Origin of the sequence: Corynebacterium axilliensis (assembly GCF_046097495.1) — a bacterium.
In the GTDB taxonomy this organism is placed as follows: Bacteria; Actinomycetota; Actinomycetes; order Mycobacteriales; family Mycobacteriaceae; genus Corynebacterium.
Genome location: NZ_CP175768.1, coordinates 1 through 57,521, shown reverse-complemented (window position 1 = coordinate 57,521; position 57,521 = coordinate 1). Strand labels below are relative to the sequence as shown.

Below are 57,521 nucleotides of genomic sequence, written 5' to 3'. Positions count from 1 at the left end.
CTGGCCCAGCCGGAGGCCGCCGACTACTTCATGCACGCCGGCGTGCTGACCCCGGGCGTGGCAATCTACAACAACTCCAACGGTGGTCGGTGCTCGGCGGGCCACTTCGCCGGTGACGGGCAGCGCTTCTTCATTCTCACCGCCGGGCACTGCGGCGACAAAGGTGACGTCTTCTATTACGAGGACCAAGAACAGAACAAGGTCAAGATCGGTGAAATGGTCCTCGAGGCCCGCAATACCAACACGGACACGATCAACTCCGCCGACATCGCACTCATCGAAATCTCCAACCCCGATGTCCAGGCCTCCACTGCCCCGGCCCTCAATGCGCCGCTGGCTGGGTGGATGACGTTGGACCAGATTGATTTGGACCAGCCCACCATCTGTCGCGCGGGTTCCACGCGCGGCGTATCCTGCGGCAACTACATCGGACGCCAAGAGGACCAGGGGTTGTTTGCCTTCGGCAACGACAGCGACCGAGGTGACAGCGGCGGCCCCGTCTACGCCTATATCAACGGCGAGCTCTACGCCGTGGGCGTGATGTCCTACGTCCTCGATGACCCAGATAGCTACGAGGCAGGCGCCATGGAAATCGGCAACACCATGAAGCAGTTCAACCTCCAGTTGTACGCCTAAGATTCCCCGGCCCCGTCGCCGCGCACTCCGACATTCTGGACTACGGTAGACAGAGTAAGTTTCATGTCTGCTACCTGCCAGAAAGGCTTTTGCAATGGACATCACCGCACAGCCGCAGTGGGCCGCGCTCACCTCGCTCTTCGAGGAAAAGAAGGACTTCAACCTGCGTGAGCTCTTCGCCAACTCTCCCTCCCGCGCCGCCGACTACTCCTTCGACGCCGCGGGCCTGCACGTGGACCTGTCGAAGAACCTCATCGATGAAGACGTCGTGGCCAAGCTGGTTGACCTCGCCCGCGCAGCTGACGTCGAAGGCCGTCGCGACGCCATGTTCGCCGGCGAGCACCTCAACAACACTGAGGATCGCGCCGTCCTGCACACTGCGCTGCGCATGCCGGTGGACAAGGACTTGAGCGTCGACGAGCAGGACGTGGCTGCCGATGTCCACGAGGTACTCGGCCGCATGCGTGACTTCGCCACCGCTCTGCGCTCCGGCAAGTGGCTGGGCCACACCGGCCACACCATCAAGAAGGTGGTCAACATCGGCATCGGCGGTTCCGATCTGGGCCCCGCCATGGCCGCCAAGGCCCTGCGCACCTACGAGGTAGCGGGTATCAGCGCGGAGTTCGTCTCCAACGTCGACCCGGCCGATATGGCCGCCACCCTCGACGGCCTAGATGCCGGCTCCACCCTCTTCATCGTGGCCTCCAAGACCTTCACCACCCAGGAGACCCTCACCAACGCTCACGCCGCGCGCCGCTGGCTCATTGACCAGTTCGATGGCGACGAGTCCGCCGTGGCCAAGCACTTCGTGGCCGTTTCCACCAACGCGGAGAAGGTCGCCGAGTTCGGCATCGATACCCAGAACATGTTCGGTTTCTGGAACTGGGTGGGCGGACGCTACTCCGTCGATTCCGCTATCGGCCTGTCCCTCATGTGCACCATCGGCCCGATGGACTTCATGCGCTTCCTCGAGGGCTTCCACGCCATGGATGAGCACTTCCGCACCACCCCGCTGGAGCAGAACGTGCCGGTCCTCATGGGCCTGCTGGGCGTGTGGTACTCCAACTTCTTCGGCGCCCAGACCCACGCGGTGCTGCCCTACTCCCAGGACCTCGGCCGCTTCCCGGCCTACCTGCAGCAGCTGACCATGGAGTCCAACGGCAAGTCCGTGCGCCGCGACGGCAGCGCTGTCACCACCGGCACCGGCGAGATCTACTGGGGCGAGCCGGGCACCAACGGCCAGCACGCCTTCTTCCAGCTCATGCACCAGGGCACCCGTCTCATCCCGGCGGACTTCATCGGCTTTGCCCGCCCGAAGGAGGACTTCCCCACCTCGGACGGAACCGGTTCGATGCATGACCTGCTGATGGGTAACTTCTTCGCGCAGACCAAGGTTCTGGCCTTCGGCAAGACCGCCGAAGAGATTGCGGCCGAGGGCGTGGACGCGGCCGTGGTCCCGCACAAGGTGATGCCGGGCAACCGTCCCACCACCACCATCCTGGCAGAGGAGCTCACCCCGCAGACTCTCGGCGCACTCATCGCGCTCTACGAGCACATCGTGTTCACCGAGGGCATCATCTGGGACATCAACTCCTTCGACCAGTGGGGCGTGGAGCTGGGCAAGCAGCAGGCTAACGACCTCGCACCGGCTGTCTCCGGCAAGGAGGAGGCTGCTTCCGGTGACGCCTCCACCGATGCTCTGATTGGCTGGTACCGCAGCCACCGTTAAGCACTGCTTGACGACGTCTCCCCCGACCCCACGGTCGGGGGTTCACCCGTTTTAACGCGCAACCGGCATGTGGGATCGCCAACGCCGCGGAGGCCCTGTGGGCGTCCGCGTGGTGGTGCGTGTCCTTTGTGCTGGGTGGCGGTTCACCCGCCACGCGGTCCGAGTCCGCGTTGCGCGGCTTGATATGCCACTTGAGCGGTGATTGGTTCGCCCCAGGGTGGGATGTAGTCCACCTCGCCGCGAAGACGGAAGACGTAGCCGGCCCCGGTGGGTTTATCCGGGTCATCATCGTTGACACCGTTGTGATAGGCACACAACATTGTCAGATTCGGCGGATCGGTGGTACCTCCTGCTTTCCATGGGATGAGGTGGTGCACCTGGGCATAATCAGCAGGTTTATTACATCCCTTCCTGGCACAGGTGGGATGCTCAGCACTAGCCATCATGCGCTGCTCAAACCCAGCCAAGCGCTTCATACGGTGCAACCACACCGGCCCGATCGTGGGGTGGATGAGGGTGACGTAACCGATCTCGGCAAACTTGTAGGTCAAAAACTCCCGCCCGGTCATCCGGCCGCCATTAGTCAGCTCAAGCACGATGTCATCACCGTCGCCGCTAACAATCTTGTCGAGCTTATCCAAGGTGACAACCACGCTGGTGAGTACAGCTGGTTTGGTTCCGCCGTGGGATTTTTCAAAGAAGACCTGTTTCGAGGCATCCAACAGGTCGGTGGGATTCAGCGATTCTAGGACCCCGCGCATCTCGGTGATGGTCAGTGGGTTATCGGTAATCGTCAGCGAGTGCGGGCCTTCTTTGCGGTAGGTCATGCGCACCCCAGGCTTGGGCACACGCTTGGGCTTAAGCTCCTTGAGCTTTTTCGACGCTACGGCGGGGATGTTGTGGGCGGGTGTGCCAGCTAGTTTGATGCGCAGGTTCCAGGCGTCCAGCTGATTCTTCAACCGTGCCGTATAGGACTCGATCAGTGCGAGGGTGGCTAGGTCATGGTGTTGTTCCAGGGCGCGGTTGCGGGCGGTGCGCTGTTTCCCGGTGAACTTCGTCGACCCGAAGTAGACGTGGTGCAGGCGTGCGAGTTCGGCGGCATCGGCTGGTGCAGCGCCGAGTGCGCGTAGGTGCTTTTCGCCTCCTTCCGCTTGCTCCACCAATGACATCCCCGAGCTGCGGAAGGAGAAATAGGTCTCTAAATCCCCCATGACACCGAAGACTAAAACACCCCGGGCAACCCCGCAACCGGAGAGGAAATCTTTAGAGCTTGATCATCGACTCCCAGCCGAACGGAATCTCGTCCGAATCGACAATCTTGCGGCCGAACGGGAAGCAGGTCACCGGAATCATCTTCAGGTTTGCCCACGCCACTGGGAGCCCCACGATGGTCACGGCCTGGGCCGCGGCGGTGGTCACATGGCCGATAGCCAGCCAGAGGCCGGCCACGAGGAACCAGACAACATTAGAGAACCTCGACATGCCACCAGTGCCCTTCACCGGCTGAATCACGGAGCGCCCGAAAGGCCACAGCGCGAAATTCGCCATGCGCATCGAGGCCACGCCAGCAGGAATCGTCACGACGGGGATGCACGCCAGGATGCCGAGGAGGAAATAGCCCAGTGCGAGGGCCAGGCCACCAGTAGCCAGCCAGATGATATTCAAGATGATCTTCATACCACCCAGCCTAGCTGCGCGGCTGGCAGTGCGGGCACCACCAGATGACGCGCTCCAGCTCACCGTCGTCGCCGCCGGCGTCCACGCCGCCCAGCGTGGACTTCTCAATGAGCGTGCCGCAGCGTCGGCAGCGCTGACGGTTGCGGCCAAAGACGTAGGTGGTCTCCCCCGCCCTCTTCACACCGGTGGTCACGCGGACCGGGGAGTCGCGGTTGGCCCAGATGAGGCGACGGGAGATGGTGAGGATCTGGGGGACGTCGACAAGCGCTACAGGCGTTGCTGGATGAACGCCGGCCAGGAAGCAGATCTCGGCCCTGTATTCGTTGCCCAAGCCGGCCACGTTGCGCTGGTCCAAAAGGGCCGCGCCGATGCTGCGTTCGGGGCGCGATTCGATGCGGCGCGCGGCCTCCTCGAAGCCGCCTTCTTCCCATTCTGGTGCGAGGATGTCCGGGCCAAGGTGTGCCATGCGCTGCTCAAACTCGCGCGCGGGAAACACTCCCACGTGCCCTAGCCAGTGCCCCACCAGCTCGATATCGCGCGGGGAGTTCTCCACCTGCAGCACCACTCGCGCGCTATGCCCCGGCTTGCGCCAGCGGTCCCCGGCGTAGTGGATGGCCCACTCGCCCTCCATCTTGAGGTGAGTATGCAGGATGAGCTTGCCGCCGAAGTCCATGAAGAGGTGCTTGCCATAGGGCCAAACCTCCTCACACACCAGCCCGTCGAAACGCACGGTGGCATAGCGCGGCACGCGCAGCGAGGAACGCGTTACGCGCCGGCCCTCCATGAACTGCAGCCGCTTCGACAGCTGCAGGACGGAATCGCCCTCTGGCACAGTAGAACCTCCTCACCAAACGGGTGCCTACTCTACCGGTGCCGTCCTTCCCGCGCCGAATGCCAGCGCCCCTGGCTCCCAGGGGTCACGACGTGCTCGCGCGAGAGGTCTTCAATCTTTTTCACGCCGAGCAGCTGCAGGGTGTTCTTAAACTCATTCAGCGCCGGCGGCGGCGCGGGCGGAACCCACCGGGGCTGCCGGGCGCGGGAGGCGGATCATCGGGTTCGGCGGGGTCGTCGAAGGAGAGCTCCTCCATCGCGTCGGCGGCGCGTCGCCCGCCGTGGCGGGCCGGTCGGGCGGGTTCAGCCGAGCCGGTGATGCGCACGCCCTTCGGGGTCAGCGCAGCGCCCAGGGCCCGCAGCTCCTCGGCGAGGTCGCCGTCGAAGATGGACCGGCCATTGGCCTTCTCGATGACCAACTTGCTGAGCCGGCCGGAAGCCACGAGTTCGTTCAGGCCCGTGAGGATCGCGGTGAGGACCTCGGCACGCTCGATGCCTTCGGGTAGTGCGGTCAGGAACGTCGTGAGTGTTTTCCCTCCCCTGGTCAGATGCGCCACCGGCAGTCCATCCATGAGCACGACCAAAGCACCGGCGGCGCGGGTGGGCCGGGCGGCGGAATCGGCGGCGTCGGAAGGCGGCCACGGCAGCGCCGCGCCGTACGGGTTCGCGGGATCCGTGGCGGCCAGAACGTAGGCCTGCGGCTCGCGGGTGCCGGACGGCCAGCCGGTCACGTCCGGCGAATCCGCCAACCCGCGCAGTCGGTCGATGACCGCAGGCGTGGAGAACTGCGCGGCGCCTAAGCCCTCGATGACGTAGCCGCGCATAGATTTGCCGGATTCCTCGAAGCCTGAGAGGACCTTGTAGGCCAGGGCGAAGCCGCCGAGGACGTCCTCGGCCACGACGGAGCCGCGGGTGAGCACGCCGTAGCGGTCCAGCCAGGCCTCGCCGTGCGCGATGGATCGCGAGGTCGCGTCCGTGGCGGCGGGAACGGATAGCGACCAGCGGCCCGCCACGTCCGGGGCGGTCTGCGTGGCCGCGGCGTTCTGGGACTGGGCAAAGGAGGTGCGCCCCATGCGCAGGCGGGAGCGGGTAGGACGCCGCTTCGCACGGTGCGCGGCACGCCCGGCGCGCCCGCCGGCGGCGAGGTGCGCGCGGATGGGCGCGAAGGAATCGGGGCTGACCAGGCCAGTTTCGACCAGGCCCCAGAGAGCCTCGCGGACCTCCTCGGCGGTTCCGCTGAGCTGTGGCTGGATATCGCTCAGGAGGTAGCTACCGCCACCGCTTAATGCTTCCAGCAGCTGGGTTTGCAACATGGACAGGCCGGCATCTTCTGCCGAGACCTGCGGGGCCAGCTGCGCGGCATAGTCCACAGGTAGCAGCATGATCCACGGGTCGTTGGAGGCCGCCTTACCGGCGCCCACAATGAGGACCTCGCCGCTGGCGGTGAGCTCATCGAGCATCGTCGGCGAATAATCCCCTACGCGCGCAGGCAGGATGAGACTCTCCCAGGCCGAGGCCGGCAGACGCACGCCCGCCAGCTGCTCAATGACAGCAAAGACGCCATCCACCCCGCGCAACACCGGGCGCCGGCCCACGGCCGCCACCTGCTGCCAATCCGGCAGGAAGCGCCCGAACGCCGCGGGCGAGACCGGCTGCGTGGCCGCCCGGGCCGCCGCCAGCGAGCGCGAGCGAATCACCTTGAGCACCTCCGCCGCGCAGTATTCCTGCTCCTCCACGCCCTGCCGGTAGTGCCCGGCCACAATCGAGTTCAGGCCGTTCAGCGTCGAGTGCGCCACGGCAGCAGACAGGCCAAAGGCTTCCTGCACATCGCGCGCGATGAACGGCCCGCGCGTGCGCGCCCAGCGGCTGACCAACTGATCCACCGCGTCGGTCACCGTGGCCTGCTGGGCCGGGATGCCGGGCGGAACGGGGATACCTAGGCCGTCGCGAAGCAGCGGCGCATCGAGCGCCTGCGCCACGTGCTCGCGGCCGTTGATGCGCACCCGCATAATCCGCGCGCCCAGCGCATCGAGTGCGCTCAGCGGCACCGTGGCGTGCGCGCCCAGCTCGTCGACGGGAATCGGACCCAGCACACGCAGCAGGTCCGCGACCTCCTCAGTGGTGCGCGCTTGGCGCTCCGGGGTGGTGCGCTGGAGCTGGGCGTGGACTTCGGCGATAATTTCGGCGTCGAGAAGCTCGCGCAGCTCCACCGTGCCCAAGAGCTTCGCCAGCAGCGCCGGGTCCAACGCCAGGGCCGCCGCGCGTTTTTCCGCCAGGGGCGAGTCGCCCTCGTACATGAACGCGCCGGTGTAGTTGAACAGCAGCGAGGACGCAAAGGGCGAGGGCTGCTCCGTGGTGACCTCCGCGATGCGAATGCGGCGGTGCGCCAACTCCCGCATGACCTCCGTGAGCGCCGGCAGGTCGTAGACGTCTTGCACGCACTCACGCACGGTCTCCAGGATGATGGGGAAAGAGGGGTAGTTCCGGGCGACGTCGAGAAGCTGCTCCGCGCGCTGGCGCTGCTGCCACAAGGGCGCGCGCTTGCCCGGATTGCGCCGCGGCAGAAGCAGCGCTCGCGCCGCGCACTCCCTAAACCGGGACGCGAACAGCGCGGAGTTGCCCACCTGCTCGGTGACGATGTCCGCGATCTCATCGGCGTCGAAGGAAAACAGCGCGGCGTCCGGGTCCACCTCGCCCTGCGGCAGGCGCAGCACGATGCCGTCATCGCCCGCCACGGCCTGCGCGTCCATGCCGGTGCGCTCCGCCACGCGCTGGCCCACCGCCAGCGCCCACGCCGCGTTCACCGGCCGGCCAAACGGGGTATGCAGCAGCACGCGCCAATCCCCCAACTCGTCCGTGAAGCGCTCCAGCAACAGCGTCTTCTCATCCGGGATGAGCCCCGTGGCGTCGTCCTGCTCCTGGAGGTAGGCCGCGATGTTGCGGCGGGCGAGCTCGTCGGCGTCGCGCACGACGGACGGATCCGCATATGCTTCTCGACGAAACGCCCCCAACGCCTTTCCCAGCTCATAGGGCCGCCCCGCCTGGTCGCCGTTCCAAAACGGCAAACGCCCCGTGTGCCCCGGCGCGGGAGTGACCAGCACCTGGTCGCGCGTGATCTCCTCCACGCGCCAGCTCGTCGCCCCGAGGGTGAAGATATCGCCCACGCGGGACTCATACACCATCTCCTCATCCAGCTCGCCCACGCGGCGAGGCGCGGAACCGCCTTCCCCAGTTCCCACCAGGAAGACGCCGAACATGCCGCGGTCCGGGATGGTGCCGCCGTTGGTCACGGCCACGCGTTGCGCGCCCGGGCGCGGGGTCAGCACACCGGTGGCGCGGTCATAGACCACGCGGGGTTTGAGCTCCGCAAAGTCTGTCGAGGGATACACGCCGCTAACCAGGTCCAGCACGGAGTCGAAGACCTCGCGCGCCAAGTCGCGGTAGGGCCAGGCGCGGCGGATGAGGGCATACCAGTCGTCGGCAAGCAGGCCCTCCTCGCCCGCCGCCGCCACCGCCGCCACCGTCTGCTGCGCCAACACATCGAGCGGGTTGCGCGGGGAGTGCATCTCTTCGATGAGGCCGTCTTCCATCCGCGCCACGGTCAGCGCCGACTGCACCAGGTCCGCGCGGTGCTTGGGGTAGAAGGAGCCGTGCGAGACCGCGCCGACGGAGTGCCCGGCGCGGCCCACGCGCTGCAGGCCCGAGGCCACCGAGGGCGGCGACTCCACCTGCACCACCAGCTCTACCGCGCCCATGTCGATGCCGAGCTCCAGGGAGCTGGTGGCCACCACAGCCTTCAGCGTGCCCTCCTTGAGCATGGTTTCCGTGAGCGCGCGCTCGTCTTTGGACACCGAGCCGTGGTGCGCGCGGGCAATGACGGCCGGGGCCTTGCCGGCGACGTCGACCTGCTTCATCAGCTGGGCTGGGTCGCGCCGGGTGGCGGGGCTTAGGGACTCCGGGTCGTGCTCCTGGGCGTAGAGCTCGTTGAGCCGGCTGGTCAGTCGTTCCGCGGTGCGCCGTGAGTTGACGAAGACGAGGGTGGAGCGGTGCCCCATGATTTCGGCGTAGAGCTCTTCCTCGATGAAGGGCCAGATGGACTTCGCCGCGGGCAGGGCGGGCTCCCCTGCCCCGCCCTGCATGTGCAACGCGTCTTGGGGGCCTTGCGTGATGCCTAAGGGATCGCTGACAGTAGCCTCCCCGATGGGGGAGCCCTGCTCCGGGGTGGGCAGGTCCGACATGTCCTCCACCGGCACGTGGACGTCGAGCTGCCAGCGCTTCTTCGCCGGCGGGGCAATGATATCCACTGGGCGATCGCCGCCTAAGAAATTGGCCACAGCACTCAGCGGCCGCACGGTGGCAGACAAGCCGATGCGCTGGAACTCGCCGGCAAGCTGCCCCAGGCGCTCCAGGGTCAGCGCCAAGTGCACGCCGCGCTTGGTACCGGCGAGCGCGTGGATCTCATCGATGATGACCGTGTCCACGGTCTTGAGGATCCCCGCCGCCTTGGAGGTGAGCATGAGGTAGGCCGATTCCGGGGTGGTGATGAGGATGTCCGGCGGCTTGCGCACCTGACGGGAGCGTTCTGCCTGCGGGGTATCCCCGGAGCGCACGCCCACGGTGATATCCGGCACGTCCAGGCCCAGCCGTTCGGCGGTGCGCGCGATGCCGGTAAGCGGGGCGCGCAGATTGTTCTCCACGTCCACGCCGAGTGCCTTGAGCGGGGAAATGTAGAGCACGCGCACGCCGTCGTGAGCACCTTCACGTGATGGTTCATTGCTCAGCGGCAGCGCCGTCTGGCCTTCACGTTCCACCAAGGAATTGAGCGCCCAGAGGAAGGCCGCGAGCGTCTTACCGGAACCAGTCGGCGCCACGACGAGAGCGTTCGCACCTCCGGAGATGGCGTCCCACGCGTGCTCCTGAACGGGGGTAGGTCCGGCGAAAACGTCCTCGAACCACCCGGCCACCTGCGGGCGGAACTTAGCCAGAACGTTTTTAGACATGCCCTACTCTAACGCGCGCGGTAATCTGGACAGCATGACCGTTGAGATTTCTGATTCCCGTCTGACTAACTCCATCGCCGTGGGCTGCGGCGAGATCCTCAAAGGCGTGCGCAACGGTGGTCTGTTGCGCGGTCTCGCACTGGGTGATGCCGGCGATGAGGCCGCCCAGGAATGGATTTCCCGCGTGCTAGAGCAGCACCGCCCGCAGGACGGCGTCCTGTCGGAGGAGGCCGCCGATGACCTGAGCCGCCTGAAGAAGGAGCGCGTGTGGATCATTGACCCGCTCGACGGCACCAAGGAATTCGCCACCGGCCGCCAGGACTGGGCCGTGCACATCGCCCTCGTGGAAAACGGCACCCCCATCCACGCCGCGGTGGGCATGCCGGATCTGGGCGTGACCTTCAAGTCTTCCGATGTCCGCGCGGTGGCCGGCCCGCTGTCCAAAAAGTTCGTGGTCTCCCGCAACCGCCCGCCGAAGGTGGCCAGCTACATCGCGGAAGAGATGGGCTACGAGACCGTGGGCGTGGGCTCCGCGGGTGCTAAGGCCATGCACGTTCTCCTCGGTGACTACGACGGCTACATTCACGCCGGCGGCCAGTACGAGTGGGACCAGGCCGCCCCGGTGGGCGTTGCCCTGGCTGCGGGCCTCCACTGCTCGCGTCTGGATGGCTCCCCCGTCAAGTTCAACAACGAGGACACCTTCATCCCGGACCTGCTGGTCTGCCGCCCCGAGCTGGCGGACGACATCCTGGAGCACGCCGCGGCTTACGCGGAGGCCAACGGCGGCTACTAAGCCCCCGCGCGCGTGATGCACGCGCATCCTCGCTATCATGGCGAGCATGATTGAGACTCCGTACGAGGACCTTTTGCGTCGTGTCCTCGAAGAAGGCACGCCCAAGGGCGACCGCACCGGCACCGGCACGCGCTCACTGTTCGGCGCGCAGCTGCGCTACAACCTGGCGGAGTCTTTTCCGCTGCTGACCACCAAGAAGGTCTACTTTCACGGCGTCATTGGTGAGCTGCTGTGGTTCCTGCGCGGCGAATCCAACGTTAAGTGGTTGCAGGAGAACAAGGTCCGGATCTGGAACGAGTGGGCCGATGAGAACGGCGAGCTGGGACCCGTCTACGGCGTGCAGTGGCGCTCGTGGCCCACGCCGGACGGCCAGCACATCGACCAGATCCAGGTCGCGCTCGACACGCTCAAGAACAACCCGGATTCGCGCCGCAACTTAGTCTCTGCATGGAACGTCTCCGAGCTGGACAAGATGGCGCTTATGCCGTGCCACCTGCTCTTCCAGCTTTACGTGGCCGATGGCACGCTGTCCATGCAGGTCTACCAGCGCTCCGCCGATATGTTCCTGGGTGTGCCCTTCAACCTGGCCTCTTATGCCGCGCTGACCCACATGTTTGCCCAGCAGGCTGGCCTCAAGGTGGGCGATCTCATCTGGACCGGCGGCGACTGTCACATCTACAACGACCACATCGAGCAGGTCGAAGAGCAGCTCTCCCGCGAGCCCCGCGCCTACCCGCAGCTTAAACTCCACAAGGCAAAGGACATGTTCTCCTATGACTTCGATGACTTTGAGGTCATCGGTTACGACCCCCACCCCACCATCAAGGCGCAGGTGTCCGTCTAATGCTGGGCGCTATCTGGGCTCAGTCCCTCGACGGCATCATCGGTGACGGCTCGGTCATGCCGTGGCACGTGCCGGAGGATCTCAAGCACTTCAAGGAAGTCACGATGGGCGCGCCCGTCATCATGGGCCGCAAGACGTGGGAATCCCTCAATCCTAAGTTCCGCCCGCTGCCGGGCCGGGAGAATATCGTCCTCTCCAGCCGGGAGCCCGGCGCGTGGTCTGCGGGCGCCACCGTGGTGGATAACCTCGACGCCGCGCTTGATGCCACGCCTGGCGACGCCTGGATTATCGGCGGCGGCCAACTCTACAACTCCACTCTCGACCGCGTCGATACCATCGAGCTCACCCTCATGGGTGTGCAGGTCGGCGATGCCTACGGCGACGATGCCGTGCACGCCCCCTCCGTACCGGATGAGTTCAGCTTGTCTGCCGATAGCGACTGGCTGACCTCACAGTCCGGACACCTCACCATCCCCGGGCAGCCGCCCAGCGAGCTGCCGATGAAATACCGTTTCCTCACCTACGACAGAAAGGCTGCTGCTTAATGTCTGGCAACATCACTGCTCCCGAAACCTCGGAGCATGTCACCATCTTCTACGCCGACTGGTGCCCGTTCTGCCAACGCCTGATTTCCGCCCTCAATCGCACTGAGACTCCGCACGCGCTCGTCGACGCCGAAGCGGAAGGCACCGAAGATATCAACGCTTGGATCGAGTCCGTCAACGACGGCAACCGCATCGTGCCCACCGTCCTCTACTCCGACGGCACCCACGCCACCAATCCCGCTGCTAGCGAAGTCCGCGCCAAGTACGCGGAGCTGGCCGGCGAATAAGCCCCCGCAGCCAGCGCGACCAAAGGCCACGCGTTTACCGCCGCCCTAAGCAGGGCTGCTAGTCTTACCTAGGTGCACAACGCACCCCCTGCCCCAGTAGCTCAGGGGATAGAGCACGGCTCTCCTAAAGCCGGTGTCGGAAGTTCGAATCTTCTCTGGGGCACGCTGTGAAGTCTCGAGACATCGTTCCGCTCGGTGTCTCGAGATTTTTCGTTTTTAGTTGCCCCGTTGGGGGTTGAGTTCGTTGTCTTTCTTGTTGTAGTAAACCTTTTCCTGACTTGGCTCACGGTTAGGTGATGAAGGTCACCCTTGACATTGTGGCCTGGAGTTTTGCTGTTGTGGCGGTTATTTTTTCGACACTAAGCGGGTATCGGCGGGGGTAGCCGGTAGTCTGATTTTGTGAGTCCATACATTCGCACTGTCAAGACCGCTTCCGGGGCGACGGCGGTTCAGGTGGTGTGGTCTGAGCATCGAGGGTCGAAAAAGCTTCAACAGGTCGGATCAGGACACTCACCTGATCAAGTTGAGCAGCTTAAAGTCCAGGCCCGGCGTCTTATTGATGCAGATCAACTCACCCTTGATCTTGGAGTAGAGCCTTCAGCAAGCAGGGGAACCACTGATGACCCGGTGCCGGTGACAGCACAGCGAGCTGGTTACTTGTTGGACTGTATTGATGCGTGTTTCAACGAGTTAGGTCTTGCTGTAGCAACTGGTGATGATCAGGTGTTTCGGGATCTGGTGCGCGCTCGGTTGATTAATCCGAGCGAGTAGTACTGTGGGTGTGTACTCGTTGGACGTGGCGACGGATTACTCCTAATCGAGAGACCGAGACACAGCCGGGAGGTGCTCAACCTCCCGACTGTTTTTCTTGGATGGTTTCCCGAAGGAGTACCTCGCAAACCGGTACGCAGCCTCGGTGCCGCTTATCCGCTTGCAGTTCAAGCGCCAATACTTGCGGGCCAACGACCCTTAAACCACAACAAGTATAGAGGAGACACAGAATACGAGCACAAACCGATTCGCCCCTGCGGACTGGCTGTTAAATTACCTCGATGGTCAGGAATACGAAAAAATCTCTACTACATTCGGCGAACTCGCTCGCTATTGCGATTTCACCGCGAAGGAACTGCAAAGAGCCGGTTTTATGCTCCGGGATACCGGGTTAGTAACGATGATGTCGGACGCGGGTCACTCCCTATTCGTGGGAGGACTCACCGGTGAGGGACAAGCACTCGTCTACACGGGCCAATCTGTAGGTGACTATCTTCGCGCACGGAGTGGCTCATCGACAACTACCAACACGGTCAACGTGACAGGCGACGTCCACGGCGGTCAGGTGGGTATCAACAACGAGCAGACCATTACTGTGCAGGTGACGCCCGAGCAGGTACGAAATCTGGTCACCGTTTTGCGCGAGGACGGTCTGACCGAGATAGCTGACGCAGTTGAAGAAGAAACCCAAGGAGGCAAGGAACCGGCGCGAGTTGTGGACGGGCTGCGCCGAGGGTTATCCGTCGCGAGTGACGCCGGAACAGTCTTGACATCGCTTGGAGCCGCAGGAAGAGCCGTGCTGACAATGTTCGGCGCGATGTAGGCGAATTAGAACTCTTGTTCGCAATCGGGAGATACGTGTCGGGAACGTGAGTCATACTGACGCCGAACGAACGACGTTCACCTCGAATACCCGCACTTTCGGGGCCCGATTTTCCTACAGGAGGCTACTATGCGGACGCGATACCGCACTACAACCATCGAGATTGACGTGCTCAACTCCGAGCGGTACTGGCTGACGATTCCCGATTATGAAGCATGGGCTAAACCGATGTTTTCTGGTGCCGCCCTCACCACCCCGTCGGGCAAGCGACTCCCCGCCGGGGTTCGCATAAAGGCCAATGACCAGAATGACGGGTTGGTCAGTCACATCTCTTTCGATTTCATCGCGCCCCGGAAGCACATCGACCGGGAGTTGCAAGAAATGGTTTTCTCTATCGAGAACATTGTCCCCATTAGTATTGCGGTTAGCGAGGGCGACCTCACCATCGACGAGATTCGAGTACTCGACCTAGACATTGACCACGAGTACGCCGAGGTCGTGCGAGATGTGATGGAGTAGACAACCCCGGAAAGGGGGACATGAGGAATCCAAATCCTCTAAATCGTGTTGGATTATGTGAAGTGAGCCGTCAGCGAGAATAATGGGTTTTAGATTCCTAACAGAGAAAGGAGTAGTCATGGCGCGAGTTTTAGACGTTGCACAGTACATCTTGGAGCAAATGAAGACCCCGGTTACAACTATGAAACTTCAGAAACTCGTCTACTACTCCCAAGCCTGGAATCTGGTTTGGGACGAGATACCACTCTTCGACTCACGCATTGAAGCCTGGGCAAATGGTCCGGTTGTCAGAGACCTTTTCCGCGAACACAGCGGAAGGTTCACAGTTGGACCCGAATCGGGAATCGGTATGTCCGCAGGACTCACCGATTCCGAAAAAGAAACCGTCGACGCTGTAATCGAAGCCTACGGCAACCTATCCGGCCAGCAACTAAGCGACCTCACTCATAGTGAGCGTCCTTGGCGGCAGGCCCGTGAAGACATTCCCGAGGGTGCCGCAAGCAGTAACCCAATCGACCTTGACGTTGTCCAGGACTTCTACGGCGGTAAGTTGGCGGAAGAATCCGTTCCGCTGTAGATGAAGAAAAGAGATCGCAAGAAAGCCAAGAGACAGGAAAACAACAGAAAGAAGCGTCTGGCTCCTGTCTCCGCTCCCCCAACTAGAAAGTCACTATCCCAACAATCCCCGGATGGCGACTTTATGGATAGACCCGTTCGTTGGACGGCACAGACAGTCGACACTGGATTCAACAAGTTGGGGTGTCGCTGGGACTTAACCCCTCCCGAAACTAAACAATTACTAAATTTTCTATCGGACATGTCCGCGAAGAAATGGAAAGAGGTCTGGAGCGCCGGGTCGGGTACTGGACATCGCATGCACCACCGCCAGGACGTTACTTCGATTCATAAACTCGCGCAGGAACGGCTGATTGAACTAGGACACTCCGACGAGGAATCACTTTACCGGTTCCGAATACAGGGAACGGTGCGCCTCTGGGGATTCCGGACGGGCGATGTGTTCCGAATCCTCTGGTACGACCCCAATCATCAAGTCTCCCCCACCACCAAGCGTAATACCTAGTCAGAGCACGATTCGGCCCCCTAACACTCGTCCCCTGCCAAAGTAGGGAATCGGCGGGTATCCTACTAAGGAATCAACTTCAACCGAGACCGGCATATCGGCTGGGAGAGTGAATATCCGAATCTCCCGAATTCGAAGAATCTGGTTTGACTGTTCAAACAACCCCTCAACACACCAAACGCTTCTACCTGCAAAAATTTGAGGCGTTTTGCGTTGTGCAGGGACTGCCATCAGAGAGCTGTGGCCGAAAATGCGACTAGGAATCGCTACCCGCTAAGACATCCAACCGCTGCTCATTTCAAATCAGACGCCATTCATTGGCTTATGTTCTCGGAGGCAAGCCGCGCGTAAACGAGGGTATCGGTCCATTCACCCTTGCTAAACCAGTCCTGGACGTGATGCGCTTCGAGCCGGAACCCAACGCGGTTAGCAAGTGCTGCGGAGGCACTGTTTCGGGCGTCCATCTGTGCGGTAATGCGGTGGAGATTGTAATGATCAAACCCGAGGGCAAGTACCGCGCGAACGGCTTCACTGGCGAAGCCTTGTCCACCGTGCGTTGGGTTCAGCACCCACCCGATCTCGCCCTGTCGGTGCACCTTATCTGTGAGCCATAGTGCGACGTCCCCGATCGCGATACCTTCATGTTCGATAACCAACGCGAGCGCAGCAGCCTCACCATCGAGGTCAGTCTTTGTTAGCCGCTCCGCCAACTTGTCACGGGCGACTCCCATAGTCCATGGCTCGTCCAACAGGTAACGAGCAACGTCGGGACGTGAGTGCAAATCGTGAAGCCATGTGACATCACCTGATTCATGCAGTCGGAGTTGAAGCCGCTCCGTCGTCAACGGTCACTGGGCGGTGGGAGTGAGATCGTGCTGGTAATGGACCAACTCTTCCCGCTGTCCTGCGGGCGTGGTCCCTAAGCCTCGTCCGGTCTCGCGGAATCCCGCCGTCGCCAAGCAGTGCTGGGAGGCCTTGTTTTCCGGAAGCGTGCGCGCCGTCAAGGTTCGAAGTCCACTGTTGCACGCGAAGCGTGATGCCAGCTCCAAGCCCCGACGGGCATGTCCTTCCCCTCGCGCACCGGGATGAATCCAGAACCCGACCTCAGCAGCTTCGGAGCTGACATCAAAGAGAACCATCGAGCCCACGAACTGGTCGGTCTCGGCGTCGGCAAGTGCAAGGACTGCCAACGTGCCGGACGAGAGGCCCGTCGCAACCTCTTCACGGATCATCCGTCGCACGGACTCGGGGGTGTAATCAGGTTCAGGCAGGTGAGCGAAGCGCCGCACAGCTCCATCTTTGGTGCCTGCTGCATACGCATCTGCGTCCAGTTCGGAGAGAGGGCGCAGGCAAGTGTTCTCAAAAGTGATCGGAAGGTTGGTGGCATCCAGCATGTTCCAAACCTAACATAGTTCGGATAGGTGGTTCAAGCAGGTTTAGCTAGGCTGGTGTGGTGAGTTACTGGGAAAATCGAAAGCCTGTGCAGCGTCTCCGCGCCGTGGATATTGCGGAGGTTGCGAGAGCATCGGTAAGGCTGTTGGACGAAGGTGGATTGAGGGCTCTCACCATGAGAGCTGTGGCGCAACAGGTGGGCGTCGCCCCAGCTAGCTTGTACTCCCGCGTGGAGTCAGTCGACGACCTATTCGACCTCGCCCTCGATACAGCGCTTGCAGATGACCCCGCAATGTCCGAGTCGATCAGCAACGCCGACCTCCCCACCCTGATGCAAGCTTTCTTCACGCACCTCACGACCCACCGGTGGGCTGGTCAGGTCATCGGCATGCGCGCCCCCAGAGGCCCTGCTTACCTAGTGCTCTCTGAGCGTATGTGCGTCCTACTCGAGCGAGAGGGAGTCCCGGACCCGTTGGGAACTGCCTACCGGTTATCAAACCTAGTGATTGGCGCCGCTCTGACCGCTCCCATGGCGCCCGACGAAAAGCGTGTTGCCATCAACCCCGAACAAGCCCCGACTTATGCGCGCCTCCATGCGGCGCACCACATTAGCCCACAAGAGATCCTCTCCGAAGGCATCAAGAAACTCTTGTCTTGACGGAACCATCCAATTTCGGGCAGCAGCAATGTGAAGAAGACTCGAAATGTCGAGAGGAAGCCCAGCTGGGCCGGTTGTGGAGTAGCTGGGCTAGGGATTGTTCGATTACCCCCCACTTGCAATGGGTCGCGACATCGTTAACAGACTGCCACAGGGCTCGTTCGCTTACTTTTCTCTCTTTTCCGAATGTGTTTACTCAAAAATACACTCTTGGAATTGAGTTAGACTCTCTAGTGGTCGAGATGACTGGAAATCTTTACGGAGTTGACGGAGGCACGTTGTACGACATCGTAAGGCAGGCTTATGCAAAGCGCGCTCCCGAATACGTCGAAGCCTTGGGATCAATTGAGGACATGAGCCCTAAGGACGTCTTACTCATCTCTGAGTGGGGAAGGGCGGTTAATGGTCCGGTGCTGGATGCGGGGTCGGGGCCCGGACACTGGGCAGACTTATTGCGGACTTTGAAATGTGAAGTAGTCGGGCTTGATATGGTCTCAGAGTTCATTGGAATTGCGAAAAATAGATTTCCCTCCACCAACTTCGTTTTGGGCGAATTGTCGGAGATCCCGCTTAAGTCCTCCAGTCTCGGGGGGATACTTGCTTGGTACTCGTTGATTCATTTGCGGCCAGATGACTGGGGCCTGGTTCTAACTGAATTCGCAAGGACCCTTAGACCGGGTGGCACTCTTCTTCTCGGAGCGTTTTAGGGGAGCAAGGTGCCCCCTTCGAGCATGCAATTGCCGAGGCATATTACTGGTCAGAGGTAGAGCTTCTCAAGCAGCTGGACTCGGCTGGCTTTCAGGGAATTTCTGTCCATTCTCGATGCACGAATGGCATTAGGCCGCATCTAGACGTTCTTGCACGGCGTTGTTAGTTGGGAACACCTTCGCATTTTGGACAATAACTATTGCGGCAACAGGCACATAGATCTGGTTATGGCAGTTGCGATGAAGGCTTGGCCGTAGACTCAGTCTGTGGGACTCTCCCGTTTCAACCACCATTTACCGTGAGCGTAAACACCCCTGCATCGAAGTGCGGATTATCCCCGAGCATGCGCGACAAAGAACGACCAGCCCAGTCGATGAGAACAGCCCTTACTCCGCCTGAGCCTTCTCATTAATGCGAGCCGCGCACTCAGTCGGGTTTTCGAGAGACACAATCAACCGGTCAAAGCGTTCGTCTTTAAGCTCGATGACAACAGCGTTCTCATAACCATTAATGTTCCAGAACTGGCGTCCACCGTCAGAGTGGAACGTGCCCGATAGTTTTTGGCCGGCCCGCAGACCCGGTGCTCGAAGGCCTTTGGGCTCGTGCTTCATTCCAGGGTCATGAGTAGCTCCACGAACGTGGTTCCACGAAACCGCGATGCTGCCGGTCAAAGACCAGAGCTTATCAAGCCCGAGCGGCTCGATGACGAGCTCTTTGCCTGTCAGAGTGAGTTTGTTGTTCATGATGGTTCTCCTTATTTTTCGATTCTTTGAGAGCGGGCAAGCACGTGCTGCCCTAGTGAGCTTGGGTCACTGAAGCACAGTTCATAGGCCTGTTGGATTAGTTCCCGTAGATCCTTGCTGACAGGCGCCACCTCAACCAGTGCCACCACTACGAAGTCCTTTGCCGCGTCCGACACTTGCCCGTTCTTAGCTTGGGCGCACACCGCTTCCGCAGCAGCACGGAACAACCCATGCTTTGAGCCATAAATGTTGTAGAAGCTGGACCGGTTAAGCCCCAGTTGATTGACCACCACGTCCACTGACACTGCAGTGAATCCGCTCCTGCCAAACATTGTGATCGCGCCAGAGAGCACTTCTTTTTCATTGAATTTACGAGGCCGTCCCATGACTTTCATACTACTCATTCCAGAATGGTTTGTCCATAACTGGATTAGCTTCGACTACACTGCGAAGCCGATTCACTCAAGCCACATTCCTAACAAATAGGTGCCGAAATCGTGCCGTGCAGCAAAAATCCCCCGCCTCAATGTGAGACGGGGGACGTGGGCTGAGCGCTAGTTCAGGCCCGGAATCTTCGGCAACTTCGGCTGCGGGATGTTGAGGCCGAAGAGTCGGTTGATGGTCGGGATAAGGGCGTAGGCGGCGCCGCCGACGGCCGCGATAACGGCGACGATGGGGAGGATAATCTTCGCACCGCGGCTGGAGCCGGCGAAGAAGGCCTGGCCGATGTCGCTCGCGGAGGGCTCCTTCGTGTTGGTCGGCTTAGCGGGCGTGCTCGGCTCGGTGGTGGTCGTCTCAGCCGGGGAGGTGGTCGCGGAAGAGGAAGGCTCTTCTTCCTTCACGGCAGGGCGGGCGGTGAGCCACTCGTCGGAGTCGAGAACGCCCTGGGTCAGGCGGGTCTCACCAATCCAGCCGTACCACGGGTCCTGCGGCTTGCGGTTATCAAAGCCAGCGCCCATGACCCACTGCAGGTCGCGCGGGAGCAAGCCCTCAGCGCCCTTGGCGTTGCGCAGGATGGGTGCACCGTTGATGAACATCTCAACGGTGTCGGAGTCCGGCTTGTTGACTACGGCGATGTGCATCCACTCATCGGTGGGCACCTCGTGGGACCACACGGTCGAGCCTTCGCCTTCCTTCGGCTCCGCCCACCAGCGCAGCTCACGCAGGTTGGAGATGCCGAACATGACGGTGGGATCGGTGTCGTCGGAGCCGTCGACAAGCTCAGCGATGCTGGAGTCACGGGAAAGCGCGCTTCCCCAGCCGTGCTCAGAGCCGTTGAAATCCTTCGGGATCTTCACGAAGGACTCGAAGGTGTAGCCCGCGGAGGTATCGACCTTGTTGATCTCAGCGCCTTCCTTGGACCGGAACTCCGCCATCGCGGCCTTGCCAGCTGGGTCGGACCAGTAGAGGGAACCAGAGTCGGAGGACAGTGGGTGGTGGTCCTTGGTGTAGGTGATGCGCTCACCCGTGTTGGAAGGACCACCCTCGCGAACGAGGTCACCAGCACCGTCGGCTCCGAAGGCATCCGGAATGATGGCGCCTTCGGTGGCCACGTCGCCGTCGCTAAGCTGCTTGCCGTCCTTGTTCTTGGTCTGGCCCGGACGCCAGTGGAAGACGGTGTTGTCAGACTTTACGAAGTCGTTCGGGCCCTCCGGCAGCTGGTCCTGCGGAATGGTGTACGGGGTGAAGCCTTCCTCAGCGATGTCGCGGGCCTTCCGGCCCAGGTCGGGGTCATTTTCATCGCCGATGGTCCACTCCGGGGCAAAGTCAGCGAAGCGCTCCTTGAAGTTGAGCGGCACGTGGTAGCTATCGCCCTTACCGTCCAGGATGAGCTTGTCAAACTGCGTGAGCTCCTTGGCCGGCTTCTGAGCTACCCACGGGGACAGGGCGGTCATCTCCAGTTCGTTGCCGGAAAGGTCGAACTCGAGCACACCCAGCAGGCCGTTGCCGCCCTGGTAAGCCATCTGGTAGTCCTGCAGGATGCCTACGACATCGTGTCCAGCATCGTTCTTGTCCACGCGGTAGCCCGCGCCATGGTGGTGGCCGCCCATGGTCAAGAAGATCTGGTCGTTGCGCTTGATGAAGCGGTCCCACAGGCCCTGGCCGTAGTCATCGGAGTAGAAGACCTCGCCAGCGCCGTCGATATTAAGCACCTCGTGGCTAGTGAGGATGACCGGCAGGTCCGGGTGGGCGTCGAGAACGCCCTGGGCCCAGTCCAGAGCCGCGTCGTCCGCGCGCCACGCCAATGCCAGGACCAGGTATTTCTGGCCCTCAGCCTCAAAAATGTGGTACTCAGAGTCGTTGTTCACCGCGGTGTGGCGCTCCTGGAAGGTCTCCGGGTTAGCGGCCTTGGCGCGCTCAGCGCTGAAGTAGTCGTTGTACGGGTGTGCCGACTTGTCATCTATCATGTCGTGATTGCCCGGCAAGATGGAGTAGTTGAGGTCCGAATCGTCGAGCGCCTGCATGGCCTTGTCGGCGACCTTCCACTCACCATCCACGTCCGCCTGGTCCACAACGTCACCGAGGTGGGTAGCGAAGTCCATGTTGAGCGCCTTCTGGTTCTTCACCAGCCACTCAGTCTGCGCGGTGTAGGGCTCGCTGCCGTAGCGCGCCTGGGCCAGGTTGCCGGTCTCCGGCGTGGAATAGCGGGAGTAGAACTGGGTATCTGGCAGCACGCCCAGAGTAAAGCGCGAACCGAGTTCTTCCGTGGGCTCTGCAGAGGCGGGCGCGATGAGGAGGGTACCTGCTACCGAGGCGGTGACCAGGGTGCTCAGGAGGCGGCGAGAAGTCATAGTGTGTCCAATCAAGACGAAGGTGAGCTGTGAGTTCGAGAGAGACGACGAGAAGATTAATATTCGTAGTTTGCGGCAACGTGGCCGCTATATGAATTTCCTTTTAAATGACTTGGCCGGTCGCGCCGCGGTTAGGATGGCGGCCATGAGCGACATTGTGAAGAAATATGGGGTTGACGTCACCCGCGTCGACACGGGCCATTACCGCGCGACCAATCCGGCGGGCGCCAGCCTGGAGTTCGGGACCGGCGAGGGACTGCTCAGCCCGGTGGAGCTGCTGCTCGCCGCGGTGGCGGGCTGCTCTGCGGTCGACGTCGACGTGGTCACCTCCCGGCGCGCGGAGCCAGAGCTTTTCGACGTCCACGTGGACGGCACCCGCGTCAGCGAGGACGGGGCCGCAAGGCTAAGCGACGTCGACGTGGAGTTCTCCCTCCGCTTCCCCGACACCGACGCCGGCCGCCAGGCGCAGTCCATGGTTGAACGCCTGGTGCGCATCTCCCACGAAAAGGACTGCACGGTCTCCCGCACGGTGGAGCACCCCACCACCGTGTCCTTCCGCACCACGGAGGCTTAGGCGAAGGGGTTGTCGTCCCTGCCGGGGTGGGTATCCCGCGAATCGGCGAAGGGATTTTCCAGCCGGCCGGGCACCACATTCCCCTGCCCCGCGCCGGTAGCAAAGGGGTTGCGTCCGGCGTCGATGCGGCGCCGGCGGTAGCGCTCCAGGTTCGCCTGCGCCATGTAGTCGAGCTCCTCGCCGTCGACCTCGATCCAGGGAAGCGGGTTCGTGTCGTACATGCGGCGCGGCCGGCCCTGGTGGGGTGAGGAGAGCATGGTGCGCACATCGGCCCGGGCCTGATCCAGCTCGCCCAGGTCCTTAGGGCTAAACGCCTTCCTCACCGGGCCCTCGCCAAAGGCCCCGACCACGTCTGCCTTGAGCATGCTGAAGCTGAATAGACCGGAGGGGATCGTCGCGTTGCGCATGTCCACCTTGTTAAAGGCGAAAATGTCATCGTCGTAGTCCACGATGAGGCCCTGCGGGGTGATGAAAAGCCAGGCCTCGGTCGCCATGTTGACGTCTACCCGGTAGAAGCCGATGAGCGGCTCGTCGGGTTCGAGGAGCAAGTAGGGGTAGAGCGGAATCCGGCCCGCTCCCCCACACTGGGCATAGCCATGGTCCCACAGGTAGCATTCGTCCCCCAACAGCAGTACTTTCCACAATCCCCGGACGAAGTCAGAGAGCAGCGCGCCGTACTTCTCCGCCAGGGGCTTGTGGATGCGCAGGTAGCCCGAGCGGATCTCACACACGATGGGATAGGTCAGCGGCAGCGCGTCGATGTCGTGTTCATCGATGTCCATCCGGGCCACCGCCTTCTCCACGAATTCATCGATGGGAAAGAGGTGCTCCACCACGATAGTGTTGCCTTCTCGGCGGCTGTCCAGAATCCACTCAGAGCCCAGGCGCTGATTCTCGATGTAGTCCGTGAGCACCCGTTCAACCTGCGCATCGCTGAACCGAGCGCTATCTAGCCGGAAGACACTGTCCCCCTGGACAAAACGAAGCCTGAGTTCTGCGGCCACGCTGTTCACCTCATCCCTACTGTGCGCCCCGCGCGCACCATTACTGGAGTTCTTTCGTGGTGCAATCTTAAACCATTGTGGCTACAGTGTTTCCAGATAACTCTTTCACGTGCCCCTACCAGGAGACACCATGTCATTTTCCCGCCGCTCCCTCATCAAAGCCGGCGCCCTGGCGCTGACCGCTGGCGCCGTGGGCAGCCAATCCCCCTCTGCCTTGGCCATTGGCCCCGCCCTCGGAACCATCATTGACTTCTCTGCGGGGGTTCCTTCCGCCCAGGCCGTCAAGGCCGCCGGGCACCTCGGCGCCATCCGCTACGTGTCTCAGCGCCGCCCCGGCGCGAACTGGATGACGGGCAAGCCGGTGACGCTGGCGGAGACCAAGGCAAACGCCGCGGCGGGGTTGAAGACCGCCTCCATCTATCAGTTCGGCCGGGCAGAAACCGCCGATTGGCTCACCGGCGCTGCTGGCGCCGCCGTCCACGCGCCGCAGGCCATCGCCCTCCACAAGGCGGCGGGCGGCCCGACTGGGCGTCCTATCTACATCGCCATCGATGACAACCCCACCCGCGCGCAGTACACCACCCAGGTCCGCCCCTACCTGCAGGCGTTCTCCACCGCGCTGCGCGCCGCCGGCTACCAGACGGGCGTCTACGGCAACTACAACGTCATCGACTGGTGCGTGACCGACGGCATCGGCTCCTTCTACTGGATGCACGACTGGGGATCCGGCGGAAAGATTCACCCGCGCACCGCGATTCACCAGGTGGGCGGGCGCCAGGCCACCATCGACGGCGTCATCTGTGACATCAACACCGTCTATGCGCGCGACTGGGGTCAGTGGACCCCGGGGTCGCGCGGCGCTGCTGCCCCCGCAGCGCCCTCTGCTCCCTCTGCTCCCGCAGCCCCGGCGCTGCCGGACACCTCCGCCCTGCCCAACCTCACGTTCCCGGACGTGAGCAGCCGCGGCTCCAGCGTGGGCCCGGAGGGTATTACCATCGCCGGCTCCTCAGTAAGCCCGGAGCAGGTGCGCGGCGCGGTGGACGTCATCAACACCGTGCGCAACGCGATGGGTTAGGACGCGGAAGCGCTTGGCGCAGTCTCCCTGCTTGCCTCCACGGCGTCCGGATCCGCCAGCGCGTCGCGGTTGCGGTTGTTGCCCTTGATGAGGTTCTTGCCAGTAATTTGCTTGCGCACATACTTGGTCAGATCCTTCGCGGAACCCTCGATGGAGGCGGCGACGACGAAGTCATCGCTAAAGGAGACCGAGGAGTGCCGGTCCTTACTATCGGACCAACCCCACTTGGAGCCGACGACGTCGCTCAGCGTGGCGGTGCCGTAGTTCTGCTGGTAGCCGTCCGCGGAGTACGCGTCCGCGTGGGCCATGGCCACCAGCACCGGGTGGGTGGGATCGTTTTCCATGAGCTGCACAATAAACCGCACGACATCATACGTGGACGTCTTCGAATGGCCCCAATCCTTCCCCGCCGAGGTGGAGGTGAGCCCGTATTCCTCCGCGATGTCATCGATGGAGTCGGGGTACTTCTCAAACAGGGTGCCCGCGCTCTCGTCGGAGGAATCCGCAATCATGTCCAGCGCCAAGTATTTGTCCTCGAAGGTACCGTGCTCGATGACGTAGGTGGCGATGTAGAGCTTGATGAGGCTGAGCGCGTAGCGCGGCTTGTGCTCCGTGGGCGAGCCCATGTGCATGCCGGTGCTGATGCGGTAGTAGGTGATCGCCTTGGAATCGTCCCCGGCGAGGAACTGCCCCACGGAGTCATCGACTGCGGCAAGCTGCGGCTCGCCCATCTCGTGCGAAATCGGCGCCGGGGTGGCGGCGGGTGCGGAGGCCATCGACTCGGCAGTGGAGCTATCTTCCGGTGCCGCGGAGCAGGCGGTCAGCGCCGCACCCCCGACTGCGCACGCCAGCAGGGCGGCACCAGCACGCACTGATACCGCCCTGTGAAAAGCCTGGGAGTAAAACACGGGAATTGAGTCTACTCGCTTACCGCCAGATCGTAGCGATCCCCCGGTGCCGCACTGCCCACGCCAGCCAGGGACCGGGGAATTTTAAGCGCTGCCCGGGAATTCGCGCGGATCCTTAAACATGCGGCCGAAGCCCTCTTGACCCTCGAGCGCATCGAGAGACTCAATATCCGCGGCGTCCAGTTCGACCTCGGCGGCGGCGAAGTTTTCCGCCAGCCGCTCACGATGGCTGGACTTCGGGATGACGGAGATCCCCTTGTCCACGAGGTAAGCCAGGACGGCCTGACCCGCGGTGATGTCGTGACGCTGGGCCACCTCCTCCACCTGCGGGTTGGATAGGATGACGCCGCGCGCCAGTGGCGACCATGCCTCGGTCACGATGCCCTGGCTGGCGTGGAACTCACGCAGCTCTGGCTGCGTAAACCCCGGGTGCAGCTCCACCTGGTTGAGGACCGGCACGATGCCGGTCTTCGCAATGAGCTCCTGGAGGGTGTCCTCGCAGAAGTTCGCCACGCCGATGGACGCAATCTGACCCATGCCCTGCAGGCGGGCGATCTCCTCGAAGGTCTCCACGTACAGCCCGCCCTGCGGCCACGGCCAGTGAATGAGGTAGAGGTCCAGGTAGTCCAGCTGCAGCTTCTCCAGGGAATCGTGGAAGGCGTGGTCCACCTTGCCCTTGCCGTGGTGATCGTGCCAGACCTTGCTGGTGATGAAGAGCTCGTCACGGGTGACGTCGCCGGCCTTGAGCGCGTCAGCCAATGCCTGGCCTAGCTCTGCCTCATTCTCGTAGAGGGTGGCCGTGTCGAAGTGGCGGTAGCCCAGCTCGATTGCCTCGCGCACCGCGCGGTTGAGCTCCTCGCCGTGAAGCTTGTAGGTGCCAAGACCCACAAGCGGCATCTCGCGGTCATCATTGAACGTGGTTTGTGGAACACTCATGTCCCCCATTGTGCCCCACACCGCGGCCGCGTGGGGACGGGCCGCCGCAAGAAGTCGGCCGCTCCACACGCACAAGCGCCCCTACGCCCACCCTCCTGGGTGCTCAAGCGGAGGGGTGGGCGCAGGGGCGCGGGAGCTACGCGGACCGTGGCCCAAAGCCACTGTTCCGTCAAGGCGCTTAGGCGCGGATCAGGTCAATGATGAACGTCAAGGTGCGACCAGACAGCGGGTGCGCGCCGCCGGCGGGGCCGTAGGCCTTCTCCGGCGGGATGATGAGCTTACGGCGACCGCCCACCTTCATCCCCGGGATGCCTTCCTGCCACCCCGCGATGAGGCCGGTCAGCGGGAACTCGATGGACTGACCACGGCCCCACGAGGAGTCGAATTCCTGGTTCGTCTCGTAGTCAACACCGACGTAGTGGACCTCAACGTAGCCGCCCGGCTGGGCCTCGGCACCGTCACCCACCACAATGTCCTCTACGACAAGTTCAGTGGGCGCAGGCTCCGTTGCCGGCTCAACGATGGGCTTTTCCATTGGGGAATCTCCTCCTTGGACAAATTACTTTCTTAGGTGGCCACAAGCCGCAGGCCGAGCCACGTTTACCCCATTATAAGGGGCGATCGGTGGCTCGGCCCTAGAAACGCAGCGTATGGGGGTCTATCCCCACCGCAGGCGCGTCCCCTTTAACGCTCAGAGCGCGGGGTGACCTTGCGCAGGGTCTCGCCGGTGTAGATCTGGCGCGGGCGGTTGATCTTGGTGTTGAGCTCCAGCTGCTCGCGGTACTGAGCAATCCAGCCCGGCAGGCGGCCAATGGCGAACAGGACCGTGAAGAAGTCCGTGGGGAAGCCCATGGCGCGGTAGATGAGGCCGGTGTAGAAGTCCACGTTCGGGTAGAGCTTGCGGGAGACGAAGTAGTCGTCGCTCAGCGCAATCTCTTCCAGCTTCATGGCCAGGTCCAGCATCGGGTCGCCGCCGAGGTGCTCGATGATCTCGTGGGCGGTGTCCTTCACAATGGCGGCGCGCGGATCGTAGTTCTTGTACACGCGGTGGCCGAAGCCCATGAGGCGAACGCCCTTTTCCTTGTTCTTCACGCGGTTCATGAAGTCGGTAGCGTCACCGCCGTGGTTGTTCTGGATGTCCTCGAGCATCTCCAGGACAGCCTGGTTAGCGCCGCCGTGCAGCGGGCCGGAGAGGGCGTTGATGCCGCCGGCGATGGCCACGAACAGGTTGGCCTGCGCGGAGCCGATCATGCGGACGGTGGAAGTGGAGCAGTTCTGCTCGTGGTCAGCGTGCAGGATAAGGAGCTTATCCAGGGCCTTTGCCACTACCGGGTCGACCTCGTACTCCTCGGTCGGGTAACCGAACATCATGCGCAGGAAGTTCTCACGCGCGTTGAGCTTGTTGTCCGGGTACATGTACGGCTTGCCCTGGGACGCGCGATACGCGTAGGCGGCCAGCATCGGCACCTTGGCCAGGAGGCGAACAGTGGCCTTGTCCAACTGCTCCTCATCGAGCGGGTTGAGCTGGTCCTGGTAGTACGCGGAGAGAATGTTCAGGGAAGACGCCAGCACGGCCATCGGGTGCGCGTTGCGCGGGAAGATGTTGAACGCGGCCTTGAAGTCCTCATCCAGCAGGGTGTGGTGGCGGATATCGTTGTTGAACTTCGACAGCTCATCCTCGGTGGGAAGGTGGCCCTTAATAAGCAGGTAGGAAACCTCGTTAAAGGTGGCGTTTTCCGCCAGGTCCGCAATGTCGTAGCCACGGTGACGCAGGATGCCCTCTTCACCGTTAATGAAAGTGATCTTGGACTCGGTAGAACCGGTTGCCGCGTAGCCCGGGTCGAAGGTCACCAGGCCGGTCTCGTTGCGAAGCTTGCCAATATCGAAGCCGGAGTCACCCTCGGTGGACTTCTTAATGTCCATCTCGTACTCGCCGCCCGGGTAGTGCAGTACAACCTTGTTCTCGTCAGAAGCCACGTGCTTTCCTTTCTCTACGTGTGACGCCGGCCTAAGCCGGCGTCACTTATTTAAACCTCTTCACACTTTACCAAAATTTGTGACTCCGCCGACATTTGCAAACCTGACAAAATATCTAGCGCTCGAACGAAATTCGGCTACACTTCCCTCCATGAGCAACACAGAACTCACGCTGCCAGCAGATCTCCTCCCCGCCGACGGCCGCTTCGGCTGCGGCCCGTCCAAGGTTCGCCCCGCCCAAATTGAGGCAATTTCCACTGGAGCCACCTCCCCCATCGGCACCTCCCACCGCCAACCAGCCGTAAAAAATATCGTCGGGTCCATCCGCGAAGGCCTCAGCGCGCTCTTCTCCCTCCCCGACGGCTACGAGATCGTCCTCTCCCTCGGCGGCGCCACCGCCTTCTGGGACGCCGCCACCTTCGGGCTGATTGAACAGAAGTCGGCCCACCTCACCTTCGGCGAATTCTCCTCGAAGTTCGCCAAGGCCGCCGCCCAAGCCCCCTGGTTGGACGCACCGCTCATTACCGACGCCCCGGCCGGCACCGCCCCCGATCCGCGCACTGCCGAGGCAGAAGGCGCGGATGTTATCGCGTGGGCGCACAATGAGACGTCGACTGGCGCCATGGTGCCCGTCACCCGCCCCCACCCGGACAAGGCTGAGCAGCTCGTGGTCGTCGACGCCACCTCCGGCGCGGGCGGACTGCCCGTCGAAATGCAACAGGCGGACGTGTACTACTTCTCCCCGCAGAAGTGCTTCGCCTCCGACGGCGGCCTGTGGTTGGCGGCCATGTCCCCGGTAGCGCTGGAGCGCATTGAGAAGATCAACTCCTCCGAGCGCTTCATCCCCGCCTTCCTCAACCTGCAGACGGCCGTGGAGAACTCGCGCAAGAACCAGACCTACAACACCCCCGCCGTGGCCACACTGCTCATGCTGGACAACCAGGTGCAGTGGATGAACGCCAACGGTGGTCTGGACGGCATGGTCACGCGCACCGCGGAGAACTCCAGCATCCTCTACAACTGGGCAGAGTCACGCCCTGAGGCCACCCCGTTCGTGGCGGAGCCTTCCGCGCGCTCCCTGGTGGTGGGCACCATCGACTTCGACGAGACTGTCGACGCCGCTGCTGTTGCCGCCACGCTGCGCGCAAACGGCATCGTCGACGTCGAGCCCTACCGCAAGTTGGGACGCAACCAGCTGCGCGTGGGCCTCTTCCCGGCCATTGATGCCGCGGACGTCTCGACGCTCACCCGGGCCATCGATTTCGTACTGGATAACCGCTAGGGCGCTGCTCTTCCCTCGCGCCCCTCGCGCCCGTACCTTTAGCGCACACTTTAGCCAGACATGCCCCGCGCTCTTGCCGGAGTTCGGGACAGGTTCTGAGTAAAGTGGACTTCATCACATGTCCGCTACCAGGCTAAGGAGCGCCACCATGCGCGAGATTTTCCTCGCACCCAGCGACTCAACTGACACCTCACTCGTCCTGCGGGCTGAGGACGGCGAGGAGTTCTTCCTCGAGGTCACCGACGAGCTTCGCGCGGTGCTCGAGCCCGCCCACGACGCGGCGACCGGTCCGGCCACCGACCAGACTTCCACTGGGCCACAGGACGCGGAGGACGCGGATTCCGCTTCGACCCACGTAGGTCACACGGATGGCTCCGCCGCGCAGCCGCAGCGCTCCACCGGCCTGCACACCGTCATGCCGGCCGCGCGCGAAACGCGTGGGTCCACCGGGCAGGACTCCCAGGCAGAGCCCATTCACCTGCGCCCCAACGAGATTCAGGCGCGCATCCGTGCCGGCGCCACGACCGCCGAGATGGCTGAGGAACTCGGCGTGCCGGAGTCTCGCATCGAGCCTTTCGCGCATCCGGTGTTGCTGGAGCGGGCGCGCATCGCGGACGTAGCCAAGCAGGCCCACCCGGTCCGCGAGGACGGCCCCGCCACGCTCACACTGTGGGAGATCCTCGCCACCGCCTTCGCCGCACGCGGACACTCGTTGTCCGAGTCGACGTGGGACGCCTACCGCCACCAGGGCGAGCCGTGGATCCTGCGCATCACGTGGAAGGCGGGACTTTCCGCCAACGAGGCGGAGTGGACCTTTAAGCAGACCATGTCCTCCCCCGCCACGGTGGTCGCGCGCAACTCGGTCGCCGCCGACCTCACCGACCCGGACTTCGTGCAGCCGGTACGCTCGCTGACCTCGGTGGGCCGCGGCGAGCGCTACGACGAAGCCATCGATGGCCCTGACGGCCGCGAGGGCCATGACGGAGCCGTCGATATCGACACCGCCCGTGCCGGAGAGCCGGGCGTGACCGACTTGAGTTCCTATACCGGCGACGCCAGCGCGCCGGAGAGCCCGAAGAGCACCGACCGCTTCGCCGAACCCACCGTCTTGCCCGCGCCCGGCTCCGCGGCGTCTGGCCAGGATGCGGACAACGACGGCGCTCCTGCCCCGTCCGCTGACGCCGCGGATTCTGTGGCCAGTGCAGACCAGGACACCGCGACCGCACGCGGCGCGGCGAAGGACGCGGAGAAGGACTCTGCCGTGGACGATGACTTCCTCCAGAATCCCGACCCGGAGCGCAAGCCCACCAAGCGCCGCCGCAAGGCCGTCACCCCGCACTGGGAAGACGTGCTGCTGGGCGTTCGTTCCTCCACCAAGCGGCCCCGCGAGTAGAGCCGAGAGAGCACCGTGGATAAGCAAACAGCAGTTCTCACTATCTGGTACGTTACCGCCGCGGACCCCGCCGAGGTCCTGCGGGGCGAGCCCAAGGCCGACCGCGGATTCGGCCGCAAGTTTCTCGCACAACTCAATCCCTCGCTGCCTGTTACCCCGATTGGCCAGTTCCCCCTCAATCGCTCCGCTGAGCCCGGCACGAGCGAGTTCTACATCGGCGGCTACCCGGGCGTGACCGTGGTGCAGACGCTGATCCGCGATGATCAGCTCACCCTCTCCCAACTCTCCCGCACCCTGCGGGAGGCGGTGCCGGCAGAGGAAATTTACGCCTTTACCGCCAACCCAGACACCGGCTATGGCGGCTTCGCGCACTGGACGGGGCCGCGCCTGCGCCGCTCCCTGTGCGGTACCCGCGACAACCTCTTTGAGGATCACGGTCTGCCCGAGCCCTTCGAGGCCCCCTTCTGGGCGGGCGAGGTGGACGAGCCGGCCGGCGGCATCGCGCTGCCCTTCAAGCCGATAAGCATCGCCACCGCCGCCCAGGAGTTCTGGCTCGGCGTTCCCGTGGGTGCGGACGGCCCGGACGTGGACGTCGTGGGCTACGCCACCGATGGCCGCCCCGAGCCCAAGGTGGACACTCCCGCCCCGCGCCGCAGCGTGGCAGACGTCGCCACCGCTTCGGTGTCCAAGCTGGGGCTCAACGACTACGACGACTACGAAGAGCACGACCTCGAGCCGGAGTCCACCGGCGAGGAGATCCTGCGCACCGCCAAGCAGCTCGGCGGGCTGGTGCGCCGCTACGCGGTATCCACTTCGCGGAGCCTCTGGGACCGCTGGCGCTCGTAAAAGGCAATGGCCGCAGACGTCGCCACATTGAGCGAGTCCGTGCCTTCTGCCATGGGGATGCGCGCCCGCACGTCGGTCGCCTTCATGGCATGCTCCGTGAGCCCCGGCCCCTCCGCGCCGACTAGGAGAGCCACCTTCTCGGCGCCATCAAGGCCCTCAGCAATGTGCACCGCCTCCGGGTGCGGAGTCAGAGAAACGAGGCGGAAACCCTGCTCCCGCAGCTTGTCCAGACCGCGCTGCCAGGTGGTAAAGCCACCCTCAAACCTCGCCCACGGCAGGCGCAGCACGTGCCCCATGGACACGCGGACTGAGCGGCGGTAGAGCGGATCCGCAGCGCCTGAGCCCAGCAGGATGCCATCGACCTCCATGCCGGCGGCGTTGCGGAAGAGGGATCCAATGTTTTCGTGATCGCCCACGCCTTCCATGATGGCCAGCGTGCGAGCACCCTCGATGACCTCGTCCACAGTCCAGGCCTCCGCGCGGTCCGCCGCGGCGACGAGGCCGCGGTGCATGTCAAAGCCCGTCACCTTGCCTAATGTATCGCGCGTGACCTGGTAGACGGGGATATCGCCCACGTCATGGGAGGCCAAGAAGGTGTTCAGCTTGGCCTCAAAGCCGATGATGCAGCGCACCGGGAAGCGCGAGGCCAGCAGGCGTTCCACGCACAGCGGGCCTTCTCCAAAGACAAAACCCTCGCCGGACTTATCCGCGTGCTTCAAATCGCGGATATCGTCCAGGCGAGGGTCTGTGGGGTCATCGATGAGAAAACGCATGCCCCATAGTCTAGCTACGGTGCTGCGTCTTCCCCGGCGCTACCCCAACAGCGAGCTGATCGGCCCCATAGCGAAGTACACCACGAAGAGGGCGGCCACCAGCCACATGATCCAGTGCACCTTCTTGGCCTTGCCGGCGAAGGTGGCCATGAGCGCGTAGGCGATGAAACCGACGCCGATGCCGTTGGCAATGGAGTAGGTAAACGGCATGACCACGATGGTGAGGAAGGCCGGGATGGCCTGCTCCATGCGGGTCCACTCGATGTCCTTGAGCTGGGCGGCCATCATGACGCCGACGATGACGAGCACCGGTGCGGCGGCCTCGATGGGCACGATTTCGTACAGCGGGGTGAGGAACATAGCCAGCAGGAAGATCACGCCGGTGGTGACGTTGGCCAGGCCAGTCTTCGCACCGTCGCCGATGCCGGCGGCCGAGTCCGCAAAGACGGTATTGGAGGACACGGAGCCGGCACCGCCGGCCACGGCACCGAAGCCCTCAACCACCAGGGCGGTCTTCATCTCGGGCAGGTTGCCGTGCTCATCGACGAGTCCTGCCTGCTTGCCCAGGCCGTTCATGGTGCCCATGGCGTCGAAGAAGTTGGTGAGTAGCAGGGTGAAGATGAGCAGCGTGGTGGCTACCACGCCGAGCTTGGTGAACGCACCGATGGGATCCACCTGGCCCACAATGGACAGGTCCGGAATGCCGCCAAAGGAAGAGGGGATCTCCGGGGTGGCCATGCTCCAGTCCTCGGAACCGGTAGCCGCCTGGATGATCATGGCGATGACAGTGGTGATGACGATGCCCAGGAACAGGCCGCCGCGCACCTGGCGGATCACAAAGAAGCCGCAGATGATAAGGCCCAGGACGAAGACCAGCGCGGGCCACGTGGAGATGGAGCCGTTCACGCCCAGGCCCACCGGGACGGTGGTCTGCGCGGCGTCGGGCACGCGGGTGACAAAGTGGCCGTCCACGAAGCCGATCATGGCGATGAACATGCCGATGCCCACACCCATGGCGGCCTTCATCGAATCCGGGATGGCATCGAAGACTGCCTGGCGGAAGCCCGACATGGCCAGCGCGACGATGATGAGGCCTTCGATGACCACCAGGCCCATGGCCTCGCGCCATTCCAGCCCCTTGGTGGAGACCATGGTCACGGCCACAAAGGTATTCATGCCCAGGCCGGCGGCCATGGCGAACGGGTAGCGCGCGATGCAGCCGAAGGCGATGGTCATCACGCCCGCGACGAGTGCGGTGGCGGCAGCGACCTGCGGGATGCCCAGGGTGTTACCGGCAACATCGGCAGAGGTGCCCAGGATGAGTGGATTGAGGAGGATGATGTAGGCCATCGCAAAGAACGAGACCACACCTGCACGAACCTCGGTTCCGATGGTGGAACCGCGTTCGGAGACTTTGAAAAAGCGATCGATAGCTGCGTTCATCGAAAGTGAGCGCCCCTTCTATCTAGAGAAATGAAGTTTTACCTGCTAAGCGTGCTCCATTCCCCCACTAAAACGCAAACCTGTAGCTCGTTCGGCGTCGCCCACGCCGCCGCCTGGCCGGGGTTTTAGAAGATCGGCTTTTCGTCGTCGAAGGCCTGCTCCTGCTCAGATCCCTCTTCACGCACGGTGGTGCCGGAATGCGCCCCGCAGCCATAGGTGGCGTGAACCACTCTGCCATCCGCCGAGTATTCATTAGCACACACGCCGTAATTGGGCAGCAACTGGAGGTAGAAGGCGCAGGTTTTGCACTGCAGGCGCGACTGCGCCGCCATCTCAGAGGTGGGGCCGAACGTGCGGCGCCAGCGTTCCGTGGCTTGGCGCAGGCCGACGTCGGAAAGCTCGCCGTCCTCCAAGCGCTCGTCGTCAGGCGCGGGCGGCATGATATCTCCCGGACCTAAGTCTCCCGGGCGCAGACGCTCGGAGTACGGGACCCATTCCGGCGCCTGCAGGGCCCTCCCGCCCGGCACGAGTGCTACTTCATTGACGGTAGGTGTGCGCGAGCCCTCCGCACACGCCAAGACGGCGTGCCACTCCCAGCCGGGATAGCCCGGGACGTCCGCTTCGAAGCGGTGGGTGGCCACGTTGCGGCCGACTCCGGCGACGCCGCGGTGCTTGCCGACGCCCCCTTCGCCCACCTCTTCAACAGCCTGGCGGGCCAGGTCCACTGCTACCGAGCCGAGGAGCGGGGATGCCATCTTCTTCTTGCGAGTCACCCTGCCATTATTCATCACGGCGGACACTATAGTGCACAATGACAGACATGCTCCTCTCATTGCGCTCCTCTTCGCACTCCTTATCACTCCGGCTCCTCGCCACAACGTGCGCGGCTGCCACCGCGGTGTGCGGCCTCAGCTCCTGCACGTCCGAAACCGACAACACCGTCTCGGAGCCACAATCGAGCGCCGAAACCCCTCCCGCCGCCAGCCCGGCCATCGGCGACGCGCCGGAGCGGCTCGGCGTCACCGTGCTGGAGAAGACCACCATGCTCCCGGGCGCCTTCACCCAGGGCCTCGAGGTAGACCAGGACGGCAACCTGCTCATCGGCACCGGCATGTACGGCGAATCGAAGCTGCTGCGCGTGCGCCCGGGATCGCGCCATCCGTTGGAGGAAATCTCTCTCAACAACACCTATTTTGGCGAGGGCATCACCCAAACGGAACACGGCATCTGGCAGCTAACGTGGAAGTCAGGGACCGCGATCCTGCACGATGCGACGACATTTACTGAAACTAACCGGGTGTCCTACGAGGGCGAGGGCTGGGGCCTGTGCAACGCCGGGAATGAGCTCATCATGTCCGATGGCTCAGACCAGCTGCGCCACGTCGATCCGAAGACCTTCGACGAGGTAGCCCCGCGCACCCAGGTCACCCTCGACGGCAACGCCGTGGACAACCTCAATGAACTGGAATGCGTCGACGGCGCGGTATATGCCAACGTGTGGATGAGCAAGGATATTCTGCGCATCGATCCCACGACTGGGCAGGTCACCGCGGTCATCGACACCACCGGGCTGGAGCATGTGGACTCAGACGACCCGAATGCAGTCCTCAACGGCATTGCGCATATCCCGGGCACCGACGAATTTTGGGTTACGGGCAAGCGGTGGGACGACTTGTACCGGGTGCGCTTCGAGTAGGATTTTCAGCCATGGCAACCGTGAAGCAAGCAAGGAAGAAGTCACTGCTGCAGTTTCTGGCGCTGATTATCGCCGTGGCGGTGATTGTGGTGGCAGTCGTCCTGTTCCAGAAGTGGTGGAACGACCGGCCAGGCCCGTCACCGCAGGACGTCACTATTAAGGCCACGGTGGCCGATAACTCCGTGGAGGTCTCCCCCTACATCGTCTGCGAGCCGGGCACGGAGTGCTCTGAGGGCGAGGTACCGAACCTTCAGGTCGGACCCGATGACACCCTGCATATTGAGATCCCAGAGGCCATCTCCGATCACGAGTGGAATGTGCTGTCCATCTACGACGACCCCGCCGCCAACGACAGCACCACGCACGGCGCCAACGAGACTACGGAGCTGAACATCCCCGGCTCGGTCGAGCCCATTGAGGCATCCACCGGCGAGCGCCCGAAGCTTATGGTGGTAGAGATTTCCACCTTGATGATTGGCCACGACGACGCCGGCGAAGAAACCCCGATGAATACCGTGTGGTCCCTGTCCACCATGAGCGAGGACGAGCTCAAGGAATCTCAGACCACCGGAGACGACACCAGCGCCAAGTAGCTTTCCCCCCCTGTAGCGTCGGAGTTAGCTATCCAGGTCCTTAGCGATCGCCCGTAGGATCTCCGCCACCTGGCGGCCGGTCTTGCGCTCCGGGTAGCGGCCCTGGCTCAGCACCGGCTGGACCTGGGTTTCCAGCAGTGTCATGACATCAGAGAGCATGCTGGCCAGCTCCTCCGGCTTGCGGGACGGGGTGCGGCGGCGTGGGGCATCAAGCACCTTGACGCGCAGCGCCTGCGGGCCACGGCGGCCAGCAGCGAAATCAAAATCGATGCGCTGGCCCGGGAACAACTCCTCAACGCCCTTGGGCAGCACGTTGCGGCCGACGTAGACGTCCTCGTCCCCTGGGTTGCTCACAAAGCCGAATCCCTTGTCAGCGTCAAACCACTTCACTTTTCCGATAGGCATGGACCCTACTCCCTTTCTTTCCTTGAACTCCCTCCAGATCTTAGGCGCCCGCCACGCTGAGCCGACCTGGGTCGGCCGCAGCACCTGCGGGGTGTGCCCAACATGCATCAGGCGAGGCGCGCTAGGCATGCAGGCGAACTGGCAGCCGCCGCAGGGCCGCGAGGAAAGTCCCCCACAGCCGCGCGCAGTGGAATCTTTCGGTGTAACTATAAAGAGACATAGTTTAACCCGCCCTCGCCACGGAAAGAAACCCGCGCCATATATCGCCACACCCACCACACCCGTTACTTGCGTGATGTAGATTACATCGATGTAATGACCTGCTAAAACACCGGACTCGTGCCGTCATTGTTATCGTTTTAGGTCAATTAACGTGACTGATTCGTTATAAACCGCTACTCTTGCCCACAGGCACTTCGGCCACAGGCCGTGGAAGTCTCGCCCCAGACACAGTCCGGGCTTTCACGCGTGTGGCCATATTTTTTACGTGCAGAAGTTTGTAAGACACCTGCCGGACTGGGCATCATCTGGGCGCGAGAACGCAAGAGACAACCTAGAGAAGGAATACTTTCATGGGACGCCACTCCGCTAAGAACAAGTCCATCGCTTCCAAGTTCGCCGCTTCCACCGTCGCCGTCGGCGCCGCTGCCGCCATCATGGCACCGAACGCTGCCGCCGCCCCGGACTCCGACTGGGACCGCCTGGCTCAGTGTGAGTCCGGCGGCAACTGGGCCATCAACACCGGCAACGGCTACTACGGCGGTCTGCAGTTCTCCGGCGCTACCTGGAACGCCTTCGGTGGCGGCCAGTACGCTGCTACCGCTAACCAGGCAACCCGCGAGCAGCAAATCGCTGTTGCAGAGAAGATCCTGGCTTCCCAGGGCTGGGGCGCATGGCCGGCTTGCTCCGCTTCCCTGGGCCTGAACTCCGCTGCTACCCCGCGCAACCTGGATGCCGCTCCGGCACCGGCACCGGCCCCGCAGCCGGCTGCCCCGGAGGCCCCGGCTGAGGCTCCGGAGCCGGTCCAGGACGCTGCCGAGCAGCCGAACGACGAGCTCGCTGTGGACGCCCTGTACTCCCTCGTCGAGGACACCGCTACCCAGTACGGCCTGACCATCCCGGCCTCCTTCACTGAGCAGTACAAGGCCAACCGCCACGACTTCAACGCTTTCTACTCCGCCAACCGCCACGTCATCGACCCGGTTGCGCAGTTCATTGAGTCCCTGTCCAAGTAAGGACTACTCAACCGCGCTCCCCGCGCACAGCGATTAGAGGGGAGCACACAGGCCCGACTGGCATGTGCCAGTCGGGCCTGTGGCGTTTTCACTCTTGGTTTAGGCCTTAGCGGCCGCCTCAGCCTTGCTACTAGAGCGGTCAAAGACAAGCAGCACCGCGCCGACACCAATCCACAGCACCAGCGTCCACCAGGCGTGGCCACTACCCCGCCCGTCGAAGAAGGACAGCGAACGCACCAGGTAGCCCGTCGCGCCGATGGGCATCCACTGTCCAAGCGTGGACCAGCCCGCCGGCAGCAACCACGGGCCCGTAGCCAAGCCGGATAGCGGGTTCGACAGGAAGATCGTCAGTACTGCGCCGATTCCAATACCGCCTGCGCCCAGAAGTCCGGCAAGGCCGGCCGTGAACATCGACGTGGCGAGGATGCCACAGGCGATAGCAGCCCACTCGGCCGCAAAGCTTCCGCTCAGCGTTCCGTAGACGGAGTGCAGCATCCACGTCACCACGAGCGAGCCGAGGAGCGCGATGCCCACCAGAACCGCCAGCTTGACCCACTTCTTGCCGCGGAAGACGAAGGTGGCGATGACCGCGGAGATCACTCCGCCGAAGGCTAGGGGCAGCCCCAGGAGCCCGATACCGCTGGCCTGCGGGTCATCAGCAGTAGTCGGGGCGAGATCCTGCTTCTCCACGGTCATGCCCTGGGCCTCTAGGTTGCCGGCGAGGCCGTCGATAATCGCCGCGTAGGGCGCGCCATTACCTGAAGCGGTGAAGGCATGCGCTCCCTGCGGTGTGAGCACCAGGCCACCCACTGCCTCACGGTCAAGGACGGCGTCACGCACCTCGTCCTCGCTGTTCTTGATCACGATTTCGGGGGCGTCGTCGCCTGCCCCTTGCTCAATCTTCTGCACGATGCTGTCCTGCATCTGCTCCGGCGCAGACAGCGCGATGGGCACCCCGGCGGGCCCCGATGCAAAGGTGGGGGCCAAGAAGGCCCACAGCATCAGCCCGATGACGACGGTGATCCCCAGGATCACACCAATAGATTTCACGATAGTTGAGGGACCCTTTTTGTCCTTCGTTGCTTCCGATGTCATTACCCAACCTCCAAATGGAGCACGGTGTTTCACTTACAGAAGTGGAGCATAGTGTTCCGTTTGCTATGATGCAAGCTGTGAGACAAGATGCGACAGAAAACAAGAGAGCAATCGTTAACGCAGCCCGTGAGCTACTCATCAGCGAAGGGCCGGGCGTATCCATGCGGGCCATCGCCAAACGGGCCGGCGTTGGGGTGGCCACCGTGTCACGCCACTTCCCGGAAAGGCTCGCGCTGATCGACGCCATCAGCGGCGCCGAGGTACGCCGAATTGAGGAGGAAGTAGACAAGCAGCTGGAAAACTTTCCGGCCGACCCCGAGGGCACGTGGCGCGACACCATTCACCGCATCGCCAGCCTCAACTTTGCAGCATTAGCGCAGGTCGCCTCCGCAGAAGTAACCGCAGCGGCCTTCTCCAAGGACGAGATCGCGCACATCACCCAACAGCGCAGTGCCGAGCTGGAGAGGCTGTATCGCCGCCTCATCGAGCCGGCTCAGCGCGCCGAACTCTGCCCCCGTTCTCTCAGCCCCCTCGAGCTTCACCTCTCCATCGGCCTCATCACTAGGCCTCTACCTGCCGCCCCCCTGGACCCTGAGCGCATGGGCCGCATACGGGAAACGCTCATTGACACGTTCCTCGACGGCCTCAAGGTTCAAGCCCAGACCCAAGCCCAATCCTTGGGCGAGTCAAAGCGCCCCCAACGCCCCCACCACACACGACTAGCCCCACCGAGGAGAACTATCTCGGAGGGGCTAGACTACACTCGCTCTGCCGCGGCTGAGCGCGGCTGAGTGCAAACCGAATTAGCGGTTAATGCGGGTGTACGGGTGTACGTAGTTGAGCTTTTCTGCCGGCATGGGCAGGATCAGAATCGTCACCGAACGGGCTGGAAGCGCCAGCAAACGGTGCGGAGATTTCAGTGATGGCGTGCTCGCGGGGGCTGTTCTTCGGCCAAGCCGGGGAAACGAAGCCTTTGTTCTCATTCGACATGTCACTCATTATTCCAAACAGCGCGCCGAAAAGTAACTCGGCGGAGCAACTCGTGCCCCGCCTTCTCCCCCGTTTGGTACGCGCGCCACGTTGACCGAGCCCCGCCGGCCGGTATTGCTGCGCTCCCCTCGCGGCACGCCCAACAGTTCCTTCAGGCTGCTGCGCTTCATCTTCCCGTCTTCGGCCTTTCTCCGCCGAGGAGGCAGGAGCGCTAGGCTTGGGGGCCTATGACTTCCCCACGCAACCGCACCCGCGGCACCGAGAGTTTCCGCACCTGGCTTGCGCACCTACCGGAGGAGGACCTGCGCGCCCTGCTGAGCAACCGCCCGGAAGCACTCACACCGGCCCCGCCGGACTTTGGCTCCCTGGCTACCCGTCTCACGCTGCCCATGTGCATTGTGGACGCACTAGCCGCATGTAATGCCGCACAATTGGCAACGCTGGAGGACATCGCCGCGCGTGGCGGCGAGCTGGAACCGGTCGAGGTGACTGACTGGGAGGTCACCGAGCAGCTGCTGCACCGCGGCCTGGTATTCGGGGACCCGCAGGAAGCTGACCACCCGCGCACCGTACAGATTGTCACAGGCGTCATGGGCGCGCTTCCCCCGGGCTGGACGCTCCTCCACCAGCTCGATGTCAGCCAGGACAGCATCGACGCTCTGCCTGCCGACGAGCACCGGGTGCTCGACACCCTCGCCGCCGGCGACGGCGTGGGCCAGACCCACAACGCCGCGCCCGATGCGGATCCGACGCAGCCGGTCCCGCGGCTTATTGCCAAGGGCTTGCTTGAGCGCACCAGCAGCCGCACGGTGCGCCTGCCCCACGCACTGCGGCGGCTCTTGGTTGGAGAGCCCACCGCGCCGATACCGCTGACCCCGTCGGATCGCGTCGGCGAGCCAGTGCAGGATTCCAAGGCGGACGATGCCGGAACCGCCGCCGGGCTGAGCGTAGTCCGAGACATGGAACAGCTCATTGGCGTGCTCGGCACGCGCCCCGTGGCATTGCTCAAAGACGGAACCGTAGGTGTGCGAGCACTCAAACAGCTGGTCAAGGAACTAGCGCTGGACTCAGACAAGGTCGCGCGGCTCATCAGTCTGGGCCACCAGGCACGGCTGCTTGGCTTCGGTGAGCCGGAGGGCTTGGAGGGCCACTTTCTGGCCGTGACCGAGGGCGCTGCGGAATGGCTTCAGGCCGGTCTAGCTGACAAGTGGCGAGTCCTCGTGGACGCCTGGCACGAATCGCCGTGGGCCACCTGGGCTGGGCCCCGCGTGTTCAGCGAGGACACCCTCAACCACCGCCTGCCGCGCTTTCGGCGCTTCGTGCTGGGTGTATACGCGCACTCGGCCGCTCCGCTTGGCCCGCAGGAATTCTGGGAAGATCTGCGCTTCGGATCCCCACTTTTCGCCAGCAACTCCCGCGCGGAAACCATTGAGCACCTGCGGGACGAGGCCGAGTGGATCGGCGCCGTGGCACTGGGCCGAGCAACACGGATCCTCTTCGACTCGTCCGCGGCGGCAGAGCTCGTTCCGGAGACGGTCTCCGAGTTCATCATTCAAGCAGATCTCACCGTGCTGGTGCCCGGCCCCCTAGAGCCGGCCGCGCACCGCACACTGGCGTCCCTGGCGGACCTTGAATCACCGGGCTTGGCCAGCGTGTTCCGCATCAGCGAATCCACGCTGCGTCGCGGCATGGACCGCGGTATGACTGCGCAGGAAATCACCGAGTTCTTAAGCCAGCACTGCCCCACGGGCTTGCCGCAAGCAGTGGAATACGCCATCCGGGACGTATCGAAGCGCCACGGCACGCTGCGCAGCGGCCCGGCGCTGTCCTACCTGCGCAGCGAGGACCCCGCACTGCTGGAGCTCGCCGTCGTCAGCGTGCCGGAGCTGCGACAGCTAGCCCCCACCGTTGCGGTGTCCTCTCTGCGCGTGGGCGAGCTGCTGGACAAGCTGCGGGACAAGGGCCTGTCTCCTACTGCGGAGGACGAGTCTGGGGCGTCGATTGCCGTGGCCCCGGAGCCCTATACACTCCCGCTAGCCCGGACCACTGCGCGAAAGCGCCCGGCTGCCACCGTGGACGCCGCCGTAGCGGCATTGCATTCCGCACGCTCTCCGCAGCGCCCCGCGGGCGCACGCGGAAGCGAGGCGTCCGACAGCGCCGACACGGCTGACACCGCCGAGACCGCCAACACCGCGCGGGCCGCCGCTCGCGCCCAGCGCCCGGTCACCGTGCGCTACGCCGACAAGACCGGCGTGCTTCAAACACTCACGGTGACCCCACTGCGCGTGGAGGGGGGAGTCATCGACGCACTCACTGCAGATGGCAAGGCTGTTCGCTTTCCGCTGCACCGCCTAAGATCAGTCGCGCTACATAACCCGGACGAATAGAAAGGAGCTGTGGTGCCCGGACCCCTCATTGTCCAATCGGACAAGACCGTCCTCTTGGAGGTCGACCACCCGCAGGCTGCCCAGGCCCGCGCAGCACTAGCCCCCTTCGCGGAGCTGGAGCGCGCGCCCGAGCACATTCACACCTACCGGATCACCCCGCTAGCCCTGTGGAATGCGCGCGCCGCCGGCCACGACGCGGAGCAGGTCGTTGACGTTGTGGAAACCTATTCGCGCTTCCCGGTGCCGCAGGCGCTGCTGGTCGACATCGCCGAGACCATGTCTCGCTACGGCCGCGTCCGCCTGCTGGCGCACCCAGCCCAGGGCCTCATCCTTGAAGCGGACGAGCCCGCCATTCTGGAGGAGCTCACCCGCCACAAGAAGGTGGGCGAGCTACTGGGCCAGCGCATCGACGACACGACCGTTGCGGTCCCACCCTCTGCTCGCGGGCGGCTCAAGCAGGAGCTACTCAAGGCCAAGTGGCCCGCCGATGACCGCGCCGGCTACGTCGACGGCGAGTCCCACCCCATGCAGCTCAGCACCGACAAGGTGGACTGGCACTTACGTGACTATCAGCAGTACGCCGCCGAGTCATTTTGGGCTGGTGGCTCCGGCATCGTCGTGCTGCCGTGTGGCGCGGGCAAGACCATCGTGGGCGCGGCTGCCATGGCCAAGGCACAGGCCACCACGCTTATCCTGGTCACTAACACCGTGGCCGGGCGCCAATGGCGCGACGAGCTACTACGCCGCACCACCCTCACGCCCAACGAGATTGGCGAATACTCCGGTGAGAAGAAGGAGATCAAGCCGGTGACCATCGCCACCTACCAGGTGGTCACCCGCAAGACGAAGGGCGAATACCGGGCACTCGAGCTCTTTGATTCCCACGACTGGGGCCTCATCATCTACGACGAGGTCCACCTTCTGCCCGCCCCGGTCTTCCGCATGACCTCCGACCTCCAATCGCGCCGCCGCCTAGGGTTGACCGCCACCCTCGTGCGCGAGGACGGCCGCGAGGGCGACGTCTTCTCCCTCATCGGACCGAAGCGCTACGACGCCCCGTGGAAGGAACTGGAATCCGCCGGCTACATTGCTACCGCGGACTGCGTCGAGGTGCGCGTGGACATGACGCAGGAAGAGCGCATGCTCTACGCCACGGCGAACGCGCGGGATAGGTATAGAATCGCGGCGTCGGCAAGCGCCAAGCTCCCCGCCGTGGACGCACTGCTGGCCCAGCATGCCGGCCAGCAGGCGCTCATCATCGGCGCCTACGTGGACCAGCTGGAGGAGCTCGGCGCGCACCTGGGCGCCCCCGTCATCGACGGTAAGACCTCCACCGCTCAGCGGGAAAGGCTCTTCCAACAATTCCGGGACCGGGAGCTGACAACCCTCGTAGTCTCCAAGGTGGCGAACTTCTCCATCGACCTCCCGGAGGCCGCTCTGGCCATCCAGGTCTCCGGCACGTTTGGCTCGCGCCAGGAGGAGGCCCAACGGCTTGGCCGCCTTCTGCGCCCCAAGGAGGACGGCCAGGAAGCGACGTTCTACACGCTCGTCGCACGCGAGTCTCTCGATGCGGAGTACGCCATGCACCGCCAGCGCTTTTTGGCGGAGCAGGGTTATGCCTACCGGCTGGTGGACGCAGTAGACTTGTAAAACAATGAAGATTTTCAAGTTTGATGTCCACGAGGACTTTGCCAAGCAGAACAACGAGCTCCTGCGGGATTCCTCCCGCCTGCGCAACTCCGGCCTCATCATGGGACTGCTGCTCATCATCGGCGGCATTGCGCTCTACTTCGGTATCGACGCCACCTGGCGCATCACCGTAGGCCTGGGCATGGTCCTCTTTGGTATTTTCTGTGCCGTCATTGGCGTGCTGGCCTCCCGCCAGGTGGGCTCGGCGCAAAAGCTCTATGACTCCTACCCTCTCGCCCCCGCGGTGGTAGCGGAGGTCAATGAGCGTGACATGGTGCTTCTCGCCTTGGTAAACACCAACGTGGACCCCAAGCTCCCACCGCGCTGGGGCGCGTGTCTGCGCACCGTCAGCAACATTCCCGGCATCAAGCGCACGGTTGGCACGAAGGTGCCGGTTGCCGCAGTCTCTGGCCAGCGCAGCTCCAGCGACAAAGAACACTGGCAGCAGATTACTCCCATGCCGATTGCCTGGGGCACGCCGGACGCAGAGACCGTGGCTATGGCCCGCAAGTCCATCCCGGAGGACCAGTGGCAGCGCCTGGAGCGCGCCCGCAAGCGCCTGTCCGATGTAAAGGCCACCAAGTACGATTTGCTGGTGCTCTAAATGACTGGTCAACGGCTGCAGGAATTCGGCGAGACCATCTTCGCCACCATGACCGCGCTCGCCGTGGAGAATGACGCGGTGAACTTGGGCCAGGGTTTCCCCGATAGCGACGGCCCGCAGCGCATGCTGGAGATCGCGCAGGAGAACATTGCCGGCGGCAACAACCAGTACGCTCCTCTGCGCGGGGTTCCGGAGCTGGTCAGCGCTATCGCCGACACGTATTCCGTACCCCAGGACCACGTCGTGGTCACCGCGGGTGCCACCGAGGCCATCACCGCCACCGTCCTAGGCCTGGTGGAGCCAGGCCAGGAGGTCATCGTCCTCGAGCCTTACTACGACGCGTACATCGCTGCCGTCGCGCTTGCCGACGCCTCCCGGGTCCCCGTCCCCCTAAAAGCATCCGGCAACAGCTGGGACATCGACGTCGACGCCGTGCGCGCGGCCGTCACGGACCAGACCGCCATGGTCATCATCAATACCCCGCATAACCCGACCGGTTCGGTCTTTTCCCGCGAGGCGCTCACCGAGCTCGCCGAGCTCTGCGTGGAGAAGGATCTCCTCGTCTTGGCCGATGAAGTCTATGAAAACCTGACCTTCGCCGATGCCGAACACGTCAGCATCGCCTCCCTGCCGGGCATGCGCCAGCGCACCGTGACGATCTCTTCCGCCGCCAAGTCTTTCAACTGCACCGGGTGGAAGACCGGCTGGGCCATTGCAGAGCCTAAGCTTCTCGACGGTGTCATTAAGGCCAAGCAATTCAACACCTTCGTCTCCACCACGCCTTTCCAGCCGGCTGTGGCCCACGCCCTCCACTACGAGAGGGACTGGCTCACCGGAATGGTCTCCGAGCTAGAAGAATGCCGCACCATTCTGGTGGAAGGACTCACGCAGCTCGGTTTCCACGTTCACGACACCGGCGGCACCTACTACGTCGTCGCAGACGTCTCCTCCACCGGACTGAGCAGCGTGGAGTACTGCATGCAGCTGCCCGCAACAAGCGGCGTGGCAGCCATTCCACTCGCCGCCTTCACGGACAACCCCGAACCGTGGAAAAACAAGGTGCGCTTCGCCTTCTGCAAGCGCCCTGAGGTCATCCGCGAGGCAGTCCGTCGCTTGACTTGCGAGGACTAGCCCCCGCGAGGCAGACCTGTGCGCCCAGTGCCGGAACAACCGGCCTGAGCAGCGCCCGCATTCGTTGAATTAACCCGCCAGCAGTCCAATCCCTGTGTTAAGGGCAGCATGTAGGACTGAGCACTCAATGACGCTACCCGAACGATATCTCACCACGCCCAGTATCCAGCCGCCGAGGAACTGAACGGGAAGTATCGGCCACAGATGCACATCAATACTCAGTAGCACGAGGTGAGGAACGAGAAAAAGAGCGGCCTGAAGAGTGTTCCCAACCCATAGTCCCCAGCGTCGAAGAAACAAGCCGCCGAGGAATCCTCGGAAGAAAATCTCTTCGCCTACGGCTCTCAGAATCGCGGCACCACTTACCCCATGGACGAGAACGACACCTGGGAGCGTCAGACTAGCTGTCGACACGAGACGGATACCGAGATAACCAGTTCCTAGCAGCACAGGGAACAAAACGAGGCTTAGCCCTGCCGCTTGCCAGCTTCCCCATCGCCACCCCACATGTGCAAGGGCGCGGGACACCCCAAGTGACTTGCGCCGGAAAAAAATATAGAGCGCTGAGGGACAGAGGAATAAAAGAAATTCAATCATGTTTCTATTCCTTTACCGTGAATGGGCGAGACGGCGTGGACATAAAGTTCTCGCAACCCCCATTGTAAGATTCGTATGTGAACACGACGGCCCAACAGCGGTGGGGTAAGTCATACTGCTCCGGGAGCTTAGAACCAAGAGCCGACTTCAGCGTTAGGAGTATTGGTGGGTAGTGAGGTGGAAAACGTGGAAAGCCGATGACGCTTCGGTTCTTGTCATTGTCGATCAACCCAACAACATCGGCCGGTTAACCGTCGCAGTCGCCCAAGACATGGGGGCCGACGTTCGCTATCTACCGGGGCTTGCGATGCGGCAGCTCTCTCGCATCCACGTCGGCAACTCCAAGACCGATGTGCGCGACGCCTACGTCATCGCCCATGCCGGTCTTAAACTTCCGGATGCCTTGCGCAGCGTCGACCGCGTTGAGGAAGTCTTTATCCAGCTGAAAGTGCTCAACGGTATTGACGAAGATCTCGCCCGGGCCTACACACGCCTGATTAACCAGATGCGATCCGCGCTCGTGGGAACCTATCCTGAATTCGAACATGTTCTGCGCGGACAGGTGATTCATCGCAAGTGGATCCTCCACCTACTTGCGAAATACGGTGGCCCCACCAAGATTCGACGCGTCGGTAGAGCACGTCTGGCAGCCTTTGCGCGCAGTCACAGGGCGCGCAATCCTGAGCCTGTCATCGATGCCATGCTTGCTGCCATCCACGGGCAGACCGTGTCCATTGCCGGGGCAGAATACGCCGAACTTGGCGTAGCAATGTCCGCCAAAGATGCATTGGCCAAACTCGAGCATCGTAAAGAAATCGAGGCACAGGTACTCAAGCTCATCCAGGACATTCCTCACACCGAGATTCTTTTATCCATGCCCGGCATCGGTCCGCGTAGCGCCGCGCAGATCCTCATGACCGTTGGCGATATGTCCGACTTCCCCGATGCAGCGCACCTAGCGTCCTATGCAGGCCTATCACCGCGGACGAATCAGTCGGGAACGTCCATCATGTCGAATTCGCCCAACCGGGCTGGCAACAAAAAATTAAAGAACGCCCTATGGCAATCGTCTTTTGCATCGATCAGATTCCACGAGCGTTCCCGACAATTCTATGAACGAAAACGCAAAGAAGGCAAAAGACACAACGCCGCAGTTGTCGCACTCGCACGCCGACGCCTAAACGTTCTCTTCGCCATGATGCGTAGCGGCGAGCTCTACCGAGACATCTCCACAGTCCAAGAGGTCACAGCAGCTTAGAACCAACAGCTCCCATCCAAGCCGATTGAGCAGCAAGCCCAATCGGCTCCTCGAGATGCCCGAAAACAACATTCACACGGCGAAGCAGAAGCCCTTCATACCCCCAACAACCTCACCCACGGAGTTGACAACCTATATAGGAACACCCCCTCAACACAAAGCCTAGTTGGAGCGGCGGCGCAGCAGCACCAGGAACCCAGCAACGACGAGGGCCAAAACGCCCAGGCCGATCGCGACGTTGCGCCAGGAAGCCGATGGCTCAGCCTCAGCTTCCGGAGAAGCGTCCGCGGAAGAATCCGCACCCTCACCACCGACGACGCCTCGGATCCACTCGGCCTGCTCGGCAACCGGCGCCACCGCGACGGCGGCATTAGAGGTCATTTCCTCCTCCGTCGGGTTGTCCGGGTCCTCGAAGAGTCCAGCCGACATGATGCCGGCGACCTTGCCGTCGGCGAAGATAGCGCCGCCGGAGTCGCCCGGCTGGATACGGGCGCCGTTCTTGAGGGCGACCTCGAGGGCGGTTGGGGCGTCGAAAAGGGCGAGCGGGGAATCGCCGCGGACCTCGGCCTCGGCGGAGGGCAGCTCGGTGGAGCCTCCCGAGCCGTCGGAGGACCAGCCGTAGATGTTCACAGCGCCGGCGGGGACCTCGTCTGCAACCTCGGCGAACGTATCTAGCTGCATTTCCTCTTCGGTGTGGAGCAGGGCGATGTCGCCGCGCGGGGCAACCTCGTGGCGGTCCACCTTGTAGACGCGCTGGTCGTCTCCCTGGCCGGTGCGCACCGAGCCGCCCGGCTTGGCGGCGGCCTCGACGCAGTGGCGGGCGGTGATGACCCAGTGGGGGTCGATGGCGGTGCCGGTGCAGACGCCGTCGTCGGGATCGGAGTCGTCGACACGCACGGAGACCACGGGCTTGGCTTCGTCGACGTCGCCGGCGAAGGTGGTGCTTTCCATCGCCCATGCGGGCTGGGCGACGAGGGCGCCTGCGACGGCGAGGCTAGCTGCGAGCTTTTTCACGATTGTTCTCCTTCACTACCGCGGTGATGCGGCGAATTACAGTTTCAAGCGGCCCGCGCTGAAATATCGCGAGCCATACGTAAGCGATCACGATGGCGCCGCCCACGGTCACCCAAACGTTGAGCCACTCGGCGGTGAGCACGTGGATGCAGTACAGAGTCAGCGGCATCCGGCCCAGCGGGGCGAGCCATCCGAGCCAGCGTTGCGCCAGGCAGCACAGGGCGCAGATGCTTATCGACGCCCCCACGCTGCCCACAACGTCCATGAGTCCTCCGGTGTGGCCGGTGGCGTCGAGAAGCGGTGGCAACGGTGTGGTCCAGCGCAGCGCCACATCCAGGGCGAACAGCGCCCCGCCGACCACGAGGCCGGGCCACAACGGCATGTAGCGTTTGAACAGGATGCCGGCGATCATGAGCGTGGCCCACATCATGGGCGGGTACGGCCAGGACGACGGCGCGAGCACCGCCGAGCCAAAAGTGAGGGCGCACGCGAGCCACAGCAACAGTGGTGTGTCCCAGCGTGGCGCCCAGGCGAGCAGCGCCATGCAGACCCCGATGGTGCCGAGCACCACCACGATCGACCCCGAAAATGGGGCGAGCGCGAAGTGCAGGGCGATCAGAAGGATGCCGCGCACGATGAACTCGGCGGGCTGGGCGCGCATGTACCCCATTGAGACACCGGCGATGAAGGCGAACAGTGCGGCCGGGAAGCCGAACAGCACCTGTGCAGTGATGCCCTCTTGGACGGTGAGGTGCGCGACCATCATGGCGACGAGTGCCACCGCGCGGGCGGCGTCGATTCCTACGTTTCGGGTCTGCATGGCTGTGGAAGTTACGCAGCCAGATGTTGCGGTGACGTTAACGTGGGCGCAACACCCCCGCCGATACGATCGGGCTCATGACAATTCGGGTACTTGTGATCGACGACGAAGCCTATCTCGCCGACGCCATCGCCACCGCACTCAACAACGCAAACATGCAGGCTAGTGCCGTGTATGACGGCTTGGAGGCGCGTTCGCGTATCGACGACACCCGCCCCGACGTCGTCGTGCTCGACCGGGACCTGCCGGGGTTGCATGGTGATGAGGTGTGCAGGTGGGTCGTCGATACGCATCCCGCGACCCGGGTGATCATGCTGACCGCGTCCGGCTCCCTGGACGACAGGCTGGAAGGCTTCGGGCTCGGCGCCGACGATTATCTGCCCAAACCGTTCGAGGTGCCGGAGTTAATCGCGCGGGTTAATGCGTTGGCGAAGCGCAACGCCCCGGCGCGCGGCGAGGTGTATCGCTGCGGGGATGTGCGCCTAGACACCTTTCGGCGCGAGGTCACCCGTGGTGGCGAGACGGTGCCACTGAGCCCGAAGGAGTTCGCTGTGCTCGAGGTACTCATGGAGGCCGACGGCGGGGTGATCTCTGCCGAGGACCTGCTCGCGGAGGCGTGGGACGAAAACGCGGACCCGTTCACCAACTCCCCGCGCGTGACGGTGTCGCACCTGCGCAAGAAGCTAGGCGAACCGCGCATCGTGCACACCGTGGCCGGCGCCGGCTACTACGTGGCGGAGGAGGAACGATGAGGCTGAGTTTGCGGGCCCGCATTACGGTGATGTTCGTGGCCACGGTGCTTGGGATGGGGTTGGCTCTGATCGGGCTGGTGTATGCCTACCTGAAGCTCACCCCGGTGCCGGTAACGGCCACCTTCCCCACGGTGGAGGACGGTGTCATCATCGACGGTGCCGTGCCGATCACCAGCGAGATCCTGCGCCGCGTCCTCCTCGCCTCCCTGTCGGTACTTGCCCTGTTGACCCTGCTTGCGGGTGTGATCGGCTGGTTCGTGGCAGGCCTGGTGATCAAACCTCTTCGCGACATTGCCGACGACGCCGCCTCCGTCACCCGCGGCGACCTCTCAGCCCGCATCACCCACCATGGTCCCGACGACGAGGTCGGCGAACTCGCAGACGCGCTCAACGTCATGCTCGACGAATTGGCGGGCGCAGTGGAGCGCCAGCGCCGGTTCGCCTCCAACGCCTCCCATGAGTTGAAGACTCCGATCGCAACCATCCAGACCATGGCAGACGTGGCCCTGACCGGCGACGACGGCGGGCTGCGTCCCACGCTAACCCGCGTGCGCGAGGTCAACGCCCGCAGCGCCGACACCGTCGCCGCCCTACTCCAGCTGGCCAACGTGGACGTGCGCGACCGGCAGCGCCTCGACCTGGCAGAACTGTGCCGCGAGGTGTGCGCCGACCGCAACGTCCCCGCCGACGCCGTGCCCGTGACCGTGGACGCCTCCCCCACCCTGACCCGCCAGGCGGTGGACAACCTGGTGCGCAACGCACTCACCCACGGCAACAACCCCGCGCTCACCCTGCGCAAGGTGGGCAACTTCGCTGAGGTCACCGTGGAATCCGGCGGCGAGACCTACTCCGCGGCCGAGGTTGCAACCTGGACCGAACCATTCGCGCGCGCCGAACGCACCGCAGGTGCCGGCCACGGGCTCGGGCTGGCACTCGTCGATGCGATCGCGAACGCCCATGGCGGATCCCTGGTGCTTGCGCCGCGGGCCGGTGGTGGGCTCGTCGCAAAGCTATCGCTTCCGGCCTAAAGCTCCCGGATGTAGAGCAGCATGCGGGAGCCTTGCTCGATGTTGGTCAGGCCGTGGCGTTCGTAAAAGCGGCGCGCATCGGTGTCTACCTCGTCGACGTTGATTTGTAATTCGCCGGCGCTGTGCTTGCGGATCTCCTCGAAGACCCGCTGCAGCAGCGCCGTGCCGACCCCGCGATTGCGGTGGGCAGATGCGACGTAGAGCTCGTCGAGCATCGCCACCGGCCCGTCGTAATACGGGCTCGGGCGCAGGGTGACGTAGGCGAAACCAATATCGCCGGCGAGGAGAACGAAGGCGTCGTCGTGTGCGATGATCTGCGCAAACCGCTCCTCAAGGCCTTCGGGAACCGGGGTATCAAACTCTGTGTTGAAATCGCGCAATAGCTTTGCGACGACCCCCGCGTCCGCTACCTCCGCGACCCTGATCTCGTTGGTTGTAGTCATATGCGCACACCTTAACGGACCGTTGAAGCGGTGGTGCTTCAACGGTCCCCTTCTTGTTGTTGTCTATTGAGTTGTTTGTTGTTTGGTGTCGGCGGTTTCTTACTCTCCCACAACCTCCCGGTTGCAGTACCATCAGCGCGGGCAGGCTTAGCTTCCGGGTTCGGAATGGGTCCGGGCGTTTCCCTGCTGCTATTGGCCACCGACAAACTTCCAGGGCATTTTTCTGGCCGTGGGTGTTGTGTCAGATACTGTGTAGTGGACGCGAACACGGGCAGTGTGTGATTCACAATCGTGTTTGTGTTGTTAACACTTCCCTCTTGGGGGTAAGTGTGTGTTTGTTTTGGTCTATTAGTACCAGTCGCCTAAACACCTTGCGGTGCGTACAGTTCTGGCCTATCAACCCCATCGTCTTTGGGGGACCTTATAATGAAACCTCATCTTAAAACAGGCTTCCCGCTTAGATGCTTTCAGCGGTTATCCCTTCCGTACGTAGCCAACCAGCGATGCCCCTGGCGGAACAACTGGCACACTAGAGGTACGTCCGTCCCGGTCCTCTCGTACTAGGGACAGCCTTCTTCAAGTTTCAACGCGCGCGGCGGATAGAGACCGAACTGTCTCACGACGTTCTGAACCCAGCTCGCGTGCCGCTTTAATGGGCGAACAGCCCAACCCTTGGGACCTACTCCAGCCCCAGGATGCGACGAGCCGACATCGAGGTGCCAAACCATCCCGTCGATATGGACTCTTGGGGAAGATCAGCCTGTTATCCCCGGGGTACCTTTTATCCGTTGAGCGACACCACATCCACAAGTAGGTGCCGGATCACTAGTCCCGACTTTCGTCCCTGTTCGACATGTCTGTCTCACAGTCAAGCTCCCTTGTGCACTTACACTCGCCACCTGATTGCCAACCAGGCTGAGGGAACCTTTGGGCGCCTCCGTTACATTTTGGGAGGCAACCGCCCCAGTTAAACTACCCACCAGGCACTGTCCCCAACCCAGATCATGGGCCAAGGTTAGATGCTCAATCCGATCAGAGTGGTATTTCAACAACGACTCCACACACACTAGCGTGCATGCTTCGAAGTCTCCCACCTATCCTACACAAACCGAACCAAACACCAATACCAAGCTATAGTGAAGGTCCCGGGGTCTTTTCGTCCTGCCGCGCGTAACGAGCATCTTTACTCGTAGTGCAATTTCACCGGGCCTGTGGTTGAGACAGCAGGGAAGTCGTTACGCCATTCGTGCAGGTCGGAACTTACCCGACAAGGAATTTCGCTACCTTAGGATGGTTATAGTTACCACCGCCGTTTACTGGGGCTTAAATTCTCAGCTTCGCCACCAAAAGGTGACTAACCGGTCCTCTTAACCTTCCAGCACCGGGCAGGCGTCAGTCCATATACATCAACTTAACGTCTTCGCATGGACCTGTGTTTTTGATAAACAGTCGCTTCCCTCTATTCTCTGCGACCCCACAACCCCAACCTAGTGCAAGACTAGGAAAAGTCGTGTGGTCCCCCTTCTCCCGAAGTTACGGGGGCATTTTGCCGAGTTCCTTAACCACAGTTCACCCGAACGCCTTAGTATTTTCAACCTGACTACCTGTGTCGGTTTCGGGTACGGGCCATACATCCACATCGCTAGAGGCTTTTCTCGACAGTACTAGATCACCAACTTCACCCTCTATCGGGCTACGCATCACGCCTCAGGCTACACGGTATGCGGATTTACCTACACACCACCTCACACGCTTACACCAACAATCCACTAAGCGGCATGGCTACTACACTGTGTCACCCCATCACTTGAACCACACATCAGGCCCCACGACATCAACAACCAACGTGTTCAAAGAACACATCAGTCGTATCCGCGGTGGTTAGTATCAGTGCTTTATCATGGGCGCGGACATACGGGTACCAGAATATCAACTGGTTATCCATCGACTACGCCTGTCGGCCTCGCCTTAGGTCCCGACTCACCCTGGGAAGACGAACTTGACCCAGGAACCCTTAGTCATCCGGCGGGAAGGATTCTCACCTTCCAATTCGTTACTCATGCCTGCATTCTCACTCGCACACACTCCACGCCCCCTCACGGTAACGCTTCAACACATGCACGACGCTCCCCTACCCAATATTAAATATTGCCGCGGCTTCGGCGGTGTGCTTGAGCCCCACTACATTGTCGGCGCAGGACCACTCGACCAGTGAGCTATTACGCACTCTTTCAAGGATGGCTGCTTCTAAGCCAACCTCCTGGCTGTCTTCGCGATCCCACATCCTTTTCCACTTAGCACACCCTTAGGGGCCTTAACCGGCGATCTGGGCTGTTTCCCTCTCGACTATGAAGCTTATCCCCCACAGTCTCACTGCCGCACAACACAATTGATGGCATTCGGAGTTTGGCTGACATTGCTAAGATTGTAGTCCCGCTCAACCAACCAGTAGCTCTACCTCCACCAAGCTAATGCGACGCTGCACCTAAATGCATTTCGGGGAGAACCAGCTATCACGGAGTTTGATTGGCCTTTCACCCCTACCCACAGCTCATCCCCGCAGTTTTCAACCTACGTGGGTTCGCGCCTCCACAACCTCTTACAGCTGCTTCACACTGGCCATGGGTAAATCACCCCGCTTCGGGTCCAGGACATGCCACTCAACACCCCATTAGGATTCGGTTTCCCTACGGCTACCCCACACGGGTTAACCTCGCGACATGCCGCTGACTCGCAGGCTCATTCTTCAAAAGGCACGCCATCACACTAAAAAAAGTGCTCTGACGGATTGTAAGCACACGGTTTCAGGAACTATTTCACTCCCCTCCCGGGGTACTTTTCACCATTCCCTCACGGTACTAATACACTATCGGTCACACTGAGTATTTAGGCTTACCGGGTGGTCCCGGCAGATTCACAGCAGATTCCACGAGCCCGCTGCTACTCGGGCAACCCAACAACCTATATGCTGAAGTCTTCAACTACGGGACTATCACCCTCTTTGGCAGGCGTTTCCACACCACTTCACCTAACAACAACACACAAGCACGATGATGGTAGTCACCGCACGTTGGGGCCCACAACACCGCACACACAACCCCTACCAAGTATCACATGCACACGGTTTAGCCTCATCCACGTTCGTTCGCCACTACTAGCAGAATCATATTTATTTTCTCTTCCTACGGGTACTGAGATGTTTCACTTCCCCGCGTAAACCCCCACAACAGCTATGAATTCACTGAAGGGTAACACCCCATAACAGGTGCCAGGTTTCCCCATTCGGACATCCTCGGATCAACGCTCAATTGACAACTCCCCGAGGCTTAACGCAGCCTTTCACGTCCTTCATCGGCTCAGCATGCCAAGGCATCCACCATGCGCCCTAAATAACGAACACACAACCAACACAAACAACAACCACACAAACAGTGCGTCATCATTCATGCCGGCGTGAACTACACAAAACACAAAAGAACAGAAATCACACAAACCACACACCCACCACAACAACCAACCAACAAAGGCCAGCCACCAATGGTGATAACAGCATGCAGTTTAATGCTCGCGTCCACTATACAGTTCTCACACAACACCCCACACAGGCCAACAACCACCAATCACAAAGTGGTCATTACATCCGTGTGGGTTACAACCAGGGGATAATGCCCCAGACACCCAACAATGCACCAAGTACTCTAAACAAAGGCGTTGATTGGCAATTAATCAATTGATTGCTTCTGGTTAAGGCGTATCTCCACCCGATTAAACAAAAGTGGCAGCAGAACAATCGCCTACTCAACCACCACACAACCACCACAACAACAACAAAAAAGAAGAGTGAAGATAGTGATGATTGCTTCAAGCACCAACTGGTGCGAAAAATAATGCTCCTTAGAAAGGAGGTGATCCACCCGCACCTTCCGGTACGGGTACCTTGTTACGACTTCGTCCCAATCGCCGATCCCACCTTAGACAGCTCCCTAAACGAGTTTGAGCCACTGGCTTCGGGTGTTACCAACTTTCATGACGTGACGGGCGGTGTGTACAAGGCCCGGGAACGTATTCACCGCAGCATTGCTGATCTGCGATTACTAGCGACTCCGACTTCATGGGGTCGAGTTGCAGACCCCAATCCGAACTAAGGCCGGCTTTCAGCGATTCGCTCCACCTCACAGTGTCGCTGCGCGTTGTACCGACCATTGTAGCATGTGTGAAGCCCTGGACATAAGGGGCATGATGATTTGACGTCATCCCCACCTTCCTCCGAGTTAACCCCGGCAGTCTCTCATGAGTCCCCAACCAAAATGCTGGCAACATAAGACAAGGGTTGCGCTCGTTGCGGGACTTAACCCAACATCTCACGACACGAGCTGACGACAACCATGCACCACCTGTACACCAACCACAAGGGAAACTACATCTCTGCAGCGATCTGGTGTATGTCAAGCCCAGGTAAGGTTCTTCGCGTTGCATCGAATTAATCCACATGCTCCGCCGCTTGTGCGGGCCCCCGTCAATTCCTTTGAGTTTTAGCCTTGCGGCCGTACTCCCCAGGCGGGGCGCTTAATGCGTTAGCTACGGCACAGAAGACGTGGAAGCCCCCTACACCTAGCGCCCACCGTTTACGGCATGGACTACCAGGGTATCTAATCCTGTTCGCTACCCATGCTTTCGCTCCTCAGCGTCAGTTACTGCCCAGAGACCTGCCTTCGCCATCGGTGTTCCTCCTGATATCTGCGCATTTCACCGCTACACCAGGAATTCCAGTCTCCCCTACAGCACTCAAGTTATGCCCGTATCGCCTGCACGCCCGGAGTTAAGCCCCGGAATTTCACAGACGACGCGACAAACCACCTACGAGCTCTTTACGCCCAGTAATTCCGGACAACGCTCGCACCCTACGTATTACCGCGGCTGCTGGCACGTAGTTAGCCGGTGCTTCTTATACAGGTACCGTCACAAAAAGCTTCGTCCCTGTCGAAAGGAGTTTACAACCCGAAGGCCGTCATCCCCCACGCGGCGTCGCTGCATCAGGCTTCCGCCCATTGTGCAATATTCCCCACTGCTGCCTCCCGTAGGAGTCTGGGCCGTATCTCAGTCCCAATGTGGCCGTACACCCTCTCAGGCCGGCTACCCGTCGACGCCTTGGTAGGCCATTACCCCACCAACAAGCTGATAGGCCGCGAGCTCATCTTGCACCGAAAAAACTTTCCAACCACCACACTAAAGGCGGCTACTATCCGGTATTAGACCCAGTTTCCCAAGCTTATCCCAGAGTACAAGGCAGATCACCCACGTGTTACTCACCCGTTCGCCACTCGAGTACCCCTGCAAGCAGGAGCCTTTCCGTTCGACTTGCATGTGTTAAGCACGCCGCCAGCGTTCGTCCTGAGCCAGGATCAAACTCTCCACAAAAAAGGCCGTGAAAAGCCCAAACCTAACAAAAAAGAACAAACCAAACCGTGCACAGCACGGACTGGCAAATCCAAAAATTACATAAAGAAAAAATCCAACCAACCCCCAACCCGACGGGGCACAAACAGGGATTGGCCTAGTTAGAAGATTCTCAATCTACGCCCAAACAACTTATGTTATTTACAATGACGCCGCTTGAAAAAGCGCCATCCGGCATACACCAACCACGGCACACATACGATGTACCGCAGCCAGAACAATCAAAAACCAACCAACACAAAAAGTACATTGGCACACTATTGAGTTCTCACACATCATCCGCACAC

The 57,521-nt window shown here is 62.2% G+C and carries 52 protein-coding genes, 1 tRNA gene, 3 rRNA genes and 1 pseudogene (1 of these 57 running past the window's edge); 30 read left to right on the top strand and 27 right to left on the bottom strand.

The annotated features are described in order from the left end of the window. Window positions 1-636 carry the 3' portion of a trypsin-like serine protease gene (locus tag ACKFR8_RS00370; RefSeq protein ID WP_408930274.1) on the top strand. 249 nt of this gene lie to the left of the window's left edge, so 636 of the gene's 885 nt are visible here — the last part of the coding sequence; the start codon falls outside the window, past its left edge; its stop codon occupies window positions 634-636. A 94-nt stretch (window positions 637-730) separates the two neighbouring features. After that, entirely contained in the window at window positions 731-2,365 is a 1,635-nt protein-coding gene (gene pgi, locus ACKFR8_RS00365) for a glucose-6-phosphate isomerase (protein WP_408930273.1), read from the top strand. A gap of 143 nt (window positions 2,366-2,508) precedes the next feature. On the opposite strand, the gene ACKFR8_RS00360 is transcribed toward pgi, so the two are convergent. From ACKFR8_RS00360 to ACKFR8_RS00345, 4 genes are all read right to left on the bottom strand, one after another. After that, the gene (locus ACKFR8_RS00360) at window positions 2,509-3,576 is read right to left on the bottom strand and encodes an HNH endonuclease signature motif containing protein (RefSeq protein WP_408930272.1); all 1,068 of its coding nucleotides are present in this window, start codon (window positions 3,574-3,576) and stop codon (window positions 2,509-2,511) included. 52 nt (window positions 3,577-3,628) lie between these two features. After that, complete coding sequence (locus tag ACKFR8_RS00355) at window positions 3,629-4,042, bottom strand: YccF domain-containing protein (protein ID WP_296134456.1); 414 nt, start codon at window positions 4,040-4,042, stop codon at window positions 3,629-3,631. 10 nt (window positions 4,043-4,052) lie between these two features. Beyond that, window positions 4,053-4,874, bottom strand: coding sequence for a DNA-formamidopyrimidine glycosylase family protein (locus ACKFR8_RS00350; RefSeq protein WP_408930271.1), 822 nt, complete (start codon window positions 4,872-4,874; stop codon window positions 4,053-4,055). 157 nt (window positions 4,875-5,031) lie between these two features. Beyond that, window positions 5,032-9,873, bottom strand: coding sequence for an ATP-dependent helicase (locus ACKFR8_RS00345; RefSeq protein WP_408930270.1), 4,842 nt, complete (start codon window positions 9,871-9,873; stop codon window positions 5,032-5,034). Between the two features lie 34 nt (window positions 9,874-9,907). On the opposite strand from ACKFR8_RS00345, the gene ACKFR8_RS00340 reads away from it, so the two are divergent. From ACKFR8_RS00340 to ACKFR8_RS00295, 10 genes are all read left to right on the top strand, one after another. After that, complete coding sequence (locus ACKFR8_RS00340) at window positions 9,908-10,666, top strand: 3'(2'),5'-bisphosphate nucleotidase CysQ (protein WP_408930269.1); 759 nt, start codon at window positions 9,908-9,910, stop codon at window positions 10,664-10,666. Window positions 10,667-10,703: 37 nt separating this feature from the next. Further along, the gene (locus ACKFR8_RS00335; RefSeq protein ID WP_408930268.1) at window positions 10,704-11,510 is read left to right on the top strand and encodes a thymidylate synthase; all 807 of its coding nucleotides are present in this window, start codon (window positions 10,704-10,706) and stop codon (window positions 11,508-11,510) included. Next, window positions 11,510-12,055: a dihydrofolate reductase gene (locus ACKFR8_RS00330; RefSeq protein WP_408930267.1), complete on the top strand. Its 546-nt coding sequence runs from the start codon at window positions 11,510-11,512 to the stop codon at window positions 12,053-12,055. Before ACKFR8_RS00335 ends, ACKFR8_RS00330 begins: the two co-directional genes overlap by 1 nt. After that, a complete protein-coding gene (locus ACKFR8_RS00325) occupies window positions 12,055-12,342 on the top strand; it encodes a glutaredoxin domain-containing protein (protein WP_408930266.1) in 288 nt (95 codons plus the stop codon). Before ACKFR8_RS00330 ends, ACKFR8_RS00325 begins: the two co-directional genes overlap by 1 nt. Before the next feature lie 90 nt (window positions 12,343-12,432). Beyond that, a tRNA-Arg gene (locus ACKFR8_RS00320) sits at window positions 12,433-12,505 on the top strand. A 236-nt stretch (window positions 12,506-12,741) separates the two neighbouring features. Beyond that, window positions 12,742-13,113, top strand: a complete 372-nt coding sequence (locus ACKFR8_RS00315) for a hypothetical protein (protein WP_408930265.1) — start codon at window positions 12,742-12,744, stop codon at window positions 13,111-13,113. 538 nt (window positions 13,114-13,651) lie between these two features. After that, complete coding sequence (locus ACKFR8_RS00310; protein ID WP_408930264.1) at window positions 13,652-13,936, top strand: hypothetical protein; 285 nt, start codon at window positions 13,652-13,654, stop codon at window positions 13,934-13,936. Between the two features lie 168 nt (window positions 13,937-14,104). Further along, window positions 14,105-14,455 (top strand): hypothetical protein, encoded by a 351-nt coding sequence (locus ACKFR8_RS00305; protein ID WP_408930263.1) that lies wholly within the window; start codon window positions 14,105-14,107, stop codon window positions 14,453-14,455. Window positions 14,456-14,573: 118 nt separating this feature from the next. Continuing rightward, the gene (locus ACKFR8_RS00300; RefSeq protein ID WP_201828541.1) at window positions 14,574-15,032 is read left to right on the top strand and encodes a Panacea domain-containing protein; all 459 of its coding nucleotides are present in this window, start codon (window positions 14,574-14,576) and stop codon (window positions 15,030-15,032) included. 240 nt (window positions 15,033-15,272) lie between these two features. Then, window positions 15,273-15,536, top strand: a complete 264-nt coding sequence (locus ACKFR8_RS00295; RefSeq protein WP_408930262.1) for a hypothetical protein — start codon at window positions 15,273-15,275, stop codon at window positions 15,534-15,536. 314 nt (window positions 15,537-15,850) lie between these two features. Here ACKFR8_RS00295 and ACKFR8_RS00290 read toward each other — a convergent pair whose 3' ends face one another. Both ACKFR8_RS00290 and ACKFR8_RS00285 read right to left on the bottom strand, forming a co-directional pair. Then, the gene (locus ACKFR8_RS00290; RefSeq protein WP_408930261.1) at window positions 15,851-16,381 is read right to left on the bottom strand and encodes a GNAT family N-acetyltransferase; all 531 of its coding nucleotides are present in this window, start codon (window positions 16,379-16,381) and stop codon (window positions 15,851-15,853) included. 3 nt (window positions 16,382-16,384) lie between these two features. Next, on the bottom strand, window positions 16,385-16,930 hold the full coding sequence (locus ACKFR8_RS00285; protein ID WP_408930260.1) for a GNAT family N-acetyltransferase: 546 nt from the start codon (window positions 16,928-16,930) through the stop codon (window positions 16,385-16,387). 56 nt (window positions 16,931-16,986) lie between these two features. Here ACKFR8_RS00285 and ACKFR8_RS00280 point away from each other — a divergent pair, with 56 nt between their 5' ends. Both ACKFR8_RS00280 and ACKFR8_RS00275 read left to right on the top strand, forming a co-directional pair. Then, entirely contained in the window at window positions 16,987-17,586 is a 600-nt protein-coding gene (locus ACKFR8_RS00280; protein WP_408930259.1) for a TetR/AcrR family transcriptional regulator, read from the top strand. A 242-nt stretch (window positions 17,587-17,828) separates the two neighbouring features. After that, a complete protein-coding gene (locus ACKFR8_RS00275) occupies window positions 17,829-18,293 on the top strand; it encodes a class I SAM-dependent methyltransferase (RefSeq protein WP_408930258.1) in 465 nt (154 codons plus the stop codon). A gap of 387 nt (window positions 18,294-18,680) precedes the next feature. Here the strand turns inward: ACKFR8_RS00275 and ACKFR8_RS00270 are convergent, their stop codons facing one another. The 3 genes from ACKFR8_RS00270 to ACKFR8_RS00260 form a co-directional block, all read right to left on the bottom strand. Continuing rightward, entirely contained in the window at window positions 18,681-19,037 is a 357-nt protein-coding gene (locus ACKFR8_RS00270) for a hypothetical protein (protein ID WP_308606853.1), read from the bottom strand. A gap of 11 nt (window positions 19,038-19,048) precedes the next feature. Further along, window positions 19,049-19,432: a TetR/AcrR family transcriptional regulator gene (locus ACKFR8_RS00265; protein WP_408930257.1), complete on the bottom strand. Its 384-nt coding sequence runs from the start codon at window positions 19,430-19,432 to the stop codon at window positions 19,049-19,051. Window positions 19,433-19,591: 159 nt separating this feature from the next. Continuing rightward, window positions 19,592-21,829, bottom strand: a complete 2,238-nt coding sequence (locus tag ACKFR8_RS00260; protein WP_408930256.1) for a LamG-like jellyroll fold domain-containing protein — start codon at window positions 21,827-21,829, stop codon at window positions 19,592-19,594. A 145-nt stretch (window positions 21,830-21,974) separates the two neighbouring features. Between ACKFR8_RS00260 and ACKFR8_RS00255 the strand changes: the two genes are divergently transcribed. After that, window positions 21,975-22,403 carry an OsmC family protein gene (locus tag ACKFR8_RS00255; RefSeq protein ID WP_296134508.1) on the top strand — a complete coding sequence of 143 codons (429 nt, stop codon included), beginning with the start codon at window positions 21,975-21,977 and terminating at the stop codon, window positions 22,401-22,403. On the opposite strand, the gene ACKFR8_RS00250 is transcribed toward ACKFR8_RS00255, so the two are convergent. Continuing rightward, a complete protein-coding gene (locus ACKFR8_RS00250; RefSeq protein WP_408930255.1) occupies window positions 22,400-23,317 on the bottom strand; it encodes a hypothetical protein in 918 nt (305 codons plus the stop codon). The two genes, ACKFR8_RS00255 and ACKFR8_RS00250, sit on opposite strands and share 4 nt — an antisense overlap. A gap of 220 nt (window positions 23,318-23,537) precedes the next feature. On the opposite strand from ACKFR8_RS00250, the gene ACKFR8_RS00245 reads away from it, so the two are divergent. Next, window positions 23,538-24,482 (top strand): DUF1906 domain-containing protein, encoded by a 945-nt coding sequence (locus ACKFR8_RS00245; protein ID WP_408930254.1) that lies wholly within the window; start codon window positions 23,538-23,540, stop codon window positions 24,480-24,482. Here the strand turns inward: ACKFR8_RS00245 and ACKFR8_RS00240 are convergent. The 4 genes from ACKFR8_RS00240 to ACKFR8_RS00225 form a co-directional block, all read right to left on the bottom strand. Beyond that, window positions 24,479-25,390, bottom strand: coding sequence for a hypothetical protein (locus tag ACKFR8_RS00240; protein ID WP_408930253.1), 912 nt, complete (start codon window positions 25,388-25,390; stop codon window positions 24,479-24,481). The two genes, ACKFR8_RS00245 and ACKFR8_RS00240, sit on opposite strands and share 4 nt — an antisense overlap. Before the next feature lie 84 nt (window positions 25,391-25,474). Then, entirely contained in the window at window positions 25,475-26,335 is an 861-nt protein-coding gene (locus ACKFR8_RS00235) for an aldo/keto reductase (RefSeq protein ID WP_408930252.1), read from the bottom strand. Between the two features lie 169 nt (window positions 26,336-26,504). After that, on the bottom strand, window positions 26,505-26,861 hold the full coding sequence (locus tag ACKFR8_RS00230) for an FKBP-type peptidyl-prolyl cis-trans isomerase (protein ID WP_296134500.1): 357 nt from the start codon (window positions 26,859-26,861) through the stop codon (window positions 26,505-26,507). Between the two features lie 149 nt (window positions 26,862-27,010). Then, window positions 27,011-28,303, bottom strand: a complete 1,293-nt coding sequence (locus tag ACKFR8_RS00225) for a citrate synthase (RefSeq protein WP_408930251.1) — start codon at window positions 28,301-28,303, stop codon at window positions 27,011-27,013. 151 nt (window positions 28,304-28,454) lie between these two features. Between ACKFR8_RS00225 and serC the strand changes: the two genes are divergently transcribed. The 3 genes from serC (at window position 28,455) to ACKFR8_RS00210 (ending at window position 31,824) form a co-directional block, all read left to right on the top strand. Continuing rightward, window positions 28,455-29,585 (top strand): phosphoserine transaminase, encoded by a 1,131-nt coding sequence (gene serC / locus ACKFR8_RS00220; protein ID WP_408930250.1) that lies wholly within the window; start codon window positions 28,455-28,457, stop codon window positions 29,583-29,585. Between the two features lie 148 nt (window positions 29,586-29,733). Then, a complete protein-coding gene (gene sepH, locus ACKFR8_RS00215; protein WP_408930249.1) occupies window positions 29,734-30,978 on the top strand; it encodes a septation protein SepH in 1,245 nt (414 codons plus the stop codon). 15 nt (window positions 30,979-30,993) lie between these two features. After that, a complete protein-coding gene (locus ACKFR8_RS00210) occupies window positions 30,994-31,824 on the top strand; it encodes a DUF6928 family protein (protein ID WP_408930248.1) in 831 nt (276 codons plus the stop codon). On the opposite strand, the gene ACKFR8_RS00205 is transcribed toward ACKFR8_RS00210, so the two are convergent. The 3 genes from ACKFR8_RS00205 to ACKFR8_RS00195 all read right to left on the bottom strand — a co-directional run bounded on the left by ACKFR8_RS00205 (window position 31,776) and on the right by ACKFR8_RS00195 (window position 34,795). Further along, window positions 31,776-32,597, bottom strand: a complete 822-nt coding sequence (locus ACKFR8_RS00205; protein ID WP_408930247.1) for a TrmH family RNA methyltransferase — start codon at window positions 32,595-32,597, stop codon at window positions 31,776-31,778. The two genes, ACKFR8_RS00210 and ACKFR8_RS00205, sit on opposite strands and share 49 nt — an antisense overlap. A gap of 39 nt (window positions 32,598-32,636) precedes the next feature. Then, window positions 32,637-34,040, bottom strand: coding sequence for an NCS2 family permease (locus ACKFR8_RS00200; RefSeq protein ID WP_408930246.1), 1,404 nt, complete (start codon window positions 34,038-34,040; stop codon window positions 32,637-32,639). Between the two features lie 125 nt (window positions 34,041-34,165). Next, entirely contained in the window at window positions 34,166-34,795 is a 630-nt protein-coding gene (locus ACKFR8_RS00195) for a DUF3027 domain-containing protein (protein WP_296134179.1), read from the bottom strand. 56 nt (window positions 34,796-34,851) lie between these two features. On the opposite strand from ACKFR8_RS00195, the gene ACKFR8_RS00190 reads away from it, so the two are divergent. Both ACKFR8_RS00190 and ACKFR8_RS00185 read left to right on the top strand, forming a co-directional pair. Continuing rightward, entirely contained in the window at window positions 34,852-35,736 is an 885-nt protein-coding gene (locus ACKFR8_RS00190; RefSeq protein WP_408930245.1) for a glutaminyl-peptide cyclotransferase, read from the top strand. A gap of 11 nt (window positions 35,737-35,747) precedes the next feature. Continuing rightward, window positions 35,748-36,329 (top strand): DUF2771 domain-containing protein, encoded by a 582-nt coding sequence (locus tag ACKFR8_RS00185; RefSeq protein ID WP_408930244.1) that lies wholly within the window; start codon window positions 35,748-35,750, stop codon window positions 36,327-36,329. A 24-nt stretch (window positions 36,330-36,353) separates the two neighbouring features. Here ACKFR8_RS00185 and ACKFR8_RS00180 read toward each other — a convergent pair whose 3' ends face one another. Further along, window positions 36,354-36,734: a cold-shock protein gene (locus ACKFR8_RS00180; protein WP_296134169.1), complete on the bottom strand. Its 381-nt coding sequence runs from the start codon at window positions 36,732-36,734 to the stop codon at window positions 36,354-36,356. A gap of 572 nt (window positions 36,735-37,306) precedes the next feature. Here ACKFR8_RS00180 and ACKFR8_RS00175 point away from each other — a divergent pair. After that, window positions 37,307-37,969: a resuscitation-promoting factor Rpf1 domain-containing protein gene (locus tag ACKFR8_RS00175; RefSeq protein ID WP_306508030.1), complete on the top strand. Its 663-nt coding sequence runs from the start codon at window positions 37,307-37,309 to the stop codon at window positions 37,967-37,969. A gap of 99 nt (window positions 37,970-38,068) precedes the next feature. Here ACKFR8_RS00175 and ACKFR8_RS00170 read toward each other — a convergent pair whose 3' ends face one another. Next, entirely contained in the window at window positions 38,069-39,019 is a 951-nt protein-coding gene (locus ACKFR8_RS00170; RefSeq protein WP_296134172.1) for an ABC transporter permease, read from the bottom strand. Between the two features lie 122 nt (window positions 39,020-39,141). On the opposite strand from ACKFR8_RS00170, the gene ACKFR8_RS00165 reads away from it, so the two are divergent. Beyond that, on the top strand, window positions 39,142-39,855 hold the full coding sequence (locus ACKFR8_RS00165; RefSeq protein ID WP_408930243.1) for a TetR/AcrR family transcriptional regulator: 714 nt from the start codon (window positions 39,142-39,144) through the stop codon (window positions 39,853-39,855). Window positions 39,856-39,867: 12 nt separating this feature from the next. Here the strand turns inward: ACKFR8_RS00165 and ACKFR8_RS00160 are convergent. After that, a pseudogene (locus tag ACKFR8_RS00160) lies at window positions 39,868-40,054 on the bottom strand (hypothetical protein). 227 nt (window positions 40,055-40,281) lie between these two features. Between ACKFR8_RS00160 and ACKFR8_RS00155 the strand changes: the two are divergent. Genes ACKFR8_RS00155 through ACKFR8_RS00140 form a run of 4 tightly spaced genes read left to right on the top strand, consistent with a single transcriptional unit; the run spans window position 40,282 to window position 45,865 of the window. Continuing rightward, window positions 40,282-42,441, top strand: a complete 2,160-nt coding sequence (locus ACKFR8_RS00155; protein WP_408930242.1) for a helicase-associated domain-containing protein — start codon at window positions 40,282-40,284, stop codon at window positions 42,439-42,441. Window positions 42,442-42,453: 12 nt separating this feature from the next. Next, a complete protein-coding gene (locus ACKFR8_RS00150; RefSeq protein ID WP_408930241.1) occupies window positions 42,454-44,091 on the top strand; it encodes a DNA repair helicase XPB in 1,638 nt (545 codons plus the stop codon). Between the two features lie 4 nt (window positions 44,092-44,095). Further along, entirely contained in the window at window positions 44,096-44,734 is a 639-nt protein-coding gene (locus tag ACKFR8_RS00145) for a DUF3239 domain-containing protein (RefSeq protein WP_408930240.1), read from the top strand. Continuing rightward, window positions 44,735-45,865, top strand: coding sequence for an aminotransferase class I/II-fold pyridoxal phosphate-dependent enzyme (locus ACKFR8_RS00140; RefSeq protein WP_408930239.1), 1,131 nt, complete (start codon window positions 44,735-44,737; stop codon window positions 45,863-45,865). It abuts the gene before it with no gap. 69 nt (window positions 45,866-45,934) lie between these two features. On the opposite strand, the gene ACKFR8_RS00135 is transcribed toward ACKFR8_RS00140, so the two are convergent. Further along, entirely contained in the window at window positions 45,935-46,462 is a 528-nt protein-coding gene (locus ACKFR8_RS00135) for a CPBP family intramembrane glutamic endopeptidase (RefSeq protein ID WP_408930238.1), read from the bottom strand. A gap of 172 nt (window positions 46,463-46,634) precedes the next feature. Between ACKFR8_RS00135 and ACKFR8_RS00130 the strand changes: the two genes are divergently transcribed. Continuing rightward, complete coding sequence (locus ACKFR8_RS00130; RefSeq protein WP_408930237.1) at window positions 46,635-47,720, top strand: IS110 family transposase; 1,086 nt, start codon at window positions 46,635-46,637, stop codon at window positions 47,718-47,720. A gap of 162 nt (window positions 47,721-47,882) precedes the next feature. On the opposite strand, the gene ACKFR8_RS00125 is transcribed toward ACKFR8_RS00130, so the two are convergent. Next, complete coding sequence (locus tag ACKFR8_RS00125) at window positions 47,883-48,734, bottom strand: trypsin-like serine protease (RefSeq protein WP_049147424.1); 852 nt, start codon at window positions 48,732-48,734, stop codon at window positions 47,883-47,885. Beyond that, complete coding sequence (locus ACKFR8_RS00120) at window positions 48,715-49,554, bottom strand: hypothetical protein (protein WP_049147422.1); 840 nt, start codon at window positions 49,552-49,554, stop codon at window positions 48,715-48,717. Before ACKFR8_RS00120 ends, ACKFR8_RS00125 begins: the two co-directional genes overlap by 20 nt. Window positions 49,555-49,637: 83 nt before the next feature. Between ACKFR8_RS00120 and ACKFR8_RS00115 the strand changes: the two genes are divergently transcribed. Both ACKFR8_RS00115 and ACKFR8_RS00110 read left to right on the top strand, forming a co-directional pair. Next, on the top strand, window positions 49,638-50,306 hold the full coding sequence (locus ACKFR8_RS00115) for a response regulator transcription factor (RefSeq protein WP_193391061.1): 669 nt from the start codon (window positions 49,638-49,640) through the stop codon (window positions 50,304-50,306). Next, entirely contained in the window at window positions 50,303-51,334 is a 1,032-nt protein-coding gene (locus ACKFR8_RS00110) for a sensor histidine kinase (protein WP_046095285.1), read from the top strand. Before ACKFR8_RS00115 ends, ACKFR8_RS00110 begins: the two co-directional genes overlap by 4 nt. Here the strand turns inward: ACKFR8_RS00110 and aac(3)-XI are convergent. From aac(3)-XI to ACKFR8_RS00090, 4 genes are all read right to left on the bottom strand, one after another. Then, window positions 51,331-51,777 carry an aminoglycoside N-acetyltransferase AAC(3)-XI gene (gene aac(3)-XI, locus ACKFR8_RS00105; RefSeq protein WP_408930236.1) on the bottom strand — a complete coding sequence of 149 codons (447 nt, stop codon included), beginning with the start codon at window positions 51,775-51,777 and terminating at the stop codon, window positions 51,331-51,333. The genes ACKFR8_RS00110 and aac(3)-XI overlap by 4 nt on opposite strands. 86 nt (window positions 51,778-51,863) lie before the next feature. After that, window positions 51,864-51,981, bottom strand: a 5S ribosomal RNA gene (gene rrf, locus ACKFR8_RS00100). Window positions 51,982-52,106: 125 nt separating this feature from the next. Then, a 23S ribosomal RNA gene (locus ACKFR8_RS00095) occupies window positions 52,107-55,177 on the bottom strand. 498 nt (window positions 55,178-55,675) lie between these two features. Then, window positions 55,676-57,195 (bottom strand): 16S ribosomal RNA (locus tag ACKFR8_RS00090). The 16S, 23S and 5S rRNA genes sit together here, the layout of an rRNA operon. Window positions 57,196-57,521: the final 326 nt, after the last annotated feature.

Bases quoted from the DNA above. Each gene is read 5' to 3' on its own strand.
- ACKFR8_RS00110 (WP_046095285.1), top strand. From the start codon at position 50,303: ATGAGGCTGAGTTTGCGGGCCCGCATTACGGTGATGTTCGTGGCCACG.
- ACKFR8_RS00265 (WP_408930257.1), bottom strand. From the start codon at position 19,432: ATGAAAGTCATGGGACGGCCTCGTAAATTCAATGAAAAAGAAGTGCTC.
- ACKFR8_RS00285 (WP_408930260.1), bottom strand. From the start codon at position 16,930: ATGCTGGATGCCACCAACCTTCCGATCACTTTTGAGAACACTTGCCTG.
- ACKFR8_RS00300 (WP_201828541.1), top strand. From the start codon at position 14,574: ATGGCGCGAGTTTTAGACGTTGCACAGTACATCTTGGAGCAAATGAAG.
- sepH (WP_408930249.1), top strand. From the start codon at position 29,734: ATGCGCGAGATTTTCCTCGCACCCAGCGACTCAACTGACACCTCACTC.
- ACKFR8_RS00295 (WP_408930262.1), top strand. From the start codon at position 15,273: ATGTCCGCGAAGAAATGGAAAGAGGTCTGGAGCGCCGGGTCGGGTACT.
- ACKFR8_RS00235 (WP_408930252.1), bottom strand. From the start codon at position 26,335: ATGGGGGACATGAGTGTTCCACAAACCACGTTCAATGATGACCGCGAG.
- ACKFR8_RS00330 (WP_408930267.1), top strand. From the start codon at position 11,510: ATGCTGGGCGCTATCTGGGCTCAGTCCCTCGACGGCATCATCGGTGAC.
- ACKFR8_RS00140 (WP_408930239.1), top strand. From the start codon at position 44,735: ATGACTGGTCAACGGCTGCAGGAATTCGGCGAGACCATCTTCGCCACC.
- ACKFR8_RS00120 (WP_049147422.1), bottom strand. From the start codon at position 49,554: ATGCAGACCCGAAACGTAGGAATCGACGCCGCCCGCGCGGTGGCACTC.
- ACKFR8_RS00355 (WP_296134456.1), bottom strand. From the start codon at position 4,042: ATGAAGATCATCTTGAATATCATCTGGCTGGCTACTGGTGGCCTGGCC.
- ACKFR8_RS00345 (WP_408930270.1), bottom strand. From the start codon at position 9,873: ATGTCTAAAAACGTTCTGGCTAAGTTCCGCCCGCAGGTGGCCGGGTGG.
- ACKFR8_RS00135 (WP_408930238.1), bottom strand. From the start codon at position 46,462: ATGATTGAATTTCTTTTATTCCTCTGTCCCTCAGCGCTCTATATTTTT.
- ACKFR8_RS00230 (WP_296134500.1), bottom strand. From the start codon at position 26,861: ATGGAAAAGCCCATCGTTGAGCCGGCAACGGAGCCTGCGCCCACTGAA.
- ACKFR8_RS00155 (WP_408930242.1), top strand. From the start codon at position 40,282: ATGACTTCCCCACGCAACCGCACCCGCGGCACCGAGAGTTTCCGCACC.
- ACKFR8_RS00275 (WP_408930258.1), top strand. From the start codon at position 17,829: ATGACTGGAAATCTTTACGGAGTTGACGGAGGCACGTTGTACGACATC.
- ACKFR8_RS00205 (WP_408930247.1), bottom strand. From the start codon at position 32,597: ATGCGTTTTCTCATCGATGACCCCACAGACCCTCGCCTGGACGATATC.
- ACKFR8_RS00360 (WP_408930272.1), bottom strand. From the start codon at position 3,576: ATGGGGGATTTAGAGACCTATTTCTCCTTCCGCAGCTCGGGGATGTCA.
- pgi (WP_408930273.1), top strand. From the start codon at position 731: ATGGACATCACCGCACAGCCGCAGTGGGCCGCGCTCACCTCGCTCTTC.
- ACKFR8_RS00325 (WP_408930266.1), top strand. From the start codon at position 12,055: ATGTCTGGCAACATCACTGCTCCCGAAACCTCGGAGCATGTCACCATC.
- ACKFR8_RS00340 (WP_408930269.1), top strand. From the start codon at position 9,908: ATGACCGTTGAGATTTCTGATTCCCGTCTGACTAACTCCATCGCCGTG.
- ACKFR8_RS00200 (WP_408930246.1), bottom strand. From the start codon at position 34,040: ATGAACGCAGCTATCGATCGCTTTTTCAAAGTCTCCGAACGCGGTTCC.
- ACKFR8_RS00245 (WP_408930254.1), top strand. From the start codon at position 23,538: ATGTCATTTTCCCGCCGCTCCCTCATCAAAGCCGGCGCCCTGGCGCTG.
- ACKFR8_RS00255 (WP_296134508.1), top strand. From the start codon at position 21,975: ATGAGCGACATTGTGAAGAAATATGGGGTTGACGTCACCCGCGTCGAC.
- ACKFR8_RS00145 (WP_408930240.1), top strand. From the start codon at position 44,096: ATGAAGATTTTCAAGTTTGATGTCCACGAGGACTTTGCCAAGCAGAAC.
- ACKFR8_RS00335 (WP_408930268.1), top strand. From the start codon at position 10,704: ATGGCGAGCATGATTGAGACTCCGTACGAGGACCTTTTGCGTCGTGTC.
- ACKFR8_RS00185 (WP_408930244.1), top strand. From the start codon at position 35,748: ATGGCAACCGTGAAGCAAGCAAGGAAGAAGTCACTGCTGCAGTTTCTG.
- ACKFR8_RS00180 (WP_296134169.1), bottom strand. From the start codon at position 36,734: ATGCCTATCGGAAAAGTGAAGTGGTTTGACGCTGACAAGGGATTCGGC.
- serC (WP_408930250.1), top strand. From the start codon at position 28,455: ATGAGCAACACAGAACTCACGCTGCCAGCAGATCTCCTCCCCGCCGAC.
- ACKFR8_RS00195 (WP_296134179.1), bottom strand. From the start codon at position 34,795: ATGGCATCCCCGCTCCTCGGCTCGGTAGCAGTGGACCTGGCCCGCCAG.
- ACKFR8_RS00175 (WP_306508030.1), top strand. From the start codon at position 37,307: ATGGGACGCCACTCCGCTAAGAACAAGTCCATCGCTTCCAAGTTCGCC.
- ACKFR8_RS00260 (WP_408930256.1), bottom strand. From the start codon at position 21,829: ATGACTTCTCGCCGCCTCCTGAGCACCCTGGTCACCGCCTCGGTAGCA.
- ACKFR8_RS00270 (WP_308606853.1), bottom strand. From the start codon at position 19,037: ATGAACAACAAACTCACTCTGACAGGCAAAGAGCTCGTCATCGAGCCG.
- ACKFR8_RS00190 (WP_408930245.1), top strand. From the start codon at position 34,852: ATGACAGACATGCTCCTCTCATTGCGCTCCTCTTCGCACTCCTTATCA.